The sequence below is a fragment of the Micromonospora sp. NPDC049662 genome, assembly GCF_040675055.1.
Classification (GTDB): domain Bacteria; phylum Actinomycetota; class Actinomycetes; order Mycobacteriales; family Micromonosporaceae; genus Micromonospora.
The window spans coordinates 1-56,214 of the sequence record NZ_JBFAOC010000041.1 but is presented as its reverse complement, the minus strand read 5'-3'; the positions used below and the strand labels follow the sequence as shown (position 1 = coordinate 56,214).

The 56,214-nt window shown below is 72.7% G+C and carries 54 protein-coding genes and 1 pseudogene; 20 read left to right on the top strand and 35 right to left on the bottom strand.

From position 1 onward, the window contains the following. Positions 1-71 precede the first annotated feature (71 nt). From AB0J36_RS25215 to AB0J36_RS25185, 7 genes are all read right to left on the bottom strand, one after another. Positions 72-1,226, bottom strand: coding sequence for an FHA domain-containing protein (locus tag AB0J36_RS25215; RefSeq protein ID WP_357125731.1), 1,155 nt, complete (start codon positions 1,224-1,226; stop codon positions 72-74). Then, complete coding sequence (locus AB0J36_RS25210) at positions 1,223-1,516, bottom strand: 4a-hydroxytetrahydrobiopterin dehydratase (protein WP_357399004.1); 294 nt, start codon at positions 1,514-1,516, stop codon at positions 1,223-1,225. The genes AB0J36_RS25215 and AB0J36_RS25210 overlap by 4 nt, the downstream gene beginning before the upstream one ends. A gap of 69 nt (positions 1,517-1,585) precedes the next feature. Next, positions 1,586-2,638, bottom strand: coding sequence for an acyl-CoA desaturase (locus AB0J36_RS25205; RefSeq protein WP_357175269.1), 1,053 nt, complete (start codon positions 2,636-2,638; stop codon positions 1,586-1,588). Between the two features lie 134 nt (positions 2,639-2,772). After that, entirely contained in the window at positions 2,773-6,204 is a 3,432-nt protein-coding gene (locus AB0J36_RS25200; protein WP_363661190.1) for a hypothetical protein, read from the bottom strand. A gap of 48 nt (positions 6,205-6,252) precedes the next feature. Then, a complete protein-coding gene (gene cutA / locus AB0J36_RS25195) occupies positions 6,253-6,573 on the bottom strand; it encodes a divalent-cation tolerance protein CutA (protein WP_357125743.1) in 321 nt (106 codons plus the stop codon). Positions 6,574-6,582: 9 nt separating this feature from the next. Then, entirely contained in the window at positions 6,583-7,599 is a 1,017-nt protein-coding gene (locus AB0J36_RS25190; protein ID WP_357125746.1) for a 1-acyl-sn-glycerol-3-phosphate acyltransferase, read from the bottom strand. Beyond that, a complete protein-coding gene (locus AB0J36_RS25185) occupies positions 7,599-8,432 on the bottom strand; it encodes a patatin-like phospholipase family protein (protein ID WP_355052803.1) in 834 nt (277 codons plus the stop codon). The genes AB0J36_RS25190 and AB0J36_RS25185 overlap by 1 nt, the downstream gene beginning before the upstream one ends. A 164-nt stretch (positions 8,433-8,596) precedes the next feature. Here AB0J36_RS25185 and AB0J36_RS25180 point away from each other — a divergent pair, with 164 nt between their 5' ends. Then, positions 8,597-10,096, top strand: a complete 1,500-nt coding sequence (locus AB0J36_RS25180; RefSeq protein WP_357175274.1) for a protein kinase — start codon at positions 8,597-8,599, stop codon at positions 10,094-10,096. A gap of 15 nt (positions 10,097-10,111) precedes the next feature. On the opposite strand, the gene AB0J36_RS25175 is transcribed toward AB0J36_RS25180, so the two are convergent. The 9 genes and pseudogenes from AB0J36_RS25175 to AB0J36_RS25135 form a co-directional block, all read right to left on the bottom strand. Next, positions 10,112-11,167, bottom strand: a complete 1,056-nt coding sequence (locus AB0J36_RS25175) for a glycosyltransferase family 4 protein (RefSeq protein WP_357126535.1) — start codon at positions 11,165-11,167, stop codon at positions 10,112-10,114. 141 nt (positions 11,168-11,308) lie between these two features. Further along, a pseudogene (locus AB0J36_RS25170) lies at positions 11,309-11,976 on the bottom strand (BON domain-containing protein). Positions 11,977-12,146: 170 nt separating this feature from the next. Then, positions 12,147-13,850 carry a trypsin-like peptidase domain-containing protein gene (locus tag AB0J36_RS25165; protein WP_357396526.1) on the bottom strand — a complete coding sequence of 568 codons (1,704 nt, stop codon included), beginning with the start codon at positions 13,848-13,850 and terminating at the stop codon, positions 12,147-12,149. 62 nt (positions 13,851-13,912) lie between these two features. Continuing rightward, positions 13,913-15,469 (bottom strand): HAMP domain-containing sensor histidine kinase, encoded by a 1,557-nt coding sequence (locus AB0J36_RS25160; RefSeq protein WP_357125760.1) that lies wholly within the window; start codon positions 15,467-15,469, stop codon positions 13,913-13,915. After that, complete coding sequence (locus AB0J36_RS25155) at positions 15,466-16,167, bottom strand: response regulator transcription factor (RefSeq protein WP_357125763.1); 702 nt, start codon at positions 16,165-16,167, stop codon at positions 15,466-15,468. Before AB0J36_RS25155 ends, AB0J36_RS25160 begins: the two co-directional genes overlap by 4 nt. A 74-nt stretch (positions 16,168-16,241) precedes the next feature. After that, positions 16,242-16,853, bottom strand: a complete 612-nt coding sequence (locus AB0J36_RS25150; RefSeq protein ID WP_357125766.1) for a PadR family transcriptional regulator — start codon at positions 16,851-16,853, stop codon at positions 16,242-16,244. After that, positions 16,850-17,674: a DUF4097 family beta strand repeat-containing protein gene (locus AB0J36_RS25145; RefSeq protein WP_357175283.1), complete on the bottom strand. Its 825-nt coding sequence runs from the start codon at positions 17,672-17,674 to the stop codon at positions 16,850-16,852. The genes AB0J36_RS25150 and AB0J36_RS25145 overlap by 4 nt, the downstream gene beginning before the upstream one ends. A 287-nt stretch (positions 17,675-17,961) precedes the next feature. Beyond that, positions 17,962-18,894: a lysophospholipid acyltransferase family protein gene (locus tag AB0J36_RS25140; RefSeq protein WP_363661189.1), complete on the bottom strand. Its 933-nt coding sequence runs from the start codon at positions 18,892-18,894 to the stop codon at positions 17,962-17,964. Next, entirely contained in the window at positions 18,891-19,667 is a 777-nt protein-coding gene (locus AB0J36_RS25135) for a GNAT family N-acyltransferase (RefSeq protein WP_357125775.1), read from the bottom strand. Before AB0J36_RS25135 ends, AB0J36_RS25140 begins: the two co-directional genes overlap by 4 nt. Positions 19,668-19,818: 151 nt before the next feature. On the opposite strand from AB0J36_RS25135, the gene AB0J36_RS25130 reads away from it, so the two are divergent. The 3 genes from AB0J36_RS25130 (at position 19,819) to AB0J36_RS25120 (ending at position 22,346) form a co-directional block, all read left to right on the top strand. Then, positions 19,819-20,463 carry a hypothetical protein gene (locus tag AB0J36_RS25130; RefSeq protein WP_363661188.1) on the top strand — a complete coding sequence of 215 codons (645 nt, stop codon included), beginning with the start codon at positions 19,819-19,821 and terminating at the stop codon, positions 20,461-20,463. 129 nt (positions 20,464-20,592) lie between these two features. Beyond that, positions 20,593-21,528 (top strand): ABC transporter ATP-binding protein, encoded by a 936-nt coding sequence (locus AB0J36_RS25125; RefSeq protein WP_357125781.1) that lies wholly within the window; start codon positions 20,593-20,595, stop codon positions 21,526-21,528. After that, complete coding sequence (locus AB0J36_RS25120) at positions 21,525-22,346, top strand: ABC transporter permease (protein ID WP_357125785.1); 822 nt, start codon at positions 21,525-21,527, stop codon at positions 22,344-22,346. Before AB0J36_RS25125 ends, AB0J36_RS25120 begins: the two co-directional genes overlap by 4 nt. Before the next feature lie 103 nt (positions 22,347-22,449). On the opposite strand, the gene AB0J36_RS25115 is transcribed toward AB0J36_RS25120, so the two are convergent. Together AB0J36_RS25115 and AB0J36_RS25110 are read right to left on the bottom strand one after the other, a co-directional pair. Next, the gene (locus AB0J36_RS25115; RefSeq protein WP_357396515.1) at positions 22,450-22,857 is read right to left on the bottom strand and encodes a hypothetical protein; all 408 of its coding nucleotides are present in this window, start codon (positions 22,855-22,857) and stop codon (positions 22,450-22,452) included. Continuing rightward, positions 22,854-23,195, bottom strand: coding sequence for a hypothetical protein (locus AB0J36_RS25110; RefSeq protein ID WP_357396513.1), 342 nt, complete (start codon positions 23,193-23,195; stop codon positions 22,854-22,856). The genes AB0J36_RS25115 and AB0J36_RS25110 overlap by 4 nt, the downstream gene beginning before the upstream one ends. Before the next feature lie 254 nt (positions 23,196-23,449). Between AB0J36_RS25110 and AB0J36_RS25105 the strand changes: the two genes are divergently transcribed. From AB0J36_RS25105 to AB0J36_RS25090, 4 genes are all read left to right on the top strand, one after another. Then, on the top strand, positions 23,450-27,187 hold the full coding sequence (locus tag AB0J36_RS25105) for a multifunctional oxoglutarate decarboxylase/oxoglutarate dehydrogenase thiamine pyrophosphate-binding subunit/dihydrolipoyllysine-residue succinyltransferase subunit (RefSeq protein WP_363661187.1): 3,738 nt from the start codon (positions 23,450-23,452) through the stop codon (positions 27,185-27,187). A gap of 121 nt (positions 27,188-27,308) precedes the next feature. Next, on the top strand, positions 27,309-27,494 hold the full coding sequence (locus tag AB0J36_RS25100; RefSeq protein WP_139582193.1) for a DUF6104 family protein: 186 nt from the start codon (positions 27,309-27,311) through the stop codon (positions 27,492-27,494). 148 nt (positions 27,495-27,642) lie between these two features. Then, entirely contained in the window at positions 27,643-29,712 is a 2,070-nt protein-coding gene (gene pta, locus AB0J36_RS25095; protein ID WP_357125798.1) for a phosphate acetyltransferase, read from the top strand. Continuing rightward, complete coding sequence (locus AB0J36_RS25090; protein ID WP_357175302.1) at positions 29,709-30,824, top strand: acetate kinase; 1,116 nt, start codon at positions 29,709-29,711, stop codon at positions 30,822-30,824. The genes pta and AB0J36_RS25090 overlap by 4 nt, the downstream gene beginning before the upstream one ends. On the opposite strand, the gene AB0J36_RS25085 is transcribed toward AB0J36_RS25090, so the two are convergent. Next, positions 30,821-30,988, bottom strand: coding sequence for a hypothetical protein (locus AB0J36_RS25085; RefSeq protein ID WP_357125804.1), 168 nt, complete (start codon positions 30,986-30,988; stop codon positions 30,821-30,823). The two genes, AB0J36_RS25090 and AB0J36_RS25085, sit on opposite strands and share 4 nt — an antisense overlap. Before the next feature lie 158 nt (positions 30,989-31,146). Between AB0J36_RS25085 and AB0J36_RS25080 the strand changes: the two genes are divergently transcribed. Then, entirely contained in the window at positions 31,147-32,040 is an 894-nt protein-coding gene (locus AB0J36_RS25080; protein WP_357175308.1) for an alpha/beta hydrolase, read from the top strand. Between the two features lie 35 nt (positions 32,041-32,075). Here the strand turns inward: AB0J36_RS25080 and AB0J36_RS25075 are convergent, their stop codons facing one another. Continuing rightward, entirely contained in the window at positions 32,076-32,450 is a 375-nt protein-coding gene (locus AB0J36_RS25075; RefSeq protein ID WP_357125810.1) for a type II toxin-antitoxin system VapC family toxin, read from the bottom strand. Then, positions 32,447-32,701: a type II toxin-antitoxin system prevent-host-death family antitoxin gene (locus AB0J36_RS25070; protein WP_357125813.1), complete on the bottom strand. Its 255-nt coding sequence runs from the start codon at positions 32,699-32,701 to the stop codon at positions 32,447-32,449. Before AB0J36_RS25070 ends, AB0J36_RS25075 begins: the two co-directional genes overlap by 4 nt. A gap of 120 nt (positions 32,702-32,821) precedes the next feature. Between AB0J36_RS25070 and AB0J36_RS25065 the strand changes: the two genes are divergently transcribed. Next, the gene (locus AB0J36_RS25065) at positions 32,822-33,367 is read left to right on the top strand and encodes an aminoglycoside adenylyltransferase (protein ID WP_363661186.1); all 546 of its coding nucleotides are present in this window, start codon (positions 32,822-32,824) and stop codon (positions 33,365-33,367) included. Here AB0J36_RS25065 and AB0J36_RS25060 read toward each other — a convergent pair. Then, positions 33,249-33,710, bottom strand: coding sequence for a MerR family transcriptional regulator (locus AB0J36_RS25060; RefSeq protein WP_363661185.1), 462 nt, complete (start codon positions 33,708-33,710; stop codon positions 33,249-33,251). The two genes, AB0J36_RS25065 and AB0J36_RS25060, sit on opposite strands and share 119 nt — an antisense overlap. A 90-nt stretch (positions 33,711-33,800) precedes the next feature. Here AB0J36_RS25060 and AB0J36_RS25055 point away from each other — a divergent pair, with 90 nt between their 5' ends. Together AB0J36_RS25055 and AB0J36_RS25050 are read left to right on the top strand one after the other, a co-directional pair. Then, on the top strand, positions 33,801-34,850 hold the full coding sequence (locus tag AB0J36_RS25055; protein ID WP_357396499.1) for an aldo/keto reductase: 1,050 nt from the start codon (positions 33,801-33,803) through the stop codon (positions 34,848-34,850). A gap of 75 nt (positions 34,851-34,925) precedes the next feature. After that, the gene (locus tag AB0J36_RS25050) at positions 34,926-35,891 is read left to right on the top strand and encodes a chlorophyllase (RefSeq protein WP_357125825.1); all 966 of its coding nucleotides are present in this window, start codon (positions 34,926-34,928) and stop codon (positions 35,889-35,891) included. Positions 35,892-36,015: 124 nt separating this feature from the next. Here the strand turns inward: AB0J36_RS25050 and AB0J36_RS25045 are convergent, their stop codons facing one another. From AB0J36_RS25045 to AB0J36_RS25035, 3 genes are all read right to left on the bottom strand, one after another. After that, on the bottom strand, positions 36,016-36,978 hold the full coding sequence (locus tag AB0J36_RS25045) for a zinc-binding dehydrogenase (RefSeq protein ID WP_357125828.1): 963 nt from the start codon (positions 36,976-36,978) through the stop codon (positions 36,016-36,018). 150 nt (positions 36,979-37,128) lie between these two features. Continuing rightward, positions 37,129-38,307: an NADP-dependent malic enzyme gene (locus AB0J36_RS25040; protein ID WP_357175327.1), complete on the bottom strand. Its 1,179-nt coding sequence runs from the start codon at positions 38,305-38,307 to the stop codon at positions 37,129-37,131. Positions 38,308-38,451: 144 nt separating this feature from the next. Beyond that, positions 38,452-38,802: a S24/S26 family peptidase gene (locus tag AB0J36_RS25035; RefSeq protein ID WP_357125834.1), complete on the bottom strand. Its 351-nt coding sequence runs from the start codon at positions 38,800-38,802 to the stop codon at positions 38,452-38,454. A gap of 84 nt (positions 38,803-38,886) precedes the next feature. Here AB0J36_RS25035 and sodN point away from each other — a divergent pair, with 84 nt between their 5' ends. The 3 genes from sodN to AB0J36_RS25020 are packed head-to-tail and all read left to right on the top strand — an operon-like array spanning position 38,887 to position 40,248. Continuing rightward, positions 38,887-39,291 carry a superoxide dismutase, Ni gene (gene sodN, locus AB0J36_RS25030; protein ID WP_355050524.1) on the top strand — a complete coding sequence of 135 codons (405 nt, stop codon included), beginning with the start codon at positions 38,887-38,889 and terminating at the stop codon, positions 39,289-39,291. Then, a complete protein-coding gene (locus tag AB0J36_RS25025) occupies positions 39,288-39,809 on the top strand; it encodes a GNAT family N-acetyltransferase (protein ID WP_357125838.1) in 522 nt (173 codons plus the stop codon). Before sodN ends, AB0J36_RS25025 begins: the two co-directional genes overlap by 4 nt. A gap of 31 nt (positions 39,810-39,840) precedes the next feature. Then, on the top strand, positions 39,841-40,248 hold the full coding sequence (locus AB0J36_RS25020) for an ATP-binding protein (RefSeq protein ID WP_357126538.1): 408 nt from the start codon (positions 39,841-39,843) through the stop codon (positions 40,246-40,248). A 114-nt stretch (positions 40,249-40,362) separates the two neighbouring features. Here the strand turns inward: AB0J36_RS25020 and AB0J36_RS25015 are convergent, their stop codons facing one another. Then, on the bottom strand, positions 40,363-40,752 hold the full coding sequence (locus AB0J36_RS25015; protein ID WP_357125841.1) for a hypothetical protein: 390 nt from the start codon (positions 40,750-40,752) through the stop codon (positions 40,363-40,365). Between the two features lie 43 nt (positions 40,753-40,795). Here AB0J36_RS25015 and AB0J36_RS25010 point away from each other — a divergent pair, with 43 nt between their 5' ends. Continuing rightward, entirely contained in the window at positions 40,796-41,746 is a 951-nt protein-coding gene (locus AB0J36_RS25010; RefSeq protein ID WP_357125844.1) for a diacylglycerol kinase family protein, read from the top strand. 447 nt (positions 41,747-42,193) lie between these two features. Next, positions 42,194-42,451, top strand: a complete 258-nt coding sequence (locus AB0J36_RS25005; RefSeq protein WP_007072794.1) for a WhiB family transcriptional regulator — start codon at positions 42,194-42,196, stop codon at positions 42,449-42,451. Between the two features lie 85 nt (positions 42,452-42,536). Here the strand turns inward: AB0J36_RS25005 and AB0J36_RS25000 are convergent, their stop codons facing one another. The 4 genes from AB0J36_RS25000 to AB0J36_RS24985 are packed head-to-tail and all read right to left on the bottom strand — an operon-like array spanning position 42,537 to position 45,932. Further along, positions 42,537-43,307, bottom strand: coding sequence for a CbiX/SirB N-terminal domain-containing protein (locus AB0J36_RS25000; RefSeq protein ID WP_357175439.1), 771 nt, complete (start codon positions 43,305-43,307; stop codon positions 42,537-42,539). Continuing rightward, positions 43,304-44,065 (bottom strand): phosphoadenylyl-sulfate reductase, encoded by a 762-nt coding sequence (locus AB0J36_RS24995; RefSeq protein ID WP_357125848.1) that lies wholly within the window; start codon positions 44,063-44,065, stop codon positions 43,304-43,306. The genes AB0J36_RS25000 and AB0J36_RS24995 overlap by 4 nt, the downstream gene beginning before the upstream one ends. Continuing rightward, entirely contained in the window at positions 44,062-44,223 is a 162-nt protein-coding gene (locus AB0J36_RS24990; protein ID WP_355050529.1) for a hypothetical protein, read from the bottom strand. Before AB0J36_RS24990 ends, AB0J36_RS24995 begins: the two co-directional genes overlap by 4 nt. Beyond that, positions 44,220-45,932: a nitrite/sulfite reductase gene (locus AB0J36_RS24985; RefSeq protein ID WP_357175330.1), complete on the bottom strand. Its 1,713-nt coding sequence runs from the start codon at positions 45,930-45,932 to the stop codon at positions 44,220-44,222. Before AB0J36_RS24985 ends, AB0J36_RS24990 begins: the two co-directional genes overlap by 4 nt. 377 nt (positions 45,933-46,309) lie before the next feature. Here AB0J36_RS24985 and AB0J36_RS24980 point away from each other — a divergent pair, with 377 nt between their 5' ends. Further along, a complete protein-coding gene (locus AB0J36_RS24980; RefSeq protein ID WP_357175442.1) occupies positions 46,310-47,761 on the top strand; it encodes a glycosyltransferase family 39 protein in 1,452 nt (483 codons plus the stop codon). A gap of 249 nt (positions 47,762-48,010) precedes the next feature. Here the strand turns inward: AB0J36_RS24980 and AB0J36_RS24975 are convergent, their stop codons facing one another. Both AB0J36_RS24975 and AB0J36_RS24970 read right to left on the bottom strand, forming a co-directional pair. Then, positions 48,011-49,606 (bottom strand): histidine kinase N-terminal domain-containing protein, encoded by a 1,596-nt coding sequence (locus AB0J36_RS24975; RefSeq protein WP_357125854.1) that lies wholly within the window; start codon positions 49,604-49,606, stop codon positions 48,011-48,013. Between the two features lie 30 nt (positions 49,607-49,636). After that, positions 49,637-50,668 carry an SIS domain-containing protein gene (locus tag AB0J36_RS24970; protein WP_357126547.1) on the bottom strand — a complete coding sequence of 344 codons (1,032 nt, stop codon included), beginning with the start codon at positions 50,666-50,668 and terminating at the stop codon, positions 49,637-49,639. A 181-nt stretch (positions 50,669-50,849) separates the two neighbouring features. On the opposite strand from AB0J36_RS24970, the gene AB0J36_RS24965 reads away from it, so the two are divergent. Then, positions 50,850-52,679 (top strand): tetratricopeptide repeat protein, encoded by a 1,830-nt coding sequence (locus AB0J36_RS24965; RefSeq protein ID WP_357125857.1) that lies wholly within the window; start codon positions 50,850-50,852, stop codon positions 52,677-52,679. 64 nt (positions 52,680-52,743) lie between these two features. On the opposite strand, the gene AB0J36_RS24960 is transcribed toward AB0J36_RS24965, so the two are convergent. Then, complete coding sequence (locus AB0J36_RS24960) at positions 52,744-54,327, bottom strand: MDR family MFS transporter (RefSeq protein ID WP_357125861.1); 1,584 nt, start codon at positions 54,325-54,327, stop codon at positions 52,744-52,746. 112 nt (positions 54,328-54,439) lie between these two features. On the opposite strand from AB0J36_RS24960, the gene AB0J36_RS24955 reads away from it, so the two are divergent. Continuing rightward, positions 54,440-55,051, top strand: a complete 612-nt coding sequence (locus AB0J36_RS24955; RefSeq protein WP_357125864.1) for a helix-turn-helix domain-containing protein — start codon at positions 54,440-54,442, stop codon at positions 55,049-55,051. Positions 55,052-55,062: 11 nt separating this feature from the next. On the opposite strand, the gene AB0J36_RS24950 is transcribed toward AB0J36_RS24955, so the two are convergent. Further along, complete coding sequence (locus AB0J36_RS24950) at positions 55,063-55,572, bottom strand: GNAT family N-acetyltransferase (RefSeq protein WP_357125867.1); 510 nt, start codon at positions 55,570-55,572, stop codon at positions 55,063-55,065. Continuing rightward, positions 55,569-55,790: a biotin/lipoyl-binding carrier protein gene (locus tag AB0J36_RS24945; protein ID WP_007464729.1), complete on the bottom strand. Its 222-nt coding sequence runs from the start codon at positions 55,788-55,790 to the stop codon at positions 55,569-55,571. Before AB0J36_RS24945 ends, AB0J36_RS24950 begins: the two co-directional genes overlap by 4 nt. Between the last annotated feature and the right edge of the window lie 424 nt (positions 55,791-56,214).

The following is a 56,214-nucleotide window of genomic DNA, read 5'->3' as shown; positions in this document are numbered from 1 at the left end:
ACCCCGGGGGGGCGGACAACTCCTGCTCCGGCCGGGGAGCGGGCACCGGGATGCGGCGCCCGCCACTCGCGTCACGGACGGGGTAGGCGCATCGCCATGGTGGGAGCCTCGGCCATTACCGAGGTGGGGGTGAACGGGGCGCCGGTGGGCAACTCCTCGGCGCGGCCGATCTGCACGCCGGGGTACAGCTCGATCATGTCGTTCTCGCCGAGGACCCGGGACTGCTGCGGGGCCAGCGGAATCCGGTCCGACTCGGCCATCGAGCCGGCCGGTCGGATGCCCGAGCCGTTGGTGCTGATGTCGGTCACGATGACCTCGCCGACCCGCAGCTCGAAGTGGACGTGACCACGGCTGATCCACCGCCGGGCCTCGTCGTTGAGCCACTGCCCGAGCATGATCCCGCCCTCCTGCTCGGGTGCCCGGCCGGCCACCACCGGCTGCTCCTCACTGAGCACGAACCGCCGCCGGACCAGGCCGCCGACGCGCACCGCGAGCACCTCCGTACGCGGACGCGGGCCCACGTCACCGAGCCGCGCGCCGTGTCGGGGGCAGGTCGGTACGCCGTTGCGCAGCGAGGGCGGCGGCTGCGCGGCCGGACTACGGTCGGCGCCGCCGGCGAGGTCGGCGAACGCGCCACCCCCACCACCGCCGCCGAACAGCGCGCACCCCGACTCCGGGCACCGCCACTGGCGGGCCAGCAGCTTCGCACCGGTGGGCGAGCGCTTGCCAGCGACCGGGGCGTGCCCGCCGCCGACGTGCGCGATGAACACCGGACCACCCGCGCCCGGCACCGGGGCGACCACCCGACCGGGCTGCTCGACCAGCCACGGGAACCGCCCACGCAGCCCGTCGAAACGGACCCGGGTGAGCACCGGCACGCCCAGCAGGTCGGCCACCTCCAGCATCCGGTCACCGGGATTGTCGAGCACCTCGACCAGCCCGTCGTCCGCCCAGCGGCGGACCACCATCCGCTCGTTGGAGGTCAGGTCGGCGTCGGAGAGCAGCGCGCGATGCACCACCGCGTACACCTGGACGCTGTCCTCCTCCAACTCGCGGGAGAGCGCGTCGATGACCATGCCGAGGCGCAGCAGGCTCGCCGGCCGACCGCCGTCGATGTCCTGGTAGCGAATGATCTCGGCCAGGTCGAGCACCGCCCGGACCAGCGACGGGTCGGTGCAGACCCGCCCCTCGATGGCGTCCAGCACCTTGCTGATCTCAAATCTCATGCCGCGCTCCGGACGATGTCGTCAATCCGCCTGGCCAGCTCGATGTCCCGGTGGGTGACCCCGCCGGCCGAGTGCGTGACACAGCGGAAGGTCAGGGTCCGCCATCGGATGTCGATGTCGGGATGGTGGTCGATCTCCTCGGCCACCGCCGCCACCCGGTCCACCACCGCGATGGCGTCCGGGAAACTGCCGAGCTGGACGGTACGGCCGATACCGGTCGGGTCGCCCGACCAGTCGGACAACCCGCCCAGCTCTCTCCGCACCGCGTCCGCGGTGAGCAGGTCTGCCATGACCAGACCCTACCGGTGGCGCACCCGCCGCGTCCGACGCGCCACCGGTGGACGGCACAGCGGGACGCGTCAGCCGCGCAACGGCCGGCCCACCTCGTGCAGGTGAGCGAGCGCCTGCCGGTACGACTCGACCAGACCCGTTTCCGCGTACGAGATGCCCTGCTCGGCACAGTAGGCGCGCACGATCGGCTGCGCCCGGCGCAGGTTGGCCCGGGGCATGTTCGGGAACAGGTGATGCTCGATCTGGTAGTTGAGCCCGCCCAGCGCGGTGTCGACCAGCCGGCTGCCCCGCACGTTGCGCGAGGTCAGCACCTGCTTGCGGAGGAAGTCCAACTCGTCCTCGGCGGTCGGCATCGGCATGCCCTTGTGGTTCGGCGCGAACGCGCAGCCCATGTAGAGGCCCCACAGCGCCTGGTGCACGGCGGCGAAGAGCAGCGCCTTGCCCGGCGACATGACCGCCAGCAGCAGCGCCACGTAGCCGACGGTGTGTGCCACGAGCAGCGCCGCCTCGGCCGCGCGGTGCCGCATCGGGGTGGCGTACCGGCCGTCCGGCCCCCGGCCGACGATCGCCCGGATGCTCGCCGCGTGCAGGTTCAGACCCTCCAACAGCAGCATCGGAAAGAACAGGTACGCCTGCCGTCGCGCCAGCCACCGACCGAACCCTCGCGTACCCAGTGCCTGCTCGTACGTCCACACCAGGGCGCCCGCCCCGACGTCCGGGTCCTCGTCCTCGTGGTTCGGGTTGGCGTGGTGCCGGTTGTGCTTGTCGACCCACCAGCCGTAGCTGAGCCCGACCGCCGCGTTGCCGGCGACCAACCCGACCAGCTCGCTGGGAAGGCGACGACGGAACATCTGGCGGTGTCCCGCGTCGTGGCCCAGGAACGCGACCTGGGTGGTGGCGACCGCCAGCACGACGGCCAGCGCCACCTGCCACCAGGAGTCGCCGACGAGGACCACAGCGACCCAGCCGGCCACGAACGCGCCGAGGGTGAGCACGATCCGGGCGACGTACGAGGCGGGCCGCCGCTCCAGCAGACCGGCCTGACTGACCCGTCGGGACAACTGTGCGTAGTCACTACCCCGCCGTCGTGCGGGCCGTTCCGCCACCGCTCCGAGCGCCATCGCTGCTCCCCGCTTCATGTGGATCGGACCGGACGGTCCGGGCTCACCGTCAACCCTGCCCAAAAAAGTTGCGCTGAGTAACCCTGGGAACCCCCGTACGGGGGGTAGGGCGAGCCCTACCCCCCGACCTCGACTCAGCCCAGCCGGGCCACCACGGCGCGCAGTCGGGCCAGGTCACGCCGCCGCCGCTCGTAGCTCGCGGCCAACCCGATCAACGCCAACCCGCCGACGCCCAGGTAGATCCACCGGGGTAGCAGGTCCCAGCCACGGGCCAGCTCGTGCAGCGCCAGGGCCGCCAACACCACGCCCCCGACCAGCACCGGCGCCTGCCAGCGACGGCGGGCCCCGGCCAACACGATGCCCAGTGCCGCCGCTCCGAGCAGCAGCCGCCGCCACGGCTGCGGGTCCGGCCCGGCCAGCACCGACACCAGGCTCGGCACCAGCGCCGCGACCAGCCCCGGACCGAGCGCCGGCCAACTGGTCAGCCCCGGCCGGCTCCGCATCGCCAGCAGCCCCGCCCCGACGGCGAGCGCCGCCGCCGGCAGGGTGTACGCCTCCAGCACGGTCACCCCGCCCGCCGCCAGCAGCACCCACGCCCCGAGCAGCTCACTGCCGGCGGCGACGGCCGCGAACCGCCACCGTCGACCGGCCGGCTCGCCCTGCCGCAGCAGCCGCAGCGCCACGGCCACCCCCCACAGCACGCAGACGGTCGCGAGATGCCGGGCCGACTCGACGGCGAGCACCGCCGCCACCAGCGCCACCGCCTGCGCGGCGGCATCCAGCACCCGGCCGACGACCAGCCGCCGGCCGCTCGCGGCGGCAACGGCGAGGACCAGCACGGCCACCCCCAGCAGCGGGTACGCCGCCGCCCGCACCGGCAGCCCGCCGGCGAGCGTCGCCGACACCGCCAACGCGCACGCCGCCCCCACCGCCGCGACGCTGCCGGCGACGCGTACCCCGGCCAGCCGCGCCCCGACGCCGATGACCACGGCGGCCACGACGAGCGTGCCCTCGGCCACGAGCGTGCCGGACCGGGTGGCCAGGAACCCCGTCACTCCGGACACGGCCAGCACCGCCCCCGTCGGTGCGACGAGCGACGCGAGCGCCCACCGGGGCGTCAGCAGCGCGGCGAGCAGCAGCGCGGACACCCCGGCGAGCAGGGTGGCCGCCGGCAGCACCGGCCAGGGCGCGCCCACCGCGACGAGCAGCACCGGCAGCGCGGCACCGGCGAACGGCACGGCCGCCAGCACGGGTGGGCGTACCCGCCAACCGGCCAGCACCGCCGCCACCGCCAGCGTGCCGAGCGCCAGCCCCGCGGGGAGCAGCCCACGGTCGGCGACGACGGTCGGCGCGCCGGACCAGACCGGCCCGGGGATGCCGTACGGCGTGAACAGCGCCCCCCACACCGCCGGCAACGCGGCCAGCGCCGCGACCCCCGCCAGCACCGCACCCGCCGCCACCAGCACACCCGACGCGCCGACCATCGACGGCCCCCCGACCGCCGGCTGTTCCCCCGGCCCGGCCGGCTCGTCACCGGTCGCCGACAGGCCGCCCCAACGGGCGACGAGCACGACGCCGAGCGCCGCCAGCGCGGCGTACAACGTCACCGGCTCGTCCCCCGCCGCCAGCAGCGGCGCGACCCCGGCCGCCAGCGCGGCGACCACCGAGCCCGGCACCGCGTACCCGATGAGGTCGGTCCGGCGGCGACGCACCGCGAGCACCGCGACCAGCGAGAGCCCGGCGGCGGCCAGGGCCGCGCGGGCCTGCCACCACGGCGGCGAGCCGGCCGCGAACACCGCCGTCGCGGCGACGCCGGGCAGCGCGAGCTGCGCGACCAGCACACCCACACCCGCCACCCGGCGGTACGCCCCGACCCCCCGCCGCGACGCCACCGCCACCCCGAGCACCCCGGCGGTGCCCAACGCCACCGCCACGCCGACCGGATCGGCAAGCGCCACCAGCAGCGCGTGCCCGAGCAGGACCGCGCCGCCGGACGCCCAGCCGAGCAGAATCGCCGGTCGGGTCGCCGGACGGGCGAGCACGGCGAGCAGCAGCATGGACGCACCCACCAGGTCCACGGCCACCACCGTCGCCCACGACGCCGTCCAGCCGGCCGGAACGGCGAGCAGCACCGCCACCGCGCCGGCCGAGGCGAGCACCGCCCACAGGCGTCGAGGCAGCAGCGACACGGTCGCGGCCAGCGCCAGTGCCACGGCGGGCGCCAGCTGCCACCCCCAACTCAGGTCCGGCCCCCCACCGGCCCCGTGCCACGGTGGCAGCGACCGGGCGGCGGCGGCCACCGCCAACGCGCCGGTGATCAGCACCGTGATCTGCGCCGTGCCGGCGGCGACCAGCAGCGCGCCGGCACGCGGCCCGGCACGCCAACCGGTGGGCAGCAACCGCACCACCCCCGCCAGGACGAGCGCCACCGCCGACGCCGCGAGCAGCAGCAGCGACGGACGCAGCTCGCCCACCGGGCGCAGCAGCGCGGCGGCGAGCACCGGAACCAGCAGCCCCGCGGTCACCGCCCGCAGCGCCGCGCCGCCGACCAGCCACGCCGCGCCGACCCCCGTCACCGCGACCAGCAGCAACGGCGCCCCGGCCAGCAGCGGCGTACCGGCCGCCCGCCCCAGCAGCAACGGCACCAGCGCACCCGCGGCGGCGGCGACCAGCGCGCCGACGTGACCCACCCCGGCGAGCACCCGACCGGCGAGCCGGCCGCCCGCCACCCCGTCGCGCAGCGCGACCAGCACCCCCAGGTCGAGCAGGGCCACCCCGAGCAACACCAGCGCCCAGCCGTCCGCGCCGACCTCGGCCTCCACCGCGAGCAGCGGCAGCACCGGCTGGGCCGCCACCAGCGCGGTGAACCAGGGCCCGGCCAACCCGCTGAGCCGCCCGTACGCGACGGCGACCACCGCGCTGACCCCCCCGACCAGCGCGGCGTACCGGGTGCCCGGCCAAGCGGACACCCCGGCCAGGTCCACCGACCAGGCGGCGTACCCGTCGAGCAACACCAGCAGCAGGCCCACCGCGGCGAACGTCTCCGCCGTCCCCCGTAGACCCCGCCGGACCACCAGCAGCGGGACGGCCAGGACCAGGGCCGTGACCGCCGCCAGGATCAACGCCCGGCCACCGACCCCCACAGCCGCCCAGGCCACCGCCGTGAAGACCACCGCCGCCGTGCCGAGCAGCAGTCCACCCAGGACGAACAGCAGCCCCTGGACGGTCCGCGTCGAGGTCTCCGCCACACCGGGTGCCGGCGTACCCACCGCTGGCGTCGACGCGGCGAGCGGCGTCGCCGGCACGACCGGAGTCCCCGCCGCCCGCTGTGCCCGCACGACGGCAGCCAGCTCGGCACGCCGCCGCGAGGTCGCCGCCAGCAGGCCCGCCAACTCGGCGTACGTCCGGCGGGCCCGCTCAACCTCGGGTTCGAGCCGAGCCACCTCCCGGCCGAGTCGGACCACCTCGGCCGCCGTCGGGTCCGGTGGGCGGTGGCAACCGGCGCAACCGGCGCTCAGGTCGGCCGGGCCGCCGCAGGCGGGGCAGGGATAGCGGGTGTCGTCCACCCGGTCATCATCGACAAGCCGGTGGGGTACGGCCCAGAGTAGGCGTACCTAGGGGCGGGTGTGGTCGTGCACCCAGGCCGCGTAGGCGGGGTCCCCGCTCTCCACCCTGGACACGAGGATCTCCGGAACCTCGTACGGATGGCTGGCCCGGATCTGGTCCACCAGCGCGGCCAACCGGTCCGGCGCGGTCTTGAACAGCACGGACCACTCGGTGCTGGTCTCCACTCCGGAGCGCCACCAGTAGGTGCTGTCCACCTGACCGCCGACCTGGGCACAGGCGGCGAGCCGCCCGGCGACGGCCGCGGCCGCCAACACGTCCGCGACCGAACGCGCATCCACCACCGTCGTCACCACGCAGATCTGCTCCACGAGCGCACCCTACGCGGAGACCTCACGGTTGGCGGCGATCCACGTGTCGATCTGCGCCCACCAGTCGAAGAGCCAGTCGATGCGCTGCTGCCGCCCGGTCGGCACCTCCTCCGGCGGCACCGACCAGAACCGCATCACGATCCGCTTGTCCATGGGCAGTTCCCGCCACACGTCGCCGATGCTGACCAGCTGGTCCAGGCCGGTGTGGGCGACGAAGATGACCCCGGCGTCCGGTGCGGCGTCCAACGCGGCGAGCACCCCACCGGGCTGCGGGGCGAGCACGTGGCGCATGCGTTCGGCACGCCTCGCCATGCGTTCCATACCGAGCGAGCGGAGCCGGGCGATGGCGCGCAGTCGCCGCCTCGGGGTGAAGTTGCCGCCCTCGGGGAAGATCACGAAGGCGTCGTTGTCGTCCAGGCCGGTGGCCAGGTGCCCGACCTGGCGTACGGTCTCCTCGCCACGCTCCGCCGTGGGCGCGATGAACCGGTTGGGCAACCTGTTGAGCAGCACGTCGATCGCCGGGTCCCACTGGAGGCTGTCCTTGAGGACGATCCGCGGCTCCCGCTTGAACCAGTTGACCAGCCCGTGGATCAGGATGAACGAGTCGCCCGGCCCGGCGTGCCGGCACAGCACCAGCTCGGGCCGCCCGGGCAGGGCAGTGTCCGGGTCGGTGCCGACCACGTCGATGCTCAGCCGCAGCGACCAGCGGGCCTGCCAGAACAGCACCCGCAGGAACCAGCCGGCCAGCACGTAGTGCGCGCGCTGGAAGGCCGGCGACCGGCTGCGCCAACCGAAGCCCGAGGCGAGCCAGAGGACGAACAGGGCGAGCAGCGCGGCGGCGTCCCAGACCAGGTAGACACAGCCGATCCAGAGCAGTCGCAACGGACGCAGCCGGCCCGGGACCAGCGGTGAGGCAGCCGCGGCCAGCAGCGCCCAGACCGGCAGCGTGGTCACCACGACCACCGCGAGCAGCACCACGCCGGGAGCGATCAGCAGCCGCCGCAACCACCTGGGAGGAAGCGGCATCAGCGTTCCACGTGAGTGGCGAGGTAGCGGCGGGAAGCGGTGTACGCCCGGCTGATCCGGCGGCCCACCGCCGCCATGTCCCGGTACGCCCACGGCGTGTCGTCGCGCGGATTCAGCCCACCGGTCGGGAGGACGTGCACCTCCACCCCCTCGGGCAGCGCGGCCATCTCCCGGAAGAAACGGTGCCGGCGGGAGATCTCGAACGCCACCTGCGCGATCTCCCACGGCCGCCGGGGCGGCGTCAGCTCCCGTTCGATCCGGCCCACCTGAAGGACGAAGACCTGACTCGCGCCCGCGGCCACCGCCTCGCCGATCGGGATCGAGTTGACGATGCCGCCGTCGATGTAGTGCGCGCCGTCGATCTCCGTGGGCGGGAGCAGGCCCGGCACCGACGCCGACGCCAACACCGCCGGAACGACCGGGCCGCTGGTGAACCAGTGCTCGGCGGCCCGCTCGATGTGGGCGGCGCAGCAGCGGAACGGCACCCGCAGGTCGGCGAAGGTGGTGTCCACGCCCAGCTCGGATTCGAGCAGCCGGCGCAGCGGCCGGGGCGAGTGCAGATGGGTACGGGCGGCGAAGCGGCGCAGTTGTCGGGCGACCGAGTCGCCGTACACCTCGCTGGCCTCGGGTGACGCCCAGAGCCGGACCAGCCGGTCGGTCACCGCCTCGGACGGGTCGGCGGCGACCAGCGCGCCGTTGACCGCGCCGATCGACGTGCCGAGCACCATGTCGGGCTGGATGCCGGCGCGGAACAGCGCGCGCAGCATGCCCACCTCGACGGCGCCGAGCACCCCGCCGCCGCCGAGTACGAACGCCACCGGTCCCGGAGCCATGTCCTCATCCTGGCACGGGCCCGCCGCCCACCCACGGCCCGCCGCCAGCGGACGGTCGGCGCACCCCAGCCACCGTCCGCCGACGATCCGTACCGTCGGCGTTGACAGGGTGGACACATTCGCGCAACCTGATACCGCTCCCACCCCGAGGGCAGGTGCGATCCGTGAAGGCAGCATTGCATCCGGGCCGCTTGCTGGCCCGCAGGTACCGACTCATCGACCAGATCGGTGCCGGCGGCATGTCGGTCATCTGGCGCGCGCGGGACGAGGTGCTCGACCGCTTCGTGGCGCTCAAGGTGCTCGCCGCCTCGCTGGCCGCCGACGCGCGGTTCCGCGACATGGTGCGGGAGGAGGCGCGCGCCGCCGCCCAGTTGGTGCACCCGCACGTGACGTCGGTGCACGACTACGGCGAGACGGTCGACCCGGACGGCTCCATCACCTCGTTCGTCGTGATGGAGCTGCTCAGCGGCGAGGAGCTGGAGCTACGGCTCACCGAGGGGCCGCTGCCATGGCCCGAGGCCGTCGAGGTGGGGGCCCAGGTCGCGGATGCGCTGGCCGCCGCGCACCGGCTGGGCATCGTGCACCGGGACATCACCCCGGCCAACGTCATGATGACGGCGATGGGGGTGAAGGTCCTCGACTTCGGCATCGCCACCCGGATCGGCGCACCGGACGAGGACGAGGACGGCGGCACCTTCGGCACCCCGGCGTACGTCGCCCCGGAACGCCTCGACGGCGCGCCCGCCCAGCCGGCCACCGACGTCTACTCGCTCGGCGTCCTGCTGTACGAGGCGTTGACCGGGCGGGTGCCGTACCCGGCGGACACCTGGGAACAGCTCAGCGCCGCGCTCGCCGGCGGCCCCGCGCCGACGCTGGCCGGCGTGCCGGAGCTGCCCACCGAGGTCGCCCGGATCTGCCTGCGCAGCCTCGCCCGCGACCCGGCCGACCGGCCGACGGCCCGGCAGGTCGCCACCGTGCTGCGCGGGCACCTGCTGACGCCCGAACCGCCGACCGCCACGATCGCGGTGCCGGTTCCGACCCTGTCGGGTTCGTTGCCGCAGCCGGCCGTTGCTCCGGCCGCGCGGGCGGGCGTCGTGACGGTGGTACGCGCCGACGACGTGGCCCGGCCGCTGACCTCGCCCGGCGACGGTACCGGCCGGTCGTTCCGACGTCCGGCGCTGCTCCTGATCCCGGTGGTCCTGGCCGTCGCCGTGGCGCTGGCCGGGGTGGCCCTGCTCCCCGACGACCAGCCGCGTCGTCAGGTCCAGCCCACGGCCGGCCCGACGACGCCCGCGACCAGCGAGCCGCCGACCGATCCGCCCGCCACCCAACCGCTCCAACCGGCGCCGGCGAAATCGTCGGCGCCGCCCAGCGTCGCGTCCACCGCCGGGCCGGGCACCCTCGCCGAAGCTGGCCTCCGCGTCAACGGGCTTGTCGACGCCGGGGTGCGCGACGGGGAGATCCGTAGCGATGTCGGCCTCGACCTGCGCCAGTCGCTGGGCAACCTGCTCGTCGCCGTCAGCTCCGGCCGGGACGAGCTGGCACCATCGGTGGCGCGGCTGCGGGCGAAGGTCGCCGTCCGGCTCGGCGAGGGAGCGATCAGCCCGGCGTACGCGCAGCGGCTCGACGCCGCGATCGCCGAACTGGGCGCGGCACGTGTCTGATCCGGGGCGAGGCGGTCAGCGCACCGCGACGGTGGCGGTGCGCCGCACGTCGGGCCGGCCGAGGGCGAAGCGCTGGTAGACCTCCTCGTAGCCGTACGCCATCCGCTCGACCGAGAAGTTCTCGGCGACGTGCGCCACGCAGTCGCGCGGGTCCAACCCTCGCGCGGCCAGCAGCGCGGCGGGCAACTCCTCAGGCCCTCGGCAGATCAGCCCGGTTCGTCCCGGTCGCACCAGTTCCGGCACCGCGCCCCGATCCAGCGCGACCACCGGCGTACCGGTCGCCATCGCCTCCAGCATCACCATCCCGAACGGCTCGTCCCACTGGATCGGCATGATCAGACAGCGGGCGTCGACGAGCATCCGCAGGGTCTCGGCACGGTCGGCGTTCAGGACGACTGTCACGTCCTCGTCGAGAAGCGGCTCGACGACCTGCTCGTAGTAGCGCCGCTCGGCCGGCTCGTTGCACTTGCCGGCCAGCAGCAGCGGTAGGCCCGCCTCCCGGCAGGCGCGGATGGCGACGTCCGGACCCTTGTCCGGGCTGAACCGGGCCAGCCACAGCACCGGCCCCGGGCCCGGCTCGGTCTTGCGCGGAAAGCCCCGCAGGTCCAGCGCGTTGTGCACGGTGCCGGCCCAGGGCAGGCCCGTGTTGAGTCGACGCTGAGCGTGCGAGATGGCCACCAGGGCGACGTTCTCGTCGGCGTCGCCGAGCACGTCGCCGTACTCCCCCACCGGGTTGCCGTGCACGGTCGCCACCGTCGGCACCGACCGACGGCCGGCCACCAGCGGGCCGATCGTGCTGTGGTCGTGGATCACGTCGAAATCGGCCGGCGTGATCAGGCGGTTCACCCGGGCCAGGTGCGCCAGCTCCGGCAGGGACTCGCCGAGTCGTTCGTACTGCACCTCCGCCACGGTGGAGACGAAACCGCTGGCGGCGGTGCCATGGTGATCGCCGGCGCCGAACAGCGTCAGCGCGTGACCGTGCGCGGTCAACGCGTCCACCAGGCCGGCCACCACCTGTTCCAGGCCTCCGTAGCCGGGCGGCGGCACGGACAGCCAGGGCGGGACCACCATCGCGATGCGCAACGACCGCTCCGGCGGGCGGTCGGCGGGCGGGTGGTTCACGGCCACGAGTCCTCCCCGTTGGTCCCCCGGTCGGCATGGTTCGCGGCGGGTTCCCCCCGCGACCACCGATAAACCGGACACGACGGACGCTCACCCGCCGACCAGGAGTTGGTCGTGCACGACCCGCACACCCGGCGTGGACCACGCCACCCGCTCCACCTGGTCCCGTTCCCACCACGAGCGGACCACCCCGGCGAGGACCAGCGTGTCACCGTCCACCTCCACCGTCACTCGTTCGCCGCCGAGCGTCCGCGCCAGCGCGCGCTGGACGTCCTGCCGGGTCCGCTCGTCCGGCGGCGGCGTCGACGGTCGCACCTCGACGAGGTTCGTGACACCCCGTACGCGTCCAGGCGGCGCAGCTCCCCCTCGGCGGCGCGGCGCTGCCAGCCGAACTCGACCTCGCCGCGCAGCATCAGCCAGCCGTTGGCCACGCTGACGTCCAGCCGCTCGGCGGGTACGAAACTGTCCCATTCGAGGGCGCGGGACGCCGCGAGGGCGATGTCACCGTCGGTACGCCCCGGCGTCCCCGGTAGCCGTACCTCGATCTCGTCGGCCACCGCGCGTACGCCCCGGACCCGCTGGGCGCACCGGGTGGCCGCCCAGCCACGGGCAGCGCCGTCGACGTACCCGGTGAGGGTGACCACCCCCCGGTCGACGGTCACCCCGATCTCGTTCGGCAGCACCTGCGGATCCCAGGCCAGCTCGGCCAGGACGTCCCGCTGGATCCGCTGGTCGTCCTCGACATCCACCGTGCTCATCGGCCCACCCCCGTACGCTCGCCGGCTCGCCCGCCGAGCCTTCCGGGCACACGGGTGACGGCGGTTCACCCGAACCGGGTGAACCGCCGTGGAAAAAGCGGCGGGTGACGGAGCCAACCCCCTTGGCTCCGCCACCCGCCGCCGGAGGGAGGCAGGTTCTGTGGTGTCGGTCAGGACGTCTCGGTGAGCGTCACCGTCGCGGTCTTCTCGGCCCCGTTGCGCTTGAAGTGCAGCTCGACCCGGTCGCCGACCTTGCCGGCCTGCACCGCGCCGACCAGGTCGTCGGAGTCGTTGATCGGCTTGTCGCCGAAGCGGGTGACCACGTCGCCCTGCTGGAGGCCGGCCTTCTCGGCGGGGCTGCCCGGGGTAACCGAGGCGACCAGCGCGCCGCCGCCCTCGGCCTGGTTGACGCCGACCCCGAGCGACGGGTGGCTGACCTTCTCGCCGCGCTGGAGCTTGCCCGCGACGTCCTTGGCCTTGTTGCTCGGGATGGCGAAGCCGACGCCGATGTTGCCGGTGCTCTGCCCGGAGGTGGCGATGGCGGTGTTGACGCCGATGACCTCACCCCGGGTGTTGACCAGCGCGCCACCGGAGTTGCCGGGGTTGATCGGCGCGTCGGTCTGCAGCAGCCCGGAGATCGAGCTGACGGCCTGGCCCTGCTGCCTCGGGTCCTGCTGCTGGCCCTCGCCGGCCCGGATGGTGCGGTCCCGGGCGCTGAGGATGCCGGCGGTCACCGAGCCCTGGAGGCCGAGCGGGCTACCCAGGGCGAGGACCTGGTCGCCGACCTGCATGGCGTCGCTGTCGCCGAACTTTGCCGGTTTGAGGTCGCTCACCCCGTTGGCCTTGACCACGGCCAGGTCGGTCTTCGGGTCGGTGCCGACGATCTTCGCCTGGACGTTCCTGCCGTCGGCGAAGACGACCTGCACGGTGTCCCCGCTCGCGGAGGCGACCACGTGGTTGTTGGTGAGCACGTAGCCGTCGGCGGTGAGCACCACGCCGGAGCCCTCACCGCTGTCGGTGGCGATGGAGACGACGCTGTCCTGTACGGCGGCGGCGATCTTCGGCAGGTCCGCGCTGTTGAGCACCGGCGCTGCCGTGTAGGTGCGGGTGACGCCGCCACGGTCGCCGTCGAGGGCGAGCGCGAGCGCCCCACCGGCCACGCCGGAGCCGAGCATCAGGGCGAACACCGCGACGCCGGCGCCGGCGAACTTGGCGATCCGGCCCGGTCGGGGCCCGGAACCGGGCGGCGTGGCCTGCGGACCCCAGGGCGGCACGGGCTGTCCGGGGTGCTGCGCGTGCTGTCCCGGGTGCTGCGGGTGCTGTCCGGGGTGCTGCGGGTAGGTCCCGCCCGGCTGGCCCCCGCCGGCCCAGCCGGACTGCTGGCCCGCGTACCAGGGGGCACCCGGGTAGCGACCGTCGGACGGCTGCGGGTAGCCGTGCTGGCCGGGCGTCGGGTGGCCGGAGACCGGGTACGGCGGCGCGGACGCGCCGGCGGTCGGCGGCTCGTACCCGGTGGGCTGGCCGGCAGCCGGCTGGTACCCGGCGGTCGGCGGCTCGTACCCGGCGGGCTGCGCGGCGGTCGGTGGCTCGTACCCGGCGGGCTGCGTGCCGGTCGGTGGCTCGTACCCGGCGGGCTGCGTGCCGGTCGGTGGCTCGTACCCGGCGGGCTGGCCGACGGGCGCGACGGGCGCGGTCGGCGCGTCGTCGGCGGCCGGCATGGCGGCGGTCGGCGTCGCGTCCCCGTGGGTCGCAAGGGAGGTGGTCGGAGAGTCGGACTGCGCGCGCTCGTCGCGCGGCAGCTCGGCGGTGGGGTGCGACGGCTCGGCGTCGGTGGGGGCCGGCCGGCGCTGCGGGTCGGACTCGAACTCGGTCATGCCCCTACCTTCTCCCCCGGCACTGCGATCAAGCTGGAACCGTCCTGGAAGTTGGCTGAAAGTCACTCGCCGCTCTCCTCGGTCGACGGCAGCAGCGGCAGCCGGACCCGGAAGGTCGCGCCACCACCCGGCGTCTCCACCACCTCGACCGAACCGTGGTGGGCGGTCACCAGGGCCGCCACGATGGCCAGGCCGAGGCCCGTACCGGTGTTGCCGTCGGCGCGTCGGGTCCGCGCCGCGTCGGCGCGGTAGAACCGCTCGAACACCCGCTCCGCCTGCTCCCGGGAGAGCCCCGGGCCGGTGTCCGCCACCTCGATGACGGCGAGGTTGCCCGTCTCGGCGCGCAGTCGCAGGCGGATCTCGGCGTCCGGTGGGGTGTGGGTGAGGGCGTTGGTGACGAGGTTGCCGATGACCTGGCGCAGGCGCGCGTCGTCGGCGAAGACGACGAGCGGACCCGATCCGGGCTCGATGTCCAGGTCGATCCGCCGGTCCGGGGCCATCGCGCGGGCCGCCTGCACCGCGTCGGAGGCGAGCACCGGCAGCTCCACCGGGGCCAGCGAGAGCGGGCGTTCCCGGTCCAACCGGGCCAGCAGCAGCAGGTCCTCCACCAGCAGACCCATCCGGGCCGCCTCGTCCTCGATCCGGCGCAGCAGGCCGGCGGTCTGCTCCGGCGCGCGGGCCGCGCCCTGCCGGTACAGCTCGGCGAAGCCGCGGATGGTGGTCAGCGGGGTCCGCAGCTCATGCGAGGCGTCCGCCACGAACTGCCGCATCCGCTCCTCGGAGCGCCGGGCCCGCGCCTCGGACGTCTGGGCGGCGGCGGCGGCGTCCCGGGCACTGCTCTCCGCCGAACGGGCGGCCGTCTCGGACGCCGCGCGAGCGGTGAACGCCGCCTCGATCTGGGTGAGCATCGCGTTCAAAGCGCGGGACAACCGCCCCAGCTCGGAGGTGGGATGCTCCTGGCCCTGTTCGGGGTCGGGCACCCGGCGGCTGAGGTCGCCACCGGCGATGGCGGCGGCGGTCTGTTCGATCTCGACGAGAGGCTTGAGGCTGGTCCGGACGATCGCCGCGCCGACCGACGCCAGCATGATCAGCACCGCGCCACCGACCAGCAGGTCGATCCAGACGAGCTGCTTCACCGCCCGGTCCACGTCGGTCAGCGGCTGACCCACGGCCAGCACCGAGCCGTCCGGCTGGGGAGCGTAGTACACCCGCCAGCGGGTGTAGCCGTTGTGGGCCAGGACGGTCTGCGGCTCGCCCTCCGCCGCCTCGAAACCCGCGCGGCTGGTGGGGAACGCGGGCAGTTGGTCGGGGCCGTAGCTGAGACGGTCGTATTTGGGCTGGTACACCTGCTGCTCGTCGGCCACGATGACGACGTAGTCGCTGGGCAGCATCGCGCCGACCTCACCGCTGCGCAGCTTCGGGAGCAACTGGCCGAGGCCCTGGGCGGTCGACCTCACCTGCCCGTCGACCTGGCCCTGGAGGTAGTTGCGCAGGAAGTAGGCGGTCAGCGAGCTGATCACCAGCAGCGCGACGGCGACCAGCGTGAGCACCGAGGTGACCAGCTTGAGCCGCAGCGGCACGCCGCGGACCCGCACCTTCGCCTGGTGGACCGGGTTCACGCCGCCGGCTTGCGCAGCACGTACCCCACGCCGCGGAGGGTGTGGATCAGCCGGGGCTGCCCGGTGTCCACCTTGCGCCGCAGGTAGGAGATGTAGGACTCGACGATGTTGTCGTCGCCCCGGAAGTCGTAGTTCCAGACGTGGTCGAGGATCTGCGCCTTGGACAGCACCCGGTTGGCGTTGAGCATCAGGTAGCGCAGCAGCTTGAACTCGGTCGGCGAGAGCTGCACCCGCTGCCCGGCGCGGTGCACCTCGTGGGTCTCCTCGTCCAGCTCCAGATCGGCGAAGGTGAGCCGGGACGGGGTCTGCTCGCCGGTGGAGGTGCGACGCAGCACGGCGCGGATCCGGGCGGTCAACTCCTCCAGGCTGAACGGCTTGGTGACGTAGTCGTCGCCGCCCAGGGTGAGCCCGCGGATCTTGTCGTCGGTGGCGTCCCGCGCGGTCAGGAAGACCACCGGGGTACGCGTACCGCCCTCGCGCAGCATCCGGATGACCTCGAAGCCGTCGAGGTCGGGCAGCATCACGTCGAGCACGACGAGGTCGGGCCGGTGGTCCTTGGCGGCGTTGAGGGCCGCGCTGCCGCTGGTCGCGGTTGCCACGTCGAAGCCCGCGAAGCGCAGGCTCGCGGAGAGCAGTTCGAGGATGTTGGGGTCGTCCTCGACGACGAGAAGTCGCGCCTCGGTCTGGGTAGCGGCCATGGGCCCAATCATCGGTGAACTCACTGCGCCGGCGCTGGACGCTTGCTGGAAAAATCCTGTGAGTCGCCGAACGGTCAGCGCAGCAGCCGCCGCAGCCCGTCCAGGGCCCCGTCGAGCAGCCGGATCGCCGTGCGCAGTTGAGTGTCGCTGAACTGCCGCCCGCGCGCCAGGCGGCTCACCTCACCGGTGAACGAGGCCAGCCGCTCGTCGAACTCGTCGAGCAGGGCGGCGCGTGGCGCGTCGGACGGCGGCGGTCGGTGCGACGACGCGGAGGGTGCCCACCGCGCCCGCCGGGTCTGCCGGGTGGCCTCGCTCAGCTCCCGCTTGAGGTCACGCGTCGAGCCACGCACCTCGCTGCGGATCTCGCCGGCCAGGGTGGAGAGGTCCGCCACCGAGGCCGCGATGTCCGCCTCCAACGCGGCCAGCTCACCGGCACGTTGGCGCAGCTCGTCGAGGCCGGCGTCGGTGATGGCGTACGTCTTGCGCCCGCCGGCGGCGGTGTGGCTGACCAGCCCTTCGGCCTCCAACCGTTGCAGCCGGGGATAGATGGTGCCGGCGCTGGGCGCGTAGAGCCCGAGGAACCGGTCCTCCAGGAGGCGGATCAGCTCGTAGCCGTGCTTGGGACCGTCGTCCAGGAGCTTGAGCAGGTAGAGCCGGAGCCGTCCGTGGCTGAACACGGCGGTCACGGCAGCTCCTCGGAATCGTCGTCGACCGCTCGGGCGAGCAGGGCGATGCTGCCCGAGGTCGCGGAGGCCCAGAGCTTACCGTCACCGCTGCCGAGCACCCCCTCGCTGCTCGGCAGCGGATATGTCGAGCTGCGTACCTGCGGGAAACCGCTGGTGATCCGGCCGGCGGCGGTGTTCAGCCGGACGGAGAGGTCGCTGTCCTCGCGGACCCGGACGGTGATGCTGCCGGAGATCGTGGCGAGCCGGATGTCGCTGCGTCGGGGGTTGTCCAGGTCGCAGGTGATCGCGCCGGAGACGGTCTGCGCCCGCACCCGCTCGGCGGCGCTGTCGGCGAGGATCACCTCCCCGGAGACGGTCTCCAGGGTGAGATCACCGCGCACCCCGAGCGCCTCCACCGGCCCCGAGGTGAGCTTCGCGAAGGTGGTGCCGCGCAGCCCCATGAGAGTGATCTGGCCGGCGGCGAGGTCGACGGTGGTCTGCTTGCGCAGCCCGGAGACGACCACCGAGCCGGCGCCCAATCCCAGGTCGGCGAGGACGTCGGCCGGTACGGCAACCGAGACGTCCACCCGGGGGAAGCGGTGGATCGCCCGGAGGCCGCGCAGGAAGTTCGGCCAGCCCCAGTCGCGCTCCTGGCGGATGCTGAGGCGACCGTCGGAGTGGTCGATCAGGACGGGTCGACGGCCGACCTCGGTGATGTCGATCCGGGCCGGCCCGTCGGCGGCGACCACGTTGAGCCGTCCGCTGACGAGGCGGACGTCCAGCCGGGTGACCGGACCGTCCAGGGTGAGCCGCTGCGGCGTCTCGACCGTCCATCCGGCCATGGGTGTGCTCCTCTCGACGGCACGCCGTGGCGCGCCTCCCGAGAAGACAGTAACGCGATACATCGCGATACGACAAGACTGTCGCGAGACGTTGTCCGGCGGCGTCCGCCAAGACCCGCGCAGTTTCCCGGATGTTGCTGCCTCCGGCACACGGGAGGCAGCAACAACCCGGTTGTTGCGCGGATCTTGACCGGCGTTCCCCCGCGAGGGCACGCGGCGCGCGGGGGCCGGCCGGGACAGCGGGCGGGGGCGGGGTCGGGGGGTCGGGACAGCGGGCGGGGGCCGGTTCAGGCGGCCAGGTCCAGCTCCCGACCGGGGTTGGGCGTTGGCGCCGGGACCGCCGGGGTCGCCGTGGGCACCGGCCGCAGCCGGGTCCGCGCCGGGGCGGCCGCCACCAGGTGTACGGCCGACTCGGCGGCCCGGGCCAGCAACCGCCGGTCGGTGTCCTGCCCCGGATGCAGCGCGGCGGCGATCGTCACCGACACCACCAGGTGCCGGGCCGCGACCACCCGGGCCACCGAGCGCAGCAGGGTGTCCGCGCCGAGGAACGCGGCGACCGTGGTGCACGCCCCGGTGTCCGCGATCCGGTACCCGAGCCGCAGCGGCACCACCGGAGCGCCCGCGTCGATCGCCGCCTGGAACATGGCCGGACGGAAGCCGCCCCCGGGGCGACACTCGGCCGCGCCGTTCCCGGCACACCAGGTCGTACCCTCGGGAAAGACCGCGACCGACCGACCGGCGCGCAGCGTGTCGGCGAGCCGGCGCACGGTGGCCGGCAGCGCGCGCGGGCGCGACCGGTCCACGAAGACGGTGCCCGCGGCGGCGGCCAGCAGCCCGACCACCGGCCATGACCGGATCTCCCGCTTCGCCACCATCCGGGTGGGCGCGACCGCCAGCACGGCGAGGATGTCCAGCCAGGACACGTGGTTGGCGACCAGCAGCGCGCGCCGCCGGGGCAGCCGCCCCTTGATCACCAGCCGGACGCCGAAGGCGCGCACCGTGCCACGGGCCCAGCCACGCAGCAGGGCCTGCCGCTCCGGCGCTGGCAGCACGGGCAGCAGCACCACCACGCCCACCCCGGCCAACAGCATGACTCCCGCCCCGACCAGCCGGAGCACCCGGCGGGCCACCGACACCGTGGGCACCTCGCCGGTCGCCGGTAGGCACTCGTCGTCGCAGCCCGACGAGGGCCGCCACAGGTCCTGCGCCGCGACGCTCACCGCTCGTCTCCGCCGAGGAAGTGCCGCAGGTAGCGCGGGTTCATCCGGTCGAGGGAGAAGAGCACGTAGAAGTCGGCGCACCCGAAGTCGGGGTCGTACGACGGCTCACCGCAGATCCACGCGCCGAGTCGCAGGTAACCGCGCAGCAGCGGCGGGACCGCCACCCGAGCGCCCGGATCGGGGGCCGGGGCGGCCAGGGCGGCGGCCGGCTCGGCGAACCACGGACGCAGCGGCCGGACCCGCAGCGGCGGCGGCGACAGGTGCCGGGCCTGGGCCTGGGCCCACACCCCGGCGACGGTACGACCGCCGTCGTCGACCGGCACCGAGGCGCAGCCGCCGAGCCAGCGCGAGCCGCGCAGGTGCAGGTAGCGGGTGAGCCCCGCCCACATCAGGTTGATCACCGCGCCGGAGCGGTGGTCCGGGTGCACGCAGGACCGGCCCGTCTCGACGAGGTCGTCGCGCAGTGGGTCCAGCGCGGCGAGGTCGAACTCGCTCTCGGCGTACCGCCGGTCGGTACGCCCCGGCGGCAGCAGCCGGTACGTGCCGACCACCTGCCCGGTGCTGTCCTCCCGGACGATGAGGTGGTCGCAGTGGGCGTCGAAGGGGTCCACGTCCAACCCGGCCCGACCGGGTGCGAGGGTGGCGCCCAACTCGGTGGCGAACACCTCGTGGCGCAGGCGTTGCGCGGCCGCGACCTGGGTGGGGTCGTCGGCGATCAGCAGGGTGTATCCGCTGGTCGTCAGTGGCGTGCCAGCGACATGCAGAACGGCCATGGGATCTGTGTAAGGGCCCCGGGTGCCATCGGCGGGCACCGCTGGTGTCGGACGGGTGAACGCCGGCCGGCGGATGCCTGCGGGGTGCCTTCGTGCAAGGCTGCGGGACGGATCGGCGACGATGCCGGTCCACGCTTCACGGAGGTCACCCATGCGCGTCGAGTCCCGCTACAACGGGCCCACCGGCTCCGGCAACGGCGGGTGGAGCGCCGGCCTCTTCGCCACCGCGGCGGGGCCCGGACCGGTCGAGGTGACGCTGCGTCGCCCACCGCCGCTGGAGACGGAGCTGACCCTCGTCGACGGCGAGGTCCGGGACCCGGCCGGCGACCTGGTGGCCGAGGTCCGCCCGGCCGGTGTCGTGGACGCCGTCGTACCACCTGTCGACGCCGGGACGGCGGCGGAGGCGGCGACCCGCTACCCCGGGTTCGTCGCGCACCCGTACCCCCGGTGTTTCGTCTGTGGTCCGGGCCGGACCGACGGCTTGCGGATCTTCCCCGGACGACTGCCGGACGGCCGGACCGCCGCGCCGTTCCGCGCGCCCGAGCAGGTCGACGACGCCACCGTCTGGGCCGCGCTGGACTGCCCCGGCGGCTGGACGGTGCTCACGCCGGACCGCCCGTACCTGCTCGGCCGGATCGCCGCCGTGGTCGCGGCCCGGCCGGCGCCCGGCGACGAGTGCGTGGTGACCGGCGCGCTGATCGGTGTCGACGGCCGCAAGGCGCTGGTGCACACCAGCCTGTACGGCCCGGACGGCACGCTGCTCGGCGCTGCCCGCGCCACCTGGATCGCCCGCTGAGGCCCGTCGCCGTTCCGGGCGTCCTTCCCAAGGAGGACCACGCCGTAGGTACTCGGGCTGATTGACCTTGTTGCTCGGTACCGTCACGCTGTGCCACGGCGTACCTCGACGCCACACGGGAGGAGAACGATGACTGACGGGCAGCGAAGCCCCACCAGCGACGGTCAGATCGTGGTGTCCGGTCTGACAAAGCAGTACAAGAACGTGCGGGCGGTGAACAACCTGTCCTTCACCGTGGCACCGGGGCGGGTGACCGGCTTCCTCGGCCCGAACGGCGCCGGCAAGACCACCACGCTGCGCATGCTGCTGAACCTGGTCACGCCCACGGGCGGCACGGCCACCATCAGCGGCCACCGCTACGCCGACCTGACCGACCCGCTGCGGCACGTCGGCGCGATCCTGGAGGCGTCCAGCGCGCACAAGGGCCGCACCGGCATCAACCACCTGCGGGTGATCTGCGCGGCGGCCGGTCTGCCCCGCAGTCGGGCCGACGAGGTGCTGGAACTGGTCGGGCTGACCCCGGCCGCCAAGCGCAAGTTCAAGGGCTACTCGCTGGGCATGAAGCAGCGGCTCGGTATCGCCGCCGCGATGCTCGGCAACCCACGGGTGCTGATCCTCGACGAGCCGGCCAACGGCCTCGACCCGGAGGGCATCCGGTGGATGCGCGGGTTCCTCAAGAACCTCGCCCACGAGGGCCGTACGGTGCTGGTCTCCAGTCACCTGCTGTCCGAGATGCAGCTCCTCGCCGACGACGTGGTGATCATCGCGGCCGGGCAGCTCGTCCGGCAGGGGCCGGTCGAGCAGGTGCTCGGGTCGATGGCGCAGGGCGCCCAGGTCCGGGTCCGCACCCCGCAGGCCGAGGCGCTGACCACCGCGCTGAAGGCGCAGTCGGCCACCGTCACCACCGACGAGCACGGCGTGCTGCTGGTCTCCGGGGTGGACGCCCCGACGATCGGCCGGGCCGCCCTGGCCGCCGGCGTGGAACTGCACGAACTGTCCACCGAACGACCCGACCTGGAACGGGTCTTCCTGGAGCTGACGGCCGGAAAGGCGGGCATCCGATGAACCTGGTCCGATCCGAGCTGCTCAAGATCCGTACCACCAACACCTGGTGGATCTTCGCGCTGATCAGCCTGCCGCTGTGGGCGCTCACGCTGCTCATCAACTGGTTGCAGGCCGACGCCCTCACCAGCACCGACCCCGCCCAGGTGGGCGATCAGGCGGACCAGTTCGCCGCGGCGGCCACCCCGGACGCGCTCTCGTCGAACCTGTTCACCACCGGGCAGTTCTTCGGCCTGCTCATCGTCATGCTGCTCGGCATCATCGTGGTGACCAGCGAGTTCTTCCACCAGACGGTCACCACCACGTTCCTCACGAGCCCGCACCGCACCGCGGTGATGCTCGCCAAGTTGGTCGCGGCGGGGGTGCTGGCTCTGCTGTTCTGGCTGGTCACCACCGTGTTCAACCTGATCGCCGGGTCGGCCGTGCTGAGCGCGGTCGGGGTGGACGGGCAACTGGGTAACGACGCGGCCTGGCGGGCCATCGGGTTGAACCTGCTCGCGTACCTGCTCTGGGCGGTGTTCGGCGTCGGCATCGGCGTGCTGATCCGCAGCCAGATCGGCGCCACCGTGACCGGCATCCTGCTCTACCTGGGCGGCTCGATCGGCGCCATCTTCGTCATCGCCATCCTGGCGGATCGTTGGGGCGACTGGATCAACAACCTGCAACTGCTGGTGCCGTCGCTGGCGTCGTCGCTGATGGTCACCGGGGCGGACATCCCTGGCAACCCGCCGCGCTGGGCCGGCGCGGCCGTGCTGATCGGATACGCGGTGGTGACCGGTGTGGCCGGCTCCCTGCTGATCCGCCGGCGCGACATCTCCTAACCAAGGGTTCTCCCGAAGGAAGGGCCCCTTACTAACGCCTGGTGTCTAGTAAGGGGCCCTTCCTTTCACAATCGGGGGTGGTGGCGGCACGGCCGCACGGGCGTCAGCCGCCGGGGCAGCCCCGGCCACCGCTGATGGGTATGCACTGGGTGATCTGCGGGGCCGGCTCCTGGTCGTCGGGGACGTGCCCGATCAGGGCGCTGGTCGCCATGCCGCCCACCAGCGCGACCGCCACGTAGATCAGCGCCATCCCGCCGAACGCCCCGGCGAAGTGGCGACGCCACCGTTCGTCCCCGGCCAGCCCGGCCAGGAGCAGACCGATCACCGGAAGCACCGCGTTGAGCAGGAGCCCGGTCGTCAACAGGGCGTCGGTGGTGGCGCCGAAGGCCTTGGCTTCGGCGTACGTCGGCGTGTAGGGCGCAGAGACGCGGCGGATGAGCCCCACCATCAGCAGGAACGGCACCCCGTAGAGCCAGGCGAAGAAGAGCCCTCCGAGGCCGAGGCGCTTCATACCAGCCCCGCGAGGACGGCGCCGCAGAGCGTGAGGCTGACCACCGCGGCCAGGGTCCCGGCGATCACGGCCGACGGAACGAGCCGGGCGGCCAGCGCGGCCACCAGCGCCGTCACGAACATCACCCCGACGAATATCGGTGCTCCCCACACCAACGCGACGAACGCCAGCGACTCCCCCGGCGACAGACAACTGAACCAGGCCGCGCAGTCGCCGTCCGACGGCGTGCTCGGCACGCTCGTGGTGCCCACCGCCACAGCCGCGACGGTGGTGACGTACCAACCGGCCGCCACCCCCATGCTCCTGCCGTAGCGCCCCCGTACCCCGTGTCCATCCATGCGCCCGATCGTGGCGGAGGAGGGCCGGCTGAGACATCCGTCGGGATACTCAATCTCGCCGTACCAGCCGGCGACGATCGCCGCAGGGGTTGCCGAACTTCTGGCATGTTCTGTGAATCGGGCCACCCGACCGAGGCGGAAATGCCGGGGCGATCCGTACGGCGTAGCCTGGGAGTCGTCTGTCCGTTCTCCTTGATCGGCGTGACGGACACCGCGTGACACACAAACCCGCGTGAAAGAGGCGATTACCGGCCGTGTCGACCCAGCAGACTTCGCAGGAGAACCCACTGGCGGGTTTCGGCCCGAACGAGTGGATCGTCGAGGAGATGTACCAGCGTTACCTCGCCGACCCCACGAGCGTCGATTCAGCCTGGCACGACTTCTTCGCCGACTATCGACCAGCGCCCGGCGCCGCCACACCGCGCCCGACGGAGAGCGCTGGCAAGCCGGGCGCCGCCCCCGAGCCGGACGGCCAGCCGGAGGCCGCGGCCAAGGTGACCCAGCCCGCCACGAAGCCGGCCGCCGCCGCTCCGGCCAAGCCGGCCGCCGCCGCGCCCGCCCCGGCCAAGAGCGCCCCGGCGCCGGCGAAGGAGGCCCCGGCCAAGCCGGCCGCGAAGGCGCCCGCGCCGACCGCCGACGGCCCGCAGACCACGCCGCTACGGGGTGTCGCCGCGAAGATCGTCCAGAACATGGACGCCTCGCTGAGCGTGCCGACCGCGACCAGCGTGCGTGCGGTCCCGGCGAAGCTGCTGGTCGACAACCGGATCGTGATCAACAACCACCTCGCCCGGGGGCGGGGCGGCAAGGTCAGCTTCACCCACCTCGTCGGCTACGCGATGGTCCGCGCGCTGGTCGAGCACCCCGAGATGAACAACTCGTTCGCCGAGGCCAACGGCAAGCCGGCCGTGGTCCGCCCGGCGCACGTCAACCTCGGCATCGCCATCGACCTGGCCAAGCCGGACGGCACCCGCAACCTGGTGGTCCCCTCCATCAAGGGCTGCGAGCAGATGGACTTCCGGCAGTTCTGGCAGGCGTACGAGGACGTCGTCCGGCGGGCGCGGCGCAACGAGCTGACCATGGAGGACTACGCCGGCACCACGATCTCGCTGACCAACCCGGGCGGCATCGGCACCGTGCACTCGATGCCGCGGCTCATGCAGGGGCAGAGCGCGATCATCGGCGTCGGCGCGATGGAGTACCCGGCCCCCTACCAGGGCATGTCCGAGGCCACCCTCGCCGAGCTGGCGGTCAGCAAGGTCATCACGCTGACCAGCACGTACGACCACCGGATCATCCAGGGCGCGCAGTCCGGCGAGTTCCTCAAGGTGATGCACGAGCTGATCCTGGGCGAGCGCGGCTTCTACGACCAGATCTTCACCTCGCTGCGGATCCCGTACGAGCCGGTCCGCTGGATGCGGGACGTCGCCGTCAACTCCGAGGGTCAGATCAACAAGACCGCCCGGGTGCACGAGCTGATCCACGCGTACCGCGTGCGCGGTCACCTGATGGCCGACACCGACCCGCTCGAGTTCAAGATCCGCAAGCACCCCGACCTGGACGTTCTCCAGCACGGGCTGACCCTGTGGGACCTGGACCGCGAGTTCCCGGTCAACGGCTTCGCCGGCCGGCAGCGGATGAAGCTGCGCGAGATCCTCGGCGTGCTGCGTGACTCGTACTGCCGCCGGGTCGGCATCGAGTACATGCACATCCAGGACCCGGAGGAGCGGCGCTGGATCCAGGAGCGGATCGAGCGCAAGTACGAGAAGCCGTCCGCCGACGAGCAGAAGCACGTGCTCAACCGGCTCAACGCGGCCGAGGCGTTCGAGACCTTCCTGCAGACCAAGTACGTGGGCCAGAAGCGCTTCTCGCTGGAGGGCGGCGAGTCGTTGATCCCGCTGCTCGGCGAGGTGCTGGAGTCCTCCGCCGAGAACGGCCTGGACGAGGTCGTCATCGGCATGGCCCACCGGGGCCGCCTCAACGTGCTGGCCAACATCGTCGGCAAGCCGTACGAGAAGATCTTCTCGGAGTTCGAGGGCCACCTGGACCCGCGCTCCACGCAGGGCTCCGGCGACGTGAAGTACCACCTGGGCCAGAACGGCAAGTTCACCACCCCGGACGGCGAGCACGCGGTCAAGGTGTCGGTGGTGGCGAACCCGTCGCACCTGGAGGCCGTCGACCCGGTGCTGGAGGGCATCGTCCGGGCCAAGCAGGACCGGATCGACCTCAAGCTGGAGGGCTACACCGTGCTGCCGCTGGCGGTGCACGGTGACGCCGCGTTCGCCGGGCAGGGCGTGGTCGCCGAGACGCTCAACCTGTCGCAGCTGCGCGGTTACCGCACGGGCGGCACCGTGCACGTGGTGGTCAACAACCAGGTCGGCTTCACCACCGCCCCGGAGTACAGCCGGTCCAGCCTCTACAGCACCGATGTGGCCCGGATGATCCAGGCGCCGATCTTCCACGTCAACGGCGACGACCCGGAGGCCGTGGTCCGGGTGGCCCGGCTGGCCTTCGAGTACCGGCAGACGTTCAACAAGGACGTCGTGATCGACATGGTCTGCTACCGCCGGCGCGGCCACAACGAGGGCGACGACCCGTCGATGTCCAACCCTCAGATGTACAAGATCATCGACTCGAAGCGCTCGGTGCGCAAGCTCTACACCGAGGAGCTGATCGGTCGCGGCGACATCACCGTGGAGGACGCGGAGGAGCTGCTGCGCGACTACCAGGCCCAACTGGAGAAGGTCTTCAAGGCCACCCGGGACGCCGCCGCCGCGCCGCGCCAGCTCAACCGGCCGCGCCGCGAGGAGGAGCCGGAGCCGGCCGTCGACACCGCCACCGACGCCGCCGTCGTCAAGGCGATCGGCGAGGCGCACGTCAACCTGCCGGAGGGCTTCACCCCGCACAAGCGCATCCAGCAGCTGCTCGACCGGCGGGCCAAGATGTCCGTCGAGGGCAACATCGACTGGGGGTACGGCGAGATCATCGCGTTCGGGGCGCTGCTGCACGACGGGGTGACCGTCCGGCTCGCCGGTCAGGACTCGCGTCGCGGCACCTTCGTCCAGCGGCACGCGTCGGTGGTCGACTCCCGTACCGGGGACGACTACCTGCCGCTCAAGTCGCTCACCGGCGACGGCGAGCGCTCCCGGTTCTTCGTGCACGACTCGCTGCTCAGCGAGTACGCGGCGATGGGCTTCGAGTACGGCTACTCGGTGGAGAACATCAACGCGCTGGTCGCCTGGGAGGCCCAGTTCGGCGACTTCGTCAACGGCGCCCAGTCGGTGATCGACGAGTTCATCTCGTCCGGTGAGGTGAAGTGGGGTCAGCGTTCGGCTGTCACCCTGCTGCTGCCGCACGGCCACGAGGGCCAGGGCCCGGACCACACCTCCGGTCGCCCGGAGCGGTTCCTGCAGATGTGCGCCGAGGACAACATGCGGGTCGCCATCCCGACGACCCCGGCGAACTACTTCCACCTGCTGCGCCGCCAGGCCCTGTCGCCCAAGCGCAAGCCGCTGGTGGTGTTCACGCCCAAGTCGCTGCTGCGGCACAAGCTCTGCGTCTCCTCCGTGGAGGACTTCACCACCGGCACCTTCCAGCCGGTGCTGCGCGACACGGCCGCCCCGGCGCCGGAGGCGGTGAAGCGGGTGCTGCTCTGCTCCGGCAAGGTCTACTACGACCTGTTCCAGGCCCGGCAGGAGCGCGGCGTCACCGACACCGCGATCCTCCGGATCGAGCAGCTCTATCCGCTGCCGGTCGAGGAGATCCGCGCCGCCCTGGCGCAGTACCCGAACGCGGAGGACTTCGCCTGGGTGCAGGAGGAGCCGGCCAACCAGGGCGCCTGGTCGTTCGTGGCGCTCAACCTGCTGGAGCACCTCACCGACGTCCGGCTGCGGCGGATCTCCCGCCCGGCCGCGGCGGCCCCGGCGGTCGGCTCGGCCAAGACCCACGAGGTCGAGCAGACCGCGCTCATCGAGGCGGCACTTCCCCGCCCGTGAACTGACCGCGCCACGCGAGCCGGGGCAGGGCCGTCGACCGCGGTCCTGCCCCGGCTCGCGTCGGTCCATCCGATCACCGACCCGCCCGGTCCGCGCCGGGCCGAGCACGAGGACGTACGACGTGTACTTCACCGACCGTGGCATCGAGGAGCTGGTCGAACGCCGGGGCGACGAGCAGGTGACCCTGGAGTGGCTGGGCGAGCGCCTGCGCGACTTCGTCGACCTCAACCCGGAGTTCGAAACCCCCATCGAACGCCTGGCAACCTACCTGGCCCGCCTGGACGACCCCGACGACGAAGACGCCTAACCCCTTTGACCCGGTGATCAAGAGGTTCGCGTCACTTCTGGCCCCGATCGTGACGCAAACCTCTTGATCACGAGGGCGGGGTGCTCGGGAGGGGGCGGGGTGCTCGGGAGGGAGCGGCGTGGGGCCGGCGATCTTCTAGGGTGGGGGCGTGGCTCGCAGCGTGTACCTGACCAGCGTGGGTTCGGGCGGGGGTAAGTCGACCATCGCTCTCGGACTGGCCGAACTGCTGTCGCGGCAGGTGGGGCGGATTGGCGTGTTCCGGCCGCTGGTCGCCGACACCGGCCCCGATTCGATCCTCGCCCTGCTCAGCGAGCGGTACCGGGTCGAGGTGCCGGTCGCCGAGCTGGCCGGGGCCACCTACGCCGAGGCGGCCGCGCTGGTCGCCGACGGCCGGCGCGAAGAGCTGATCTCCGCGATCGTGGAGCGCTACCGGGCGGTCGAGCGGCAGTGCCCGGCGGTGGTCGTGGTGGGCAGCGACTTCGACGAGCCGGGTGACCCCGCGCACCCTCGCGAGCTGGCCTTCAACGCCCGGCTGGCCACCGAGTTCGGCAGCGTGGTGGTACCGGTCGTGGACGGCTACGAGCAGGAGCCGGCGGCCGTCGCGGCGGCCATGCGCGGGGCGTACCACGATCTGGCCGACCTGGGCGCGACAGTGCTCGCGGTGATCGCCAACCGGGTGCCCGGACCGATGACGCTGCCGGAGCTGCCGGTGCCCGCGTACGCCATCCCGGAGGTGCCGAGCGTGTCGGCGCCGACGGTGGCCGAGGTGGCGGCGGCGCTCGGCGCCACCCTGCTGGCCGGGGACGACGCCGCGCTCGGGCGGGACGTGCTGGACTTCGTGGTCGGCGCGGCGCACGTGCCGACCCTGTTGGGCCACCTCACCGAGGGGGCGCTGGTGATCACCCCGGGCGACCGGGCCGACCTGCTCGTCGCCGCCAGCGCGGCCCACGTGGCCGGGCAGGTGTCGGTGGCCGGGTTGGTGCTCACCCTGGGCGAGCAGCCCGATCCCCGGGTCATGCGGCTGGTGGAGGGGTTGAACACCGGGCTGGCGGTGCTGTCCGTGGGCAGCGACAGCTACGACACGGTCGAGGCGTCCAGCCGAATCGAGGGGCGGCCCAGCGTGGCCAACCCGCGCAAGGTGGAGGCCGCGCTGGGCGCGTTCGAACGCTGCGTGGACACCGACGACCTGGCCCGCCGGCTCCGGGTGAGCCGCTCGACGCGGGTCACCCCGCTGATGTTCGAGAACGAGCTGATCGACCGGGCCCGCTCGCAGCGCCGCCACCTGGTGCTTCCCGAGGGCACCGACGACCGGATCCTGCGGGCGGCGGAAATCCTGCTACGCCGGGGCGTGGCCGACCTGACGCTGCTGGGCCGTCCCGACGACATCGCCCGGCGCACCCGCGAGCTGGGCATCGACCTTGGCGACGCGCGGCTCGTCGACCCGACGAGCAGTGGGTGGCACGACGAGTTCGCCGCCGAGTACGCGCGCCTGCGCGCCCACCGGGGCGTCACCGCCGAGCTGGCGTACGACATCGTGGCCCAGCCCAACTACTTCGGCACGCTCATGGTGGCCACCGGGCACGCCGACGGCATGGTCTCCGGCGCCACGCACACGACCGCCGCCACCATCCGACCCGCCTTCGAGATCATCCGTACCGTCCCGGACGTCTCGGTGGCCTCCAGCGTCTTCTTCATGCTGTTGCGCGACCGGGTGCTGGTCTACGGCGACTGCGCGGTGAACCGCGACCCGGACGCCGCCCAGCTCGCCGACATCGCGATCTCGTCGGCCGACACCGCCGCACGGTTCGGCATCGAGCCCCGGGTGGCCATGCTGTCGTACTCCACCGGCAGCTCCGGCGCGGGCGCCGACGTGGAGAAGGTCGCCGCGGCCACCGCGCTCGTCCGGGAACGCCGGCCCGACCTGCTGGTCGAGGGGCCGATCCAGTACGACGCGGCGATCGATCCGGCGGTGGCGGCGACCAAACTGCCGGAGAGCAAGGTCGCCGGGCACGCCACGGTCTTCATCTTCCCGGACCTCAACACGGGCAACAACACGTACAAGGCGGTGCAGCGCTCGGCCGGGGCGGTCGCCGTCGGGCCGGTGATGCAGGGCCTGCGCCGGCCGGTGAACGACCTGTCCCGGGGCGCGCTGGTGCCGGACATCGTGAACACGGTGGCGATCACCGCCATCCAGGCGGCCGCCGGGGAGGCGTCATGAGTCGGGTCCTGGTGCTCAACTGCGGGTCGTCGTCGGTGAAGTGGCGGCTCTACGACGGGGACCGCACGCTCGGGCAGGGCACCGTCGAGCGGGTCGGCGAGGCCGGTGGCGGCCCGGCGGACCACGCCAGCGCGGTCCGGCAGATCCTGGACGGGCTGGACCTGACCGGGTTGACAGCCGTCGGGCACCGCGTGGTGCACGGCGGCCGGACGTTCACCGCCCCGACGCTCGTCGACGACGCGGTGCTGGCCGCGATCCGCGACCTGGTCCCGCTCGCCCCGCTGCACAACCCGGCCAACCTGGCCGGCATCGAGATGGCACGGGCGGCCCTGCCGGACGTACCGCAGGTCGCCGTCTTCGACACGGCGTTCCACCACACCCTGCCCGAGGCCGCCGCGACCTACGCGATCGACCGGGACACCGCCGAGCGGTACGACATCCGCCGGTACGGCTTCCACGGCACCTCGCACGCGTACGTCTCCCGGCGCACCGCCGAGCTGTTGGACCGCCCGTACGGGCAGCTCAACACGATCACCCTGCACCTGGGCAACGGGGCGAGCGCCTGCGCGGTGGCCGGTGGTCGCAGCGTCGCCACCTCGATGGGGATGTCACCCCTGCAAGGGCTGGTGATGGGCACCCGCAGCGGCGACCTGGACCCGACCGTGATCTTCCACCTGCGACGCGAGGGCGGCCTGTCGGTGGACGAGATCGACGACCTGCTCAACCACCGCAGCGGCCTGCTCGGCCTGAGCGGCGTCAACGACATGCGCGAGGTACTGCAACGCCGGGCCGCCGGCGACCGGGCCGCCGCGCTGGCCTTCGACGTCTACTGCCGGCGGATCACCGAGTACGTCGGGGCGTACTACGCGCTGCTCGGCCGCGTCGACGCGATCGCGTTCACCGCCGGGGTGGGCGAGCACGCCGCCGGGGTGCGGGCTGCCGCGCTGGCCGGCCTGGACCGGCTCGGCATCAGCGTGGACGACACCCGCAACGACGGCCAGGGTGACCGGGTGATCTCACCCGACGGCGCCGAGGTGAGCGTGTGCGTCATCCGCACCGACGAGGAACGGGAGATCGCCCGGCAGACCCGGGACGTGGTGGGGAAGCTCTAGGCGAGCCAGACGACCAGGGCCACCAGCAGCACCACGACCACCGCCGCGCCGACGATGAGGGGCAGCCGGGACGGCGCGTCGGCCGGGACGGCGGCCTCCGGCGTCTGGGTGAAGGCACGGAACGCCTCGGTGTTGCCACTGGGGTCGGTGTAGTTCTCAGCCATGCCGGTGACCCTAGCGAAGCCATGGCCGACGCACCGCCCCCACCTCCCGTGGTCGCGTCGGGTCGGGCCGGGCGGCGGAGGTGACCCGACCGGGTGGGGGGCAGAGGCAGGCCGGACGGCGGGGCCGTCGCGCAGGTCCCGACGCCTACGGTGAGACAGTGGGGGCGGGACGCCTGGTCGCCGTACTGGTGACAGCGCTGCTGGCGGGGTGCGCGCCGGCCTCCGCCGTGGCCGGCGGGTCCACTGGGCCACCGGCCGCGCGCCGAGCGCCCGAGGGGTCGTACACCGTCGGCGTGCGTACGCTCACCCTCGATCCGCGCTCGGCGCGCCCCCTGCCGGTGACCCTCTGGTATCCGGTGGGCACCGACGGTGTGGCCGCCGGGCGGTTCCCGGTGGTCGTCTACAGCCACGGGCTGCACAGCCGGCCCGAACTGCACGCCGGGTTGACCACCCGGTGGGCGGCGGCCGGATTCGTGGTGGCCGCGCCGGCGTACCCGCACACCCGCTCGGACGCCGCGCACTTCACCCGGGCCGACGTCCGCAACCAGCCCGCCGACGGTTGGCGGCTGATCCGGCACCTGGGACGCCTCGACCGCGACCCGGGTGATCCGCTCGCCGGCCACCTGGATCTCGCGTCGGTCGCCGCCGCCGGTCACTCGGCGGGCGGCTTCACCACCTCCGGCATGTTCACCGAGGGGCACCCGACCCGGTTGCGCGCCGGCATCGTGATCGCCGGCGGCGGACTGCCCGGCAGCTTCGCGGGGCCGAGCGCCCCGGTGCTGTTCGTGCACGGCACGGCCGACCCGGTGGTGCCGGTGACGGTCGGGCGGGCGGCGTACGCGCGCACCCGGGGTCCGGCGGCCTTCCTCAGCGTCGTGGGGCAGGGGCACGGCGAGTACCTCACGCCGGACCGTCCCGGGTTCACACCGGTGCTGGCCACGACGACCGACTTCCTGCGCTGGACCCTCTACGGCGACAGCACGGCCGGCGCGCGCCTCCCCCTCGACGCCCGCACGGCGCTGACCCGCTACGAGTCACGCCCGGCCCGCTAGCAACTCCCCACCCGGCACCCGGCCGAGCCGTCCGGTCACACCTTGAGGACGTCCACGTCGTACAGGGCTATCGACGCGTCGCGCGAAGCGAGGGTCAACCCTTCGGTGATCGCCTGCGCCACCAGCATGCGGTCGAAGGGGTCGCGGTGATGTGGTGGCAGGCGGCCAGCGGCGATGGCGTGGGCATGGGTCACCGGGAGGTCCCGGAAGCCCATGTCTCGAACCCGCTCCGCAAGGTCAGGCGGTCCGGCGAGTTTCCCGGTGCTCTGCTTGATGGTGATCTCCCACAGGGTGACCGGGGAGAGGAAGATGTCTGGCTCGTGGCGTAGTTGGTCGAGCAACTCGGGGCCGAGGTCCGGGTCGCCGGCGATGGCCCAGAGGGCGACGTGAGTGTCCAGCAGCAGGTTCATGCGCCGAGGCCGAAGTCCTCGGCGATCTCGGCGTTGGTCCGTGGTGAGTCCCAGTCACCCGAGAGGTCCAGTTCGCCGGCGAGCGAGCCGATCGCGGTGCGGTTGGCCCGCCGGACCAGGGGTACGACCTTCGCCACCGGGGTGCCCGCCCGGTCGATGATGATCTCCTCGCCGCGTTCCACCCGTTCGATGATGCGCGACAGATGGGTCTTGGCATCATGCATGTTGTAGTGCACGGCCTCAGCCGACATGGCGCAGCCCTCTCGCTTAGCTAAGGGATTAGTCTAGCCTGTTTGAACGCTGACGTCAGCGGCCTTGTCGGCTCGGGGCGGGGGTCGGACGCGCACGCCTCCCGACGGTACCGTGGCCCGATGGACGACCTCGCGCGTCGCCAGTTGGCGAGCATCGCCGAACTGGTCGAGGTGACCGGACCGGCAGGTGTCCCGGTGTGGTTGCGCGGCGGGTGGGCGATGGACTTCCACCTCGGCGCGGTGACCCGCCCGCACGTCGACGTCGACTGGTACTGCTGGCACGAGGACGCGCCGCGACTCGCCGCACTGCTGCTGGCCCGGGGCTGGCGTCCCGACCCGAGGATGCCGGCGGAGCGACAGCTCGACCTGTTCGCGGGAGACGTCGAGGTCAGCGTGGCGTACCTGGGCCGGGACGGCAGCGGTCGGCCGACCGTGGGCGCCGGCCCCTGGGCGGGCACCCTCCTGCCGGCCGGGATGCTGGACGCGCCGCCCGGCCGGATCGGCGCGTTGGTCGTACCGGCGATCTCGGTGGCGGCCCAGATCGAGTTCAAGCAGATGTACCCGGTGTGGATGCCGGAGCGTCCCCGCCGTCCGAAGGACGCGGACGACCTGGCTCGACTGCTCGCTGGGCCTCGTCGAGCAGATCCTCGTACACCCCGATCTTGAAACCGATCAGGTCCAGGCACTGCGTGAGTTTGCCGATCTGGCCGGTGACGCGCTCGCGGTGCTCGCGCATCAGGGCAAGACGTTCCTCCTCGTTGCCGGCACCCGCCCGGACGAGGTCGGCGTACCGGCGCAGCGCGGGCAACGGCATGCCCGAGGCACGGAGAATGATGCAGACGGTCAACCAGTCCACGTCGTCCTGGCTGTACACGCGACGCCCGCCGGGCCCTCGGCGTACCGGATCGACGAAGACGCCCTCCTGCTCGTAGAAGCGCAGGGCGTGCACGCTCAGGCCGGTGCGTTCGGCGACCTGCCCGATGCTCAGACTCGCGATGTCGTCGGCCATGCCGAGCAGGGTAGCGAGGCTTGACCTAGAGCCGACTCCAGCTCCTAGGGTCCCCCGTGATCGTCACGACATCGCCAGAGGAGCATCGGCATGCGCTATCGCACCCTCGGCGGGACCGGCATCGAGGTGAGCACCCACTGCCTCGGAAGCATGATGTTCGGTGCCGTCGGAAACCCGGACCACGACGAGTGCGTCCGCATCATCCACACCGCGATCGACAGCGGCATCAACGCCATCGACACCGCCGACATGTACGGCCGGGGTGAGTCCGAGCAGATCGTGGGGAAGGCGCTGCGGGGGCGTCGCGACGACGTCGTCCTCGCCACCAAGGTCCACTTTCCGATGGGCGAGGGGCCCAACCAGGGTGGCAACTCGCGGCGGTGGATCCTCAAGGCGGTCGAGGGGAGCCTCCAACGTCTGGGTACCGACTGGATCGACCTCTACCAGGTCCACCGCCCGGACCCCTCGACCGACATCGAGGAGACGCTTTCGGTGCTCACCGACCTGGTGAGCCAGGGAAAGATCCGCGCCTTCGGATGTTCGACGTTCCCCGCTGAGGAGATCGTCGAGGCACACCAGGTGTCCGAGCGTCGCGGCCTCGGCCGGCTGCGCACCGAGCAGCCGCCGTACTCGATCCTCGCCCGCGGGGTGGAGACCTCGGTCCTCCCGGTCTGCCAGCGCTACGGCATGGGGGTGCTGGTCTGGAGCCCGCTCGCCTTCGGCTTCCTCAGCGGCAGGTACCGCAAGGATCGGGCCGTCGACCTGTCGACCGGGCGGGCGGTTCTCCGGCCGGCGCAGTTCGATCCCGCGATCGCGGAGAACGCGGCCAAGCTCGACATCGTCGAGCGGCTCGTCGACCTCGCGGCGGACATCGGGTGCACGCTGCCACAACTCGCCATCGCCTTCACCGTGGCCCATCCGGCGGTCACCTCGGCGATCATCGGACCACGGACCATGCAGCACCTGGAGGACCTGCTCAAGGGCGCGAGCCTCGCCCTGGACGACGCGACCCTCGACCGGATCGACGAGATCGTGCCACCCGGCACGAACCGGTACGAGCCCAACGCCGCCTTCCGCCCCCGCTCCCTGACCGACCCGGCGCGGCGGCGGCGTCCGCTCTCCGAACGCGCCGCGGCCTGAGACGACCGGTGACAGCGTGGCCGCAGCGCGCCGGACCGCCCCGAGCCACCGGCACGGCACGGCACAATTGAGGCCATGTCGCGTCGTGTCACCCCCACGCTGCTGGCCAGCGCCCTGCTCCTGACCGGTCTGGTCGGCTGCTCCACGGACGCCCCGAGGAAGGAGACCGCGCCGGTCGCCGTCGAGCCGCCGCCGGCCGCCACGCCGACACCGCGGGTACCCGCCGGGTCCGCGCCCGAGAGCGCCTTCGGCGTCGGCGTACGACAGCTCAAGCTGAACCGGGACGGCCGTGCGCTGCCGGTGACCCTCTGGTATCCGGCGGCCGGGAAGGCCGGCGGCGCGGCCAGGCGGTCCGCGGCGGCGGCGGACGGCCGGTTTCCGGTGGTGATGTTCAGCCACGGCCTCGGCGGGCGGCCGGAGGACTACGCCGCGCTGCTGACCCGCTGGGCCGCGGCCGGCTTCGTGGTGGCCGCGCCGACCTTCCCGCACACCTCCAAGGGCGGTGACGGCAACGTCCTCGACGTCCTCAACCAACCGGCCGACGTGTCGTACGCGCTGACCCAGGTGCTGGCGCTCGACGGCAGGGCCGGCGACGGGCTGCGCGGCCGGTTGGCGACCGACCGGGTGGCCGCGGCGGGGCACTCGGCCGGCGGGGTGACCACCATCGGCCTGTTCACCGCGGGCCGGGACGAACGGCTGGACGCCGGGGTGGTGTTCGCCGGTACGGCCGTCGGCGTCGGTACGGCGTTCGCGGGCGCGACCGCGCCGCAGTTGTTCGTGCACGGCGAGTTGGACGAGGTGGTCGACTACGCGGCGGGCAAGGCGGCGTACGACAAGGTGCCGTGGCCGAAGGCGCTGCTGAGCCTGCCCAAGGGTGACCACGGCCGAGCGCTGCTCGGCGACGCCGCGTCACTGCGGGTCGTCTCGGACACGTCCGTCGAGTTCCTGCGCTGGTCGCTGTACGGCGACCCGGCGGCCAAGAAGCGCATCGCCAAGGACGCGACCCGCAACGACATCGCAACCTTCGACGATCACCTCTGACCGTCGCCCCTCCCCCGCGCGATCTTGCACTTTCTGTCGCGTCATAGCGGGACATTTTTCGCGAGACGGCAACAGAAAGTGCAAGATCGCGGGGGTGTGGAGGTGTGGGGGCCGGGCGCGGGGGTCAGGCGGTGTGGTCGAGGACGACCTTGCCGAAGGCGTCGCCGGAGTGCAGGCGGGCGAAGGCGTCCTCGACCCGGCTGAACGGGACCACGCTGTCCACCACCGGGCGGACCTCGTTCTCGGCGCAGAACGCCAGCAGCTCGTACAGCTCCCCGGGGGTGCCCATCGACGTGCCCAGGATCTCCAACTGCATGGCGAAGACCCGGCGCAGGTTGACCGTCGGCTGGTGGCCGGCGGTGGCGCCGGAGACCACGATTCGGGCCATCGGGGCGGCCGACTTCATCGAGTGCTCGAAGGTCGCCGCGCCGACCGTCTCGATCACCACGTCGACCCGCTCCGGCAGCCGGGCGCCGGGCTCCACAGCGGTGGCCCCGAGAGCGGAGATCCGCTCGCGCTTGGCGGCGTCGCGACTGGTCGCGTACACCCGTTTGCCCATCGCGACGGCGAGCGCGACGGCCGCCGTCGCGACGCCGCCGCCCGCGCCCTGCACCAGCACGCTGTCGGCGTCCGCGACGCGACCCTTGGTGGTCAGCATCCGCCACGCGGTCAGCCAGGCCGTGGGCAGGCACGCGGCGTCGGTCGCGGCCATGCCGCCGGGCAGCGGGACCAGGTTCGACCGGGGTACGGCGACCTGCTCGGCGAGGGTCCCGGCGAAGTGCTCGGAGAGGATGGAGACGCCGCGTGGGTCACCGGGAGTGACGACGACCGGGTAGACGACCACGTTGTTGCCCTCGGGGTCCACACCCACCGCGTCGCAGCCGAGGATCATCGGCAACTGCGCCTCGGTGAGCCCCACCCCGCGCAGCGACCATAGGTCGTGGTGGTTGAGCGAGGTGGCGCGCACCCGCACGGTCACCCAGTCGTCCTCCGGGTGGGTCGGCTCGGGTCGCTCACCGACGGTGAGGGCGGTGAGCGGATCGGCGTCGTCGAAGCGGGAGACGAAGGCAGCACGCATGATCGGCACCGTAACAAGCTGAGCGCTCGTTAAGAAGGGCCGGCCGCCGGGCCACGCCGCACGCCGGTCACGCCGTCGCGGTCACCACGCCGGTCACGGCGTTCCGGTCACCACGCCGGTCACGGCGTTCCGGTCACCACGCCGGTCGGGGCGTTCCGGTCACCGCCGGGCCACGCCGTCACGGCGGGCGGCCTCGGCCACCGCCTCGGCGACGGCCGGAGCGACACGCGGGTCCAGCGGCGACGGGACGATCGCCTCGGGAGTCAGCGACTCGGCCACCACCCCGGCGATGGCGTCCGCCGCGGCGACCTTCATCGCGTCGGTGATCCGGGTGGCGCCGGCGTCCAGCGCGCCCCGGAACACCCCGGGGAACGCCAGCACGTTGTTGATCTGGTTGGGGTAGTCGCTGCGGCCCGTGGCGACCACCGCGACGTGCCGGGCGGCCACCTCCGGGTGCACCTCCGGGGTGGGATTGGCCAGCGCGAACACGATCCCACCGGGTGCCATACCGGCGATGGCGGCCTCCGGGATCTCGCCTCCGGAGACGCCGATCAGCACGTCCGCGTCGCGCAGCGCCTCGGTGATGTCGCCGTGGCGGCCGTCCGCGTTGGTGCTCGCCGCCAACTCGGCCTTGCCACCGGTCAGCTCGGTGCGGTGCCGGCCGATGATCCCCTTCGAGTCGCAGACGACGACCTGGTCGGGGTTGACGCCACCGGCGATGAGCATCTTCGTCACGGCCACCCCGGCCGCGCCCGCGCCGCTCACCGCGACCCGCAGGTCGCCGAGCTTGCGGTTGAGCAGGGTGGCGGCGTTACGCAGCGCCGCGAGCACCACGATGGCGGTGCCGTGCTGGTCGTCGTGGAAGACCGGGATGTCCAGCGCCTCGTCGAGGCGACGCTCGATCTCGAAGCAGCGCGGCGCGCTGATGTCCTCCAGGTTGATCCCGCCGAACGAGGGGGCCAGCGCCCGCACCACCGCGACGATCTCGTCCACATCCTGGGTGTCCAGGCAGATCGGCACCGCGTCCACCCCGGCGAACTGCTTGAACAGCACCGCCTTGCCCTCCATCACCGGCAGGGCGGCGCGCGGGCCGATGTTGCCGAGCCCCAACACGGCCGAGCCGTCGGTCACCACCGCGACAGCGTGCGACGCCCAGGTGTACTCGTCGGCCAGGGCGGGGTCGGCGGCGATCGCCTCGCACACCCGGGCCACCCCCGGGGTGTACGCCAGGGAGAGGTCCTCGCGGCTGGTGAGCGGCACCGTCGAGGCGACGGCCATCTTGCCGCCGACGTGCAGTTGGAAGACGGGATCAGCGGGGTCCACGGTGGATGAAGACATGGCGGTGACTCCAGGATCTGTCGAGCAGATGTGAGGCGGCGGGCCCGGCCGCGAGGTGGGCGGCGAGCGATGGCACGCGGCGCGGGGGGTCACCCGGCACTTTCCGAGCATAGTGTCGACCCTGCCCCTCGGATGTGAGCAGGGTCATATATCCCGACGAGGCACCCGTCCGGGGCGCGGCCAGTAGCGAGCCACCACCCGGCCGCGTACGTCGGCCACGCCGTACGCCCGGGAGTCGTCGGTGATCAACTCGTTGTCACCGCGCAGCCACCAGCCGCCATCCTGGGGCCGGACCGCCCGCTTGACGACCAGCAGTTCCGGCCGTGTTCGGAAGACCGCGACCACCACGTCGCCGGGCCGGATGGGACGCCCGCCCGAGCGGACCAGCACCGCGTCGCCGTGCCGCAGCGTCGGCGCCATGGACGGGCCGGCCACCGCGACCGCCGTCAGCGGGCCGCGCAAACGAGGCGGCTCACCCGGGTGATCGGCGCGCACCGGTTTCACCTCCACCCGGTTCGGGGAGCATTCCCAGGAGTAATGTCGCCTTTGATCATCGCAAACTTCCCATGGAGGATCCCGATGCGACTTCCGCGCATCCTTGCGCCCCGCGTCACCGCGAGCGCTCACTGCGACCTGCCGTGCGGCGTCTACGACCCGGCCCAGGCCCGGATCGAGGCCGAATCGGTCAAAATGATCTGCGAGAAGTACCAGGCGAACACCGACCCGGAGTTCCGCACCCGGGCGGTCATCATCAAGGAGCAGCGCGCCGAGCTGGTCAAGCACCACCTGTGGGTGCTCTGGACCGACTACTTCAAGGCGCCGCACTTCGAGAAGTACCCGAACCTGCACACCCTGTTCAACGAGGCCACCAAGCTCGCCGGCGCCAGCGGCGTCAAGGGCAGCCTCGACCCGGCCACGGCCGACCAGCTCCTCGCGAAGATCGACGAGATCGCGAAGATCTTCTGGGAGACCAAGAAGGCGTGACCAACCCGGTCACCCCGACGATCCGGCCGGTACGTCCCGCGGACGTACCGGCCGTCGTCGCCATGGTGCACGAACTGGCGGCGTACGAACGCGCTCCCGAGCAGTGTCACCTCACCGAGGAACAGCTCACCTCGGCGCTGTTCACCACCGCTCCGGCCCTCTTCGGTCACGTCGCGGTCGACGAGCACGACGCGCCGGTCGGCTTCGCCCTGTGGTTCCTCAACTTCTCCACCTGGGCCGGCGTGCACGGCATCTACCTGGAGGACCTGTACGTCTCCCCGGCGGCCCGGGGCACCGGCGCGGGCCGCCTACTGCTCGCCACGCTGGCCGACATCTGCGTACGTCGGGGTTACCGCCGGCTGGAGTGGTGGATGATCGAGTGGAATCCGGCCGCCGGCTTCTACGCCTCGATCGGCGCCCAGCAGATGAACGAGTGGGTCCCGTACCGGCTCAGCGGTGACGCCCTACGCGATCTGGCCGCTCAGGCGGAGGCCGCCGACACGCGCCCGGGCGACTGACCGGGTAGAGTCCCCGACCGGGGGGATGAGCGTGACTCAACTGACCGGCCAGCCAACGACCGACGACGACGTGGTGCACCTCACGGTGCCCGCCGACGGCGGTTACCTCGGCGTGCTCCGTACCGCCACCGCAGGCCTCGCGGCCCGGCTGCAGTTCGCGCTCGACGAGATCGAGGATCTGCGGATCGCGGTCGACGAGGCGTGCGCCATGCTGCTCGCCATCGCCACCCGTGACGCCGAGTTGGAGTGTCGGTTCGCTGTCACCAACGACGCGCTGACCGTCGAGGTGACCGTGCCGACCGTCCGCGGCGCCACGCTGCCCGCCGAGTCGTCCTTCGCCTGGAAGGTGCTCACCGCGCTGACCACGTCGGCGTCCGCCACGGCCACCGACGGCCGGGCGACCATCTCGTTGCTGACCCGCCGCTCCGGCGGCTACTGACCGGCAACGCTCCGCCGTGCCGGGCCGCGAGGCTCAGGCGGCGCGGCGTCGCGGGCGGGGCCACCGTGCACGTCAGCGTGCCGCGACGGGCTCAGCCGCGCCCGCCGGTCGACGTCACTCGAAGCCGAGGGCCTTCGTCGTGGGCGGGCTGACGAGCAGCCAGCCGACGCCCAGGCCGAGCGCCATCAGCGGAATGCCCAGCCAGCCCAGCCCGCCCTGGATCATGAACCAGCCGATCGGCAGCAGCATCAGCTGAAGGACGATCGCGGGGGCCCGTGCGCCGGCCCGGCGGCGCAGCAGCGCGCGGCCCAGCGCCCACAGCGCGACGGCCGCCCCGACGGCGAAGGCGGTCACCAGCAACGCCGACGCGAGATCGGTGGTGGCGGCGGTCAGGTCGGCCCAGAGCAACCAGACCGCGATCAGCCCGACGGCGACCGCCTCCGCCCACAGCAGCCGCACCGCCCAGCGAAGCGTGCCGGGAATCCGGGCCGAGTCGATGGTCACGCGCGCCACGATACCCGTGCTACCGAGAGGTACAGTGCCGCCCATGCGGGCCGTCCTGGTGGTCAATCCGAAGGCCACCACCACCAGCGAACGCAGCCGAGACGTGCTTGTCCGTGCGCTGCGCAGCGAAGTCGACCTCAGTGTGCGCTACACCCGCCGCCGGGGGCACGCCATGGCGTTGGCCCGGGAGGCCGCCGCGGAGGGCGTCGATCTCGTCGTCACCCTGGGTGGTGACGGCACCGTGAACGAGGTGGTGAACGGCCTGATGACGGCCGAGCCGCCGGCCGGTGTCGGTGACGCGTCGATGGCCCAGCGACTGCCGGCGCTGGCCACCGTCCCGGGCGGTTCCACGAACGTCTTCGCCCGCGCGTTGGGTCTGCCCCGGGAGTGGCCGGACGCCACCAGCATGATCCTGGAAGGGCTGCGCCTGGGCCGGCAGCGCACGGTCGGGCTGGGCCGCGCCGACGACCGCTACTTCACCTTCTGCGCCGGGTTCGGGCTGGACGCCGCCGTCATCCACCGGGTGGAGCAGGCCCGGCGCAAGGGGCGGGTCTCGACGCCCGGGCTCTACTTCCGCTCGATCATGAGCCAGTACTTCTTCGCCTCGGACCGGCGGCATCCGGCGATCAGTCTGGAGCGACCGGGTGAGGAGTCGGAGGGCGAGCTGGCCACCGTCATCATCCAGAACACCGCCCCGTGGACGTACCTGGGTGATCGGGAGGTCAACCCGAATCCGGAGGCGTCGTTCGACCTCGGCCTCGACGTGCTGGCACTGCGACAGCTCCGGGTGGCTAGCACAACACGGACAGTCACCCAATTCATGGGTCGGCAGCCAGATCCGAACGGACGTCAGGTGTTACGCCTCCATGACACTGCGGAGTTCACGCTGGTCTCCAGCCGCCCGCAGGCGTTCCAGCTCGACGGTGACTATCTTGGCGAGCGGGAGAAGGTCAGATTCACCTCCATTCCGGCCGCACTGAGAGTAATCTGCTAGGTCTCGGGTACTGCCCTTGGTCGACGCGGCGCCGCAACCGCTTCGGCAGGCGCCGCCACACCGAGGGGCAGGTGCCGGAAATGTCAGCAATGTCACGCGGACTGTACTATATTGATCCTCGACTGTGGCACGGCGGGTAACCAGGAAGGCACTGGAACCCGGACAAATGGGTTGTGGGCTTGCTCACCGCGCGGAGTTTTTCCGAGCGTCACCCTTGACATCGCGAGCGTTCGTGAAAGTATTCACAAGCGAACTTGAGTTACCGGGACATTGCCTGGATATGCTCGTCAGGTTGAGCTGTTCCAGCAGGTCCCCGGGGCTGACTGCCTGCTCACGCACTGCCGAATGGTCAGACGCGAACGGTCACCATAGGCACTGCGGATGCATATAGGAAAAGCACGACCCGCAATAAATTGCCACCCATCCAGAATGAGGAGTGTTGCCGCCATGGACTGGCGTCACCATGCTGTCTGCCGCGACGAGGACCCGGAGCTGTTCTTCCCGATTGGGACGTCCGGACCGGCTCTCCTTCAGGTCGAGCAGGCCAAGGCCGTCTGCCGGCGCTGCTCCGTCACCGACCAGTGCCTTCAGTGGGCGCTCGAGTCGGGTCAGGACGCCGGCGTCTGGGGCGGGATGAGCGAGGAGGAGCGGCGCGCTGTCAAGCGGCGCGGCGGCCTCCGGGTGCTGCGCGCTCACTCCGCCTGATCTCCCAACGACACAGCAGTACGCCCCGGCAGGTCCGCCTGCCGGGGCGTACTGCTGTCCAAAACCGACCGGGTCGGACGAGCGGTCAGGCCGGCTCGTCGACCCGGCTCAGCACCAGCTCTGCCAACTCGGGCGCATCCGTCAACGGGGCCGCCACCGCCACCGCGCCGGCCGCCCGCGCCGAGGCGGTCACCGCGTCGTGGAACAGGCCCGGCGCGAGAAAGTACGCGGACACCGCGACCCGACGCGCGCCCCCCGCCCGCAGCCGCGTCACCGCCACACCCGTCGCCGGCGGGGCCGCCGAGGCGTACGACACCCGGCAGGGCACCCCGAACTCAACGCCGAGCGCATCGGCCACCCGGCCCACGGAACCGCGCGCACGCGCGTCCCGGGTGCCCGCGGCGGCCAGCACCAGGGCGTCGAAGCGCCCCGGCGCGACCTCCCCGAGCCGACGACGCAGCCCCGCCAGCAGGGCCGGCGTCACCGTCCCGTCCGCCGGGCCGAGCACGTCGGTCACCCGTACCGTCAGCGCTGCTCCGGCCGTCGTCGCGGCGGTCACCGCCGCCGGGATGTCCACCCGACGGTGGTACGCGGCGGTCAGCAGTAGCGGCACCACCACCGCACGCCGGTGCCCCGCCTGGACCAGCGTGCGCAGCACCTCGGTCGGCCCCGGCTCGGTGTGGTCCAGCCAGCTCGCCCACACCGACAGGCCGGGCCGGGCCGCCGACACCGCCCGGGCCAGCGCCCGGGTGGCCTCGGCGGCTCGTGGATCCCGGCTGCCGTGCGCCACCAGCACCACCGGGACCGCCCCGCCGGCCGCACCGGGGCCGGTCGGGGTCGTCGACGACGAGGTCAGACGTGCAGCCCGCACTCGGTCTTCTCGAACATGGCCCAGCGGCCAGCGCGCGGATCCTCGCCGGCCTTCGTCCGGCGGGTGCACGGCCAGCAGCCGATCGAGCCGTACCCCTGCTTGAACAGCTCGTTGACCGGCACGTTCCAGCGGGCGATGTAGGCGTCCACGTCCCCCTGCGACCAGGCCGCGATCGGGTTGACCTTGACCTTGCCGCGCCGCGCGTCGAACGTCACCACCGGCGTGTTGGCCCGGGTCGGCGACTCGTCCCGACGCAGACCGGCGGCCCAGGCGTCGTACCCGGACAGGGCCCGCTCCAACGGCTCCACCTTGCGCAACTGGCAGCAGTCGTCCGGCGACTTGTTGAACAGTCGCGGACCGTACTGGCCGTCCTGCTGCCCCACGGTGAGCCGGGGTCGGATCGACCGGACGTTCACCGGCAGCGTACGGGCGACCTCGTCGCGTACGCGGAGCGTCTCGGGGAAGTGCAGACCGGTGTCGAGGAAGACCACGTCCACGCCCGGGGCGACCCGGGACACCAGGTGGGCCAGGACGGCGTCGGCCATCGAACTGGTGACGCAGAACCGGTCGCCGAAGGTCTGCGCCGCCCAGCGGGCGATCTCCAGCGCGGGAGCGCCCTCCAGCTCCCGACCGGCGTCCTCGGCCAGCACGCGCAGCTCGTCCGGACTGCGCAGGGACGGGTCGGCAGGCTTCGGACCACCCGGGCCGACCAGGCGCAGGCTTGCTGCGGAGACGAGGCTCATCGGGTCACCGTCCGGGAGAGCAGCCCGGTGAACTTCACCGAGAAGACCCGGGCGCAGGCGTGGCACTCCCAGGCGCCGTGCCCCGCCTCGTGCGGCCGCAGGTCCTCCTCGCCGCAGTACGGGCAGTACAGGGGTGCCGCTCGGTTCTCGCTGCTCACCGCAGTTCCTCCTCGTCGACTCTGATCACCCAGTTGGCGAACGTCTCGCCCTCGTTCCGCCCGGCCAGGTAGCGGCGGGCCAGCCGTTCCACGTACTCGGGAAGCTCCTCGGCGGTGGTCTTCAGGCCTCGCAGCTTGCGGCCGAAACCGGCGGTCTGCCCCTGGGCCATGCCGAGGCCGCCGCCCAGGTGCACCTGGAAGCCCTCCACCTGCCGGCCGTCCGGGCCGACCACCAGCTGACCCTTGAGGCCGATGTCGGCGACCTGGGTGCGGGCGCAGGCGTTCGGGCAGCCGTTGATGTGGATCGAGATGTCCGCGTCGAAGTCGCGCAGCCGCTGCTCCAGCCGGGCCACCAGCTCCTCACCGCGAGCCTTGGTCTCGACGATGGCGAGCTTGCAGTACTCGATGCCGGTGCACGCCATCGTGCCGCGACGCCACGCCGACGGCCGGGCCTCCAGGCCGATGCCGCGGAGCGCGTCGACGAGCGACTCCGTCCGCGCCGTCGGCACGTCGAGCACCAGCAGCTTCTGGTACGGAGTGAGCCGCACCCGGTCGCTGCCGTGCGCCTCGACCACGTCGGCCAGTTGGCTGAGCTGCGCGCCGGAGACCCGCCCGACCACCGGGGCAGCACCCACGTAGTTCCGCCCATCGGCCTGCTCGTGCACACCCACGTGGTCGATCGGCTTCGACGGCAGGGTCGGCGCGGGGCCGTCGAGCAGCGTACGACCGAGGTAGTCCTTCTCCAGGACCTCGCGGAAGCGCTCGACGCCCCAGTCCGCGACCAGGAACTTCAGCCGGGCCCGGTTACGCAGCCGGCGGTAGCCGTAGTCACGGAAGATGCCGACCACGCCGGCCCAGACGTCCGGTACCTCGGCCAGCGGCACCCAGACGCCGAGCCGCTGGGCGAGCATCGGGTTGGTGGAGAGGCCGCCACCGACCCAGACGTCGAAGCCGGGGCCGTGCTCGGGGTGGTCGACACCGAGGAACGCGATGTCGTTCGACTCGTACGGGGTGTCGACCAGCCAGGAGATCGACGTCTTGAACTTGCGGGGCAGGTTGGAGTACTGCTTGTCACCCACGTACCGGGCAACGATCTCGTCGACCGCCGGGGTCGGGTCGAGCAGCTCGTCGCGGGCCACCCCGGCGACCGGGCTGCCGAGCACGATGCGCGGGCAGTCGCCGCACGCCTCGGTGGTCTGCAGGCCGACCGATTCGAGCCGACGCCAGATCTCCGGCATGTCCTCGACGCGGATCCAGTGGTACTGGATGTTCTGCCGGTCGGTGATGTCGGCGGTGTCCCGGGCGAACTCCCGGGAGATGTCCGCGATGACCCGCAACTGGGCCAGGCTGAGCTGGCCGCCGTCGATGCGGACGCGGAGCATGAAGAACTCGTCCTCCAGCTCGTGCGGCTCCAGCACGGCGGTGCGCCCGCCGTCGATGCCCGCCTTGCGCTGGGTGTAGAGGCCCCACCAGCGGAACCGGCCGCGCAGGTCCTGCGGGTCGATGGAGGCGAAGCCACGGTGCGCGTAGATGTTCTCGATCCGGGCCCGAACGTTGAGCGGGTCGTCGTCCTTCTTGATCCGCTCGTTGGGGTTGAGCGGCTCACGGTGCCCGAGCGCCCACTGGCCCTCGCCCCGGGGCCGGCGCGGCGGCCGGGCGGGCCGGGCCGTCGGGTCCTCGGGCCGGGCCGGGATGCTGCTGACCGCCATCGCGGCGTCCTCCGTTGTCTGCTGTGCCTCGGGGCACGCGCGGGGCGCGACGGCCGGCCCGACGAAGCGGGCGGGACAACGGTGTCTTCAGACAGCCGGCGCGGAGCGCGCCCGAGACAGATTGGTCGGGCGTCGTCAGTGAGCCGGACAGATGGCGCTGCGCACGCGGCCGTAGTCGACGTGGCGACGAGCCACGAAGCGGCGGACGACAGCGGCGGTCATGCGCCCATGCTGCCACACCGGGTAGGGCCCGGCCAATGTCCACGTGCGGCATCCCACATCACGGGCCAGCCAACTCGCGGCACTTCGCGGGGTGGGCCCGAGGGCCTTGGCGGCGTGGCAGGCTCGGGGCTGTGGACGGATGGTCCGGGAAGTCGATCGGGGTCGCGCGGGGCGTGCCGGTCTGGCTTCTTCCGGCGCTGCTGACCCTGGCGGTCACGCTGACCGGGATCGGTTCGGCGCAGCTCTGGCGCGACGAGCTGGCGACCTGGAGCGCCGCCACCCGGTCGCCGGAGGAACTCGCCCGACTGGCCGGGACCATCGACGCCGCCACCGGACCGTACTACCTGTTCATGCACGTCTGGGTCCTGGTCGTCGGCGACTCCACGGTCGCCCTGCGGGTGCCTGCCGCGCTGGCCATGACCGTCGCCGCGGGGCTGCTGGCCGTGCTCGGGGCGCACCTCGTCGACCGGCGCGGCGGTCTGCTCGCCGGGCTGCTGTTCGCGGTGCTGCCCAGCACCTCCCGGTACGGGCAGGAGGCCCGCCCGTACGCCCTGGCCACCGCCCTCGCGGTACTCGCCACCCTGTTGCTGGTGGCCGCGCTGCGCCGGCCGGGGTGGGCCCGCTGGACCGGGTACGGCGTCGCCGTGGCCGCGCTCGGGCTCACCCACCTGGTCGCGCTCACCCTGCTGGCCGCGCACGCGCTGGTCGTGCTGGTCACCTGGTGGGGTGGTCCCGGGGTGGCCGGCATCGCCGCGACCGGCGGTCGGGATCGGCGGGTGTGGCGGTGGGCGGTCGCGCTGGTGCCGGTCGCGCTGGTGGTGACACCGCTGCTGCTGCATGCCCGCGCGCAACGCTCCGAGCAGTTGAACTGGGTCGGCCTGGCACGGCCGGACGACCTGAGCGCGCTGCCGGGCGGCGTGGCCCAGAGCAGCGTGGTGGGCGGCCTGCTGGTCGGGGTGGCGGCGCTCGGCGCGGCCCGACTCCGACGGCGCGCCCTGCTACCGCTGAGCGCGGTGCTGCTGCCGGTCCTGCTGCTCTTCGTGGCCGGGGCGGTCGTACCGCTGTGGGTGCCCCGCTACCTGGTGTTCGTGGTGCCGTTCGCCTGCCTGCTGGCCGGCGCGGCGCTGGCGTCGGTGCCCGCGCCGGCCGCACTCGCCGTGGTGGTCCTGGCCGGGCTTCTCGGCCTCCCCGACCAGGCCGCGTTGCGGCGGACCCACGAGTGGCCGCGCAGCGCGCCGGTGGACTACGCGGGCGTCGCCCGGGTGATCGCCGACGGCCAGCGCCCCGGGGACGCCGTGGTCTACTCCCCCCGGCACAGTTGGCTCTTCCTCGATCTGGGCATCGAATACCACCTCGACGACCCGCCACGGGACGTGCTCGTCACCGAGGACGAGGTCGCCCGGGGCGATCTCTGGGCCGCCGAGTGCCCGCGACCGGCGCAGTGCCTGGCCGGCACGGCACGGGTCTGGCTCGTGGTTGCCGGGCGGCACGCCGAGCCGCTGGCCGCCGTGCCGGACGCCAAAGGCGACGCGCTGCGCGCGCAGTTCACCGTCGCCCAGGTCTGGCAGCGCCCCGGCCTGACCGTCGCCCTGCTGACCAGCCGCTGACCGACCGGCCCACCGCGCGGACCCGCGCGTCGACCGTCGGCCTGCTCGCTCGCCGGCGAGGTCGACCGTGGGCCCGACCGAGCAGGAGGCGGGCGGACCCCCGCGGCGTCGGCTGACGGCCTCATCGCCCACGAGGCGTGGCCGGCCCACTGCGATGAGCGTGATGCCGGTGAGTCATCTTGATGACTCACCGGCATCACGCTCATTCACATATCCGCTCCCCGCAAGGGCCCGCGGGCAGCGGACAGCTCAGCCCTGGGAGCGGCCGTCCGAGGCGCTGCGGCCCAGGGGGACGACCAGCAACGCCTCGGTGCCTCCGTTGACGCCCGCGCGCAGCTCGATGGTGCCGCGCAACTCCCCCGTGACCAGTGCCCGGACGATCTGGAGGCCGAGTCGGCTGCCACGTTCGGCGTCGAACTCGGGCGGCAGCCCGCGTCCGTTGTCGGTCACCGAGACGTGCAGCATCTTGCGGAACCGGTGCGCCGAGACGACCACCTCGGGTCGCAGCGACGGATCGACCTCGGGTGCGGCCACCGGCACCAGGCCCGAGGCAGCTGCGCTCACGGCTGGCTCCTCCGCCTCGTCCGCCGGTGGGAAGCCGTGCTCGACGGCATTGAGCAGCAGTTCGTTGAGCACCATCACCAGCGACGTGGCGATCTCGGCCGGCAGTACCCCGAAGCTGCCCTGGCGGCGCATCCCGACGCTCACCTCGGTCGCCGCGACCTCGGTCGCCGCGCTGGCGACCCGGTCGACGATGCCGTCGAACTCGACCGCCTCGTCGCTCGACATCGACAGCGTCTCGTGCACGAGGGCGATCGAGGCGACCCGGCGGACGGACTCCTCCAGGGCCACCCGGGCCTCCGGCATGGACACCCGGCGGGCCTGCAACCGCAGCAACGCGGCCACCGTCTGAAGGTTGTTCTTGACCCGGTGGTGGATCTCCCGGATGGTGGCGTCCTTGGTGATCAGCGCCCGATCCCGGCGGCGGACCTCGGTGATGTCCCGCACCAGCACCAGCGCGCCGATCGGTACGCCGGCGGGCATCAACGGCAGCGCCCGGGTGAGCATCGTGGCCCCGCGCGCGTCGATCTCCCGGCGGGGCGGGGCCTCGCCCCGCAGCGCGGCCAGGATCCCGGTCGCCGCCTCGGTGCCGTCGAGCGGGTCGCCGGCCAGTCGGCGGTGCAACGCCGCCAGGTCCTCACCCACCAGGTGCGAGGCGTAACCCAACCGCCGGTACGCCGACTGGGCGTTCGGGCTCGCGTAGGTGACCTTGCCCCCGGCGTCGAGGCGTACCAGGCCGTCACCGACGCGGGGCGCGGACGTTGTCTCGCCCGGGTGCCGGGGCGGCGGGAAGGTGCCGTCCGCGATCATCTGGGCGAGGTCGTCGGCCGTGGTCAGGTAGTTGAGTTCGAGCTGGCTGGGCGTTCGCGCGGTGGAGAGGTTGGTGTCCCGGCCGACCACGGCGATCACCTCGCCGGCCTCGCCGTCGGCGGTGCGCAGCCGGACCGGGATCGCCTCGTGCCGGGCGGGCACGTCGCCGTACCAGACCGGGTCTCCTTCGCGCCAGATCCGCCCCTGGGAGTAGGCGACCGCCAGGTGGGCCACCTCCGAGCCGCCGATGATGCGGCCCACCTGGTCGTCCTGGTACGCGGTCGGCGCGGTGGTGGGGCGCACCTGGGCGACGCAGAGGAACGTGCCCTCGGCGTCGACCGGCACCCAGAGCAGCAGGTCGGCGAAGGACAGGTCGGAGAGCAACTGCCAGTCACCGGCGATCCGGTGCAGGTGGTCGATGTCGGCCGGACGGAGGTGGGTGTGCTCCTCGGCGAGGTCGCGCAGCGTGGACACGGTGACCAGGGTGCCACGCCGCGCCGCGCCTCACATCGTCGCGGTGACCTTCTTCAGGCCGCGCGGCGCGTCCGGGTCCTCGCCGCGGGTGAGCGCCAACGCCAGCGCCAGGCGCTGCAACGGCAGGATGTCCAGCAGCGGGGCGTACCGCTCGTCGACCTCGGGGACGGCGAGCCGCGCGGTGCCCGGCACGTCGGCGGAGCCGACCACCACCACGTCGGCGCGGCGCTCGCCGAGCCGGGGCAGCACCTCGCCCATCGACCGGCCGCCGGGGCCGGAGCCGACCACGGCGAGGACCGGGACCTCCGGATCGGTCATCGCGAGCGGGCCGTGCAGCAGGTCGGCGCCGGAGAAGGCGAGCGCCGGCAGGTACGAGGTCTCCATCAGCTTCAGCGCCGCCTCGCGGGCGGTCGGGTAGGCGTACCCCCGGCCGGTGGTGACGAGTTGGCGGGCGAAGCGGTATCGCGGCGCGAGTTGGGCCGGGGTGTCGTCGGCGAGGGTGCGGGCGGCCAGGTCGGGCAGCGCGGCGAGCGCCTCGCTCTCGGCCGTGGGGAGTACGCCGTCGCCGGCCCGGATGCCCTCCACCAGCATCAGCAGGGCGAGCAGCTCGGCGGTGTACGTCTTCGTCGCCGCCACCGCGCGCTCGTGGCCGGCGGCGATGTCGATGCTCAGCTCGGCCGTCTCGACAAGCGGGGAGTCGGGGGCGTTGGTCACCGCGAGGGTGAGCGCGCCGGAGGCCCGCGCGGCGCGCAGCACCTCGGCCAGGTCGGGCGAGCCACCGCTCTGGCTGACCCCGACGACGAGGGCGTCGGACAGGTCGGGGCGTGCGCCGAAGAGGGTGACCACGCTCGGCGAGGCGAGCCCGGCGGGCAGGCCGAGCCGGATCTCGGTCAGGTATGCCCCGTAGAGGGCGGCGTGGTCGGAGGTACCCCGGGCGGTGAAGACGACGTGCCGTGGTCGACGCTCGGCGACGACGGCGGCCACCCGGGCGATCGCCGCCGCGTTGGCGGTGTCGAGCAGGCGCGCGTAACCGGCCGGCTGCTCGTCGATGTCGGCGGCCATTCCCGACCCTGCACGTGACACGGACACTCCCCTCCTGCGCGATTGCCGCGCGTTTCCTGCTCAGTCTTGCACCCTTCTGCTGGCCAGAGCAATTATTCGAGCAGTAGTGCGCAGTTGATCACTTGATCATCTCAATATCAACTACGCTGGCCCCGCCGAGAAACTGCGACGAGAGGACACCGTGCCCGAGGGAAGGGACAACCCCGCGCTCTCCGCGACGGAGGAGCTGGCCCTGGCCCGGCTGGCACTGGGCGAGGGTGACCTGCACCACGCCGCCCGCCACCTCGCTGGCGCGTTGGCACGAGCGCCCACCCTGCCCGAGGTGCACGAGACGCTTGCCCACCTCGCCGCGGCCGACGGAGGAGGCCTCGACCTCTTTCCGATCAACCACCACACCTTCGTGGGCGCGGTCGTCGCCCGTGCCCACCTACTGGCCGCCGCCGGCCGCCCCGCCGAAGGGCTGGAACTGCTCGCCGCCGCGACCGGCCACGCGCCGGGCGCCGAGTGGGCGGGCGTGCCCTGGGTGACCGCTCCCGAACTGGCCGAACGGCTGGACCCGGGCCGCCTGGCCCGCGTCCTCATGCAGGTCTGCGCGGCGCTCGGCGACCCGGTGCCGCGCGCCGGCCGGGCCGCCCTCACGCCGTACCTCACGCTGGCCCGCAACGCTGTCACCGTCCATCCGGAGAACGGGACGCTGCTGGGCGCGGCGTCCGCGCTGGCCCGGCGTCTCGGCGAGGTCACGCTGGCGATCCGCTGGGCCAGCCGAGGGGTACGGAGCCAGCCGTCGAAGATGGGCGAGGTCTGGCTCGGGTACGCGTACCGCAGCGCGGGACGGACCCGCGACGCCCTCGCGGCCCTGTACCGGGCAGTCGATCTGGACCCCGACGACCTGGCCGTCTATGCCGACATCGCCGGCACCCTGGCCGACATCGGCCGGCTCGACGACGCGCTGGAGTGGACCGAGCGGGCGCTGGCCCGGGACCCGACGTTCGACTGCGCGGTGCACACGACGCACCGCCTGCGGCACCTGCGCGACGGCGACGTGTCCCACCTGGTCGCGCTCGCCGACTTCATCCGTGACCACCCGGACGACAGTCACGAGCACGGCGACCTGGCCCAGTGCTGTCGGGCGCGGCCCTGGCTCGGGCAACTGACGCCGGCCGGCGGGCCCCTGCTGGACGCGCTGCGCCAGGCGGTCGCCGACGACGACAACGGCATCGGCGGTGTCGTACACCTCACGGCGGCAGCCCCACCGAGCGCACTGCGGACGGTGACGTCCGTGGCGCCTGGGCTGCACATCGAGGTGGCGGGCGCGGTCGAGCCGGACCCGCGCGAGCCCCGGCGCGCCTCCGCACGGCGGCTCTGGACCTTCACGGGGCACCTGCCGACGCCGGCGCTTCCCGGGCCCTCGGCGGTGGCGGTCGAGCGGATCGGTCAGGTGGCCCAACCGGCGTGGCCGCACCCACCCGCCGCCTACGACGCGGCGGTCGGTCTGGCCGGTCTCGACGTGGACGACCTGCTCGGGTTGCTGGTGCGTCCGCCCGCCGCGCCGGCCAACGCGCTGGGCCGGTTGCTGGCCGCGCAGGATCCGTCGATCTGGGTACGCGCCGTTCAGGTGTGGGCCTGCCTGGGGCTGCTGCACCAGCGCACCGACGAGCCCTGGGACGGCTCGACGAGACGACAGGTGCTGCTCGACCTGGTCTGGGGCGTGGAGGACTGGGTCACCGAGGCGGCGCTGTTCGCCCTGGTCACCGCCGCCTGGGTGGACCCGGAGGCGCGGTCGGACGTGGCCCGGGTGGTGGCGGAGCGGTTGGCCGACGTGGCGACGGTGGCCCAGACGCGGCCGGTGCCGATCGCGACCTCGCTGGCCCACCTCGCGCTGGCCGCCCCGGCCGTCGATCCGGTCACCACGGCCCTGGCCACCCGGATGCTCGGTGAGCGGGCCCCCCGCCTTCCCCGCCCCCGCAACCCGCTACGCCGTCTCTGGCAGCGCCTGACCCACCGACGCTGAGTGTTCCGCGCACACGCGAGAAGCGCCCCGCCGAGGATCGGCGGGGCGCTTCTTCGGGGGAGGATCAGGCGACCGGGGCCTTGCCGAGGGCGACCTCGGCGTCTTCCTCCGGTGTCGCCTGCGCCGGCGCCTCGTTGGCGGTGCGCAGCGGGATCTCCTTGATGAACCAGGCGAGCACCGGGATCGCCACGGTGAACAGCACGGCCCAGAGGAACACGTGCGAGATCGCGTCGGCCAGGCCGCTGAGGACCAGCTCCTGCGCCTGGGCGGGGAGCTGCTTGAGCTTCTCCAGGTCCATCCCACCGCCGCTGGACTCGCCGCCGAAGGCCGCGCCGGCGGCGGAGTCGGCCAGCCGGTTGGCGAAGATCGCGCCGAACAGCGAGATGCCGAACGAGCCGCCGATCGACCGGAAGAACGTGGCCGCGCCACTCGCCGCGCCCAGGTCCTTCTGCTCCACGCTGTTCTGCGCGATCAGCATCGAGGTCTGCATGAGGAAGCCCATGCCGACGCCGAGCACGACCATGTAGAGCGAGGACGTCAGCTTGCTGGTGTTGGTGTCGAGCATGGACAGCAGGGCCATGCCGCCGGCCATCACCACACCACCGACGATCGGGTACGCGCGGTACTTGCCGTTCTTGGTGATCGCCCGGCCGACGGCGAGCGAGACGACGAGCATGCCGAACATCAGTGGCAGCAGCAGCAGACCGCTGTTGGTGGCCGAGGCCCCCTGGACGGTCTGCTGGTACAGCGGCAGGAAGTTCATGGCGCCGAACATCGCGAAGCCGAGCAGGAAGCCGACCACCGAGATCAGCGCGAAGTTGCGGTTGGCGAAGAGCGTCAACGGCAGGATCGGCTCCGGGACCCGACGCTCCACCAGGCCGAACGCCACAAGCGTCACCAGCGCCAACGCGGCGAGGCCGAAGATCTGCGGCGAGGTCCAGTCGTACTCGTTGCCGCCCCACGTGGTGATCAGGACGATCGCGGTGATGCCCACCGAGAGCAGCCCGGCGCCGAGCCAGTCGATCCGGTGCTCGGTCCGGTACTTCGGCAGGTGCATGGTGGTGATGAGCACGAGCAGCGCGATGCCACCCAGCGGCAGGTTGACGTAGAACGCCCACCGCCAGGAGAGGTTGTCGGTGATGAAGCCACCGACCAGCGGGCCGGCCACCATGGCGATGGCCATGATGCCGGCGATCATGCCCTGGTAGCGCCCGCGCTCGCGGGGCGGGACCAGGTCGCCGATGATCGCCATGACGCCGACCATCAGGCCGCCCGCGCCCAGGCCCTGCACGGCCCGGAAGGCGATGAGCTGCACCATGCCGTCCTCGGGCCCGCCGAAGATCCCGGAGCCGGCCATGCCGCAGAGGGCCGAGCCGACGAGGAAGATGACGACCGAGGTCAGGAAGACCGACTTGCGGCCGTAGAGGTCACCGAGCTTGCCCCAGATCGGGGTGGAGACGGTGGTACCCAGGACGTACGCGGTGACCACCCAGGTGAAGTGGTTGAGGCCGCCGAACTCGCCGACGATCCGCGGCAGCGCGGTGCTGACGATCATGTTGTCGAGCATCGCGAGCATCATCGCGATCATCAGCCCGAACAGCACGACCCGTACATTGGGTCGCACGTCGGCCTGGGTTGCCTGAGTCATGGGTAAGCTCCCCCCGAGGTTTGTCGTACTTACTTGCCGCCCGGCTAGTCACCTTACTAGCCGCACGGTAAGTTGGATACCGGCACGCGGTCAAACGAATTGGAGGGCGTGGGTGAGGGAGAGCACAGGCGGCACCCGGGAGCGGATCAAGGCCGTCGCGTTGGAGCTCTTCACCGAGCAGGGGTACGAGAAGACCTCGCTACGGGAGATCGCCGAACGCCTCAACGTCACAAAGGCCGCGCTCTACTACCACTTCAAGAGCAAGGACGACATCGTCGCCAGCTTCGTGGAGGATCGGCTCGACCAGATGGACGCGCTGACCACCTGGGGCGAGTCACAGCCGGCGACCCTGGAGACTCGGCGCACGCTGATCTCCCGCTACGCCGACACGATGTTCGGCGGCGACATGCCCTCGGTGATGCGCTTCTTCGAGCAGAACCAGACCGTGCTCAAGAGCCTCTCCTCCGGCCAGCAGATGCGCGGCCGGATGATGCAGCTCGCCAACGCGCTCTGCCGCGGCGACGACTCCCCCGCCGCCCAACTCCGCGCCGCGCTGTCCCTCTTCGCCGTGCACACGAGCTGGTTCGCCGTACGGGCGCCGGGCATCACCGACTCCGAGCGCCGCCGGCTAGCGCTGGAGGTCGCCGACGAGTTGCTGGCCGCGATCGGCACTCCGCGAGACGGGGACGCCACCCCGACCAGCCCGGCCAACGCTCGCGGCTGACGGGCCGACGGTCAGCCGCGGGACAGCTCCAGCCGCAGGCCGAGCAGAGCCACTCCGGCCGCCGGCGACCAGTCCTTCTCCGGCGTCCGCACGAACCCGAGACGCTCGTAGAGCCGGTGGGCCGACACGGCCATCCCCGCGCGGACGCAGATCACGACCGCCGTGCAACCCAGCTCGGCGGCCCGGTCGACGCAGGCGCGCGCCAGCGCCACGCCGACACCCCGCCCCTGGGCGGCCGGGTCGACGGCCAGCATGCGGAACTCCGCCTCGCCCGGCCCGGACAGCTCGGCGAACAGGGTGCCCGGCAGCACGAAGGTCACCGAGCCGAGCACCGATCCGGTCGCCTCGTCCACCGCGACCAGCACCTCGCCGGCGGCGGCCCGGGTCGACACGTCGGCCAGTACCGCCGCGTAACCGTGCTCACCCTTGAGCTGACCATCCGCCTCGTACGCGGCCACGGTCAGGCGGGCGACCCCCGGGAAGTCGGCCGGATCGGCGAGCCGGACCAGCAGGCCGGTCAACCGATCACCGCGATCAGGTCACCGTCCTGCACCACGTCGCCCTCGTGGACGGCGAGCTGCTGGACCACGCCGTCGGCCTCCGCGACGACCGGGATCTCCATCTTCATCGACTCGAGGATCACCAGGGTGTCGCCCTCGGACACGGTGTCGCCCGCCGACGCGACGACCTTCCAGACGTTCGCCACCATCTCGGCGCGGATCTCCTCGGCCATGTCCACGGCCCTCCCTTTTCGCGATGTGCCTGCCGACGTATCCAATCACGCGAGGCTGGGGCATGGGTGCGCAGCGGCGCGGGTCGGCCCCGGCGGCAGGGACGGGGTGTCGGTCGCACTACCATCAGCGGGTCGGACCCGACGCCGGGCGGCGGCGTGGATGCAACCGGCGCGAGGCCGCGCGCGAGACGGATCCGACCCATCACGAGGAGGTCAGCATGGCGAAGAAGGCCCGGAAGAAGAAGGCCCGGAAGAAGAGCAGCGCGAACCACGGTAAGCGCCCCAACTCCTGAACGTGCCGACGGGCCGACAGCCCGTCGACGGTCAGCTCACCCCGGCCGAGGCCGGGTACACCGGTTGGCCCGGGCGGTGTGAGACCGGACCGACACCCTGTTTTTTTTTAGTGTAGGCCAAGCTAAGAACCAGAACC

Coding starts and splice junctions, on each gene's coding strand:
- AB0J36_RS24970 (WP_357126547.1), bottom strand. CDS start 50,668: ATGGCCGCCGACATCGACGAGCAGCCGGCCGGTTACGCGCGCCTGCTC.
- AB0J36_RS25215 (WP_357125731.1), bottom strand. CDS start 1,226: ATGAGATTTGAGATCAGCAAGGTGCTGGACGCCATCGAGGGGCGGGTC.
- AB0J36_RS24995 (WP_357125848.1), bottom strand. CDS start 44,065: ATGAGCCTCGTCTCCGCAGCAAGCCTGCGCCTGGTCGGCCCGGGTGGT.
- AB0J36_RS25175 (WP_357126535.1), bottom strand. CDS start 11,167: ATGGTGGTCCCGCCCTGGCTGTCCGTGCCGCCGCCCGGCTACGGAGGC.
- AB0J36_RS24985 (WP_357175330.1), bottom strand. CDS start 45,932: ATGGCGGTCAGCAGCATCCCGGCCCGGCCCGAGGACCCGACGGCCCGG.
- AB0J36_RS25055 (WP_357396499.1), top strand. CDS start 33,801: ATGCGCTATCGCACCCTCGGCGGGACCGGCATCGAGGTGAGCACCCAC.
- AB0J36_RS25115 (WP_357396515.1), bottom strand. CDS start 22,857: ATGAAGCGCCTCGGCCTCGGAGGGCTCTTCTTCGCCTGGCTCTACGGG.
- AB0J36_RS25210 (WP_357399004.1), bottom strand. CDS start 1,516: ATGGCAGACCTGCTCACCGCGGACGCGGTGCGGAGAGAGCTGGGCGGG.
- sodN (WP_355050524.1), top strand. CDS start 38,887: ATGCGACTTCCGCGCATCCTTGCGCCCCGCGTCACCGCGAGCGCTCAC.
- AB0J36_RS25155 (WP_357125763.1), bottom strand. CDS start 16,167: ATGGCCGCTACCCAGACCGAGGCGCGACTTCTCGTCGTCGAGGACGAC.
- AB0J36_RS24960 (WP_357125861.1), bottom strand. CDS start 54,327: ATGACTCAGGCAACCCAGGCCGACGTGCGACCCAATGTACGGGTCGTG.
- AB0J36_RS25075 (WP_357125810.1), bottom strand. CDS start 32,450: ATGAACCTGCTGCTGGACACTCACGTCGCCCTCTGGGCCATCGCCGGC.
- AB0J36_RS25065 (WP_363661186.1), top strand. CDS start 32,822: ATGGACGACCTCGCGCGTCGCCAGTTGGCGAGCATCGCCGAACTGGTC.
- AB0J36_RS25090 (WP_357175302.1), top strand. CDS start 29,709: ATGAGTCGGGTCCTGGTGCTCAACTGCGGGTCGTCGTCGGTGAAGTGG.
- AB0J36_RS25110 (WP_357396513.1), bottom strand. CDS start 23,195: ATGGATGGACACGGGGTACGGGGGCGCTACGGCAGGAGCATGGGGGTG.
- AB0J36_RS25070 (WP_357125813.1), bottom strand. CDS start 32,701: ATGTCGGCTGAGGCCGTGCACTACAACATGCATGATGCCAAGACCCAT.
- AB0J36_RS25005 (WP_007072794.1), top strand. CDS start 42,194: ATGGACTGGCGTCACCATGCTGTCTGCCGCGACGAGGACCCGGAGCTG.
- AB0J36_RS25040 (WP_357175327.1), bottom strand. CDS start 38,307: ATGTCTTCATCCACCGTGGACCCCGCTGATCCCGTCTTCCAACTGCAC.
- AB0J36_RS25130 (WP_363661188.1), top strand. CDS start 19,819: ATGCGCGTCGAGTCCCGCTACAACGGGCCCACCGGCTCCGGCAACGGC.
- AB0J36_RS25010 (WP_357125844.1), top strand. CDS start 40,796: ATGCGGGCCGTCCTGGTGGTCAATCCGAAGGCCACCACCACCAGCGAA.
- AB0J36_RS25085 (WP_357125804.1), bottom strand. CDS start 30,988: ATGGCTGAGAACTACACCGACCCCAGTGGCAACACCGAGGCGTTCCGT.
- AB0J36_RS25190 (WP_357125746.1), bottom strand. CDS start 7,599: ATGCCGCTTCCTCCCAGGTGGTTGCGGCGGCTGCTGATCGCTCCCGGC.
- AB0J36_RS25185 (WP_355052803.1), bottom strand. CDS start 8,432: ATGGCTCCGGGACCGGTGGCGTTCGTACTCGGCGGCGGCGGGGTGCTC.
- AB0J36_RS25165 (WP_357396526.1), bottom strand. CDS start 13,850: ATGACCGAGTTCGAGTCCGACCCGCAGCGCCGGCCGGCCCCCACCGAC.
- AB0J36_RS25060 (WP_363661185.1), bottom strand. CDS start 33,710: ATGGCCGACGACATCGCGAGTCTGAGCATCGGGCAGGTCGCCGAACGC.
- AB0J36_RS25125 (WP_357125781.1), top strand. CDS start 20,593: ATGACTGACGGGCAGCGAAGCCCCACCAGCGACGGTCAGATCGTGGTG.
- AB0J36_RS25205 (WP_357175269.1), bottom strand. CDS start 2,638: ATGGCGCTCGGAGCGGTGGCGGAACGGCCCGCACGACGGCGGGGTAGT.
- AB0J36_RS25145 (WP_357175283.1), bottom strand. CDS start 17,674: ATGGCCGGATGGACGGTCGAGACGCCGCAGCGGCTCACCCTGGACGGT.
- AB0J36_RS25120 (WP_357125785.1), top strand. CDS start 21,525: ATGAACCTGGTCCGATCCGAGCTGCTCAAGATCCGTACCACCAACACC.
- AB0J36_RS25050 (WP_357125825.1), top strand. CDS start 34,926: ATGTCGCGTCGTGTCACCCCCACGCTGCTGGCCAGCGCCCTGCTCCTG.
- AB0J36_RS25135 (WP_357125775.1), bottom strand. CDS start 19,667: ATGGCCGTTCTGCATGTCGCTGGCACGCCACTGACGACCAGCGGATAC.